General features: G+C 39.0%; 57 protein-coding genes, 3 pseudogenes and 1 riboswitch (1 of these 61 running past the window's edge). Of the genes and pseudogenes, 47 read left to right on the top strand and 13 right to left on the bottom strand.

Features of this window, described 5'->3' with window-relative positions; all coding sequences use genetic code 11:
- From HMPREF2780_RS00780 to sdbB, 11 genes and pseudogenes are all read left to right on the top strand, one after another.
- Window positions 1-596, top strand: a 596-nt coding sequence (locus HMPREF2780_RS00780) for an SSURE domain-containing protein (protein WP_158672282.1), incomplete at its 5' end; no start/stop codon positions are given.
- Window positions 597-676: 80 nt separating this feature from the next.
- A pseudogene (locus HMPREF2780_RS00785) lies at window positions 677-1,379 on the top strand (response regulator transcription factor).
- A pseudogene (locus HMPREF2780_RS00790) lies at window positions 1,376-2,415 on the top strand (sensor histidine kinase). The pseudogenes HMPREF2780_RS00785 and HMPREF2780_RS00790 overlap by 4 nt, the downstream one beginning before the upstream one ends.
- Window positions 2,416-2,557: 142 nt before the next feature.
- The gene (ccdA2, locus tag HMPREF2780_RS00795; protein ID WP_008808632.1) at window positions 2,558-3,268 is read left to right on the top strand and encodes a thiol-disulfide oxidoreductase-associated membrane protein CcdA2; all 711 of its coding nucleotides are present in this window, start codon (window positions 2,558-2,560) and stop codon (window positions 3,266-3,268) included.
- A 27-nt stretch (window positions 3,269-3,295) separates the two neighbouring features.
- Entirely contained in the window at window positions 3,296-3,631 is a 336-nt protein-coding gene (locus HMPREF2780_RS00800; RefSeq protein WP_008808633.1) for a hypothetical protein, read from the top strand.
- Window positions 3,632-3,701: 70 nt separating this feature from the next.
- Window positions 3,702-4,265, top strand: a complete 564-nt coding sequence (locus HMPREF2780_RS00805) for a redoxin family protein (RefSeq protein WP_008808634.1) — start codon at window positions 3,702-3,704, stop codon at window positions 4,263-4,265.
- Window positions 4,266-4,280: 15 nt separating this feature from the next.
- Window positions 4,281-5,387 (top strand): peptide-methionine (R)-S-oxide reductase MsrB, encoded by a 1,107-nt coding sequence (gene msrB, locus HMPREF2780_RS00810; RefSeq protein ID WP_008808635.1) that lies wholly within the window; start codon window positions 4,281-4,283, stop codon window positions 5,385-5,387.
- Between the two features lie 59 nt (window positions 5,388-5,446).
- Window positions 5,447-6,181: a response regulator transcription factor gene (locus HMPREF2780_RS00815; RefSeq protein WP_008808636.1), complete on the top strand. Its 735-nt coding sequence runs from the start codon at window positions 5,447-5,449 to the stop codon at window positions 6,179-6,181.
- The gene (locus tag HMPREF2780_RS00820) at window positions 6,178-7,881 is read left to right on the top strand and encodes a cache domain-containing sensor histidine kinase (RefSeq protein WP_082307638.1); all 1,704 of its coding nucleotides are present in this window, start codon (window positions 6,178-6,180) and stop codon (window positions 7,879-7,881) included. Before HMPREF2780_RS00815 ends, HMPREF2780_RS00820 begins: the two co-directional genes overlap by 4 nt.
- A 253-nt stretch (window positions 7,882-8,134) precedes the next feature.
- On the top strand, window positions 8,135-8,845 hold the full coding sequence (gene ccdA2, locus HMPREF2780_RS00825; RefSeq protein ID WP_008808638.1) for a thiol-disulfide oxidoreductase-associated membrane protein CcdA2: 711 nt from the start codon (window positions 8,135-8,137) through the stop codon (window positions 8,843-8,845).
- Between the two features lie 78 nt (window positions 8,846-8,923).
- Entirely contained in the window at window positions 8,924-9,481 is a 558-nt protein-coding gene (gene sdbB / locus HMPREF2780_RS00830) for a thiol-disulfide oxidoreductase-associated lipoprotein SdbB (protein ID WP_008808639.1), read from the top strand.
- A gap of 44 nt (window positions 9,482-9,525) precedes the next feature.
- Here sdbB and HMPREF2780_RS00835 read toward each other — a convergent pair whose 3' ends face one another.
- From HMPREF2780_RS00835 to HMPREF2780_RS00845, 3 genes are read right to left on the bottom strand one after another with little or no spacing between them, the layout of a single operon-like run.
- Window positions 9,526-10,767: an NAD(P)H-dependent oxidoreductase gene (locus HMPREF2780_RS00835; protein WP_008808640.1), complete on the bottom strand. Its 1,242-nt coding sequence runs from the start codon at window positions 10,765-10,767 to the stop codon at window positions 9,526-9,528.
- A gap of 17 nt (window positions 10,768-10,784) precedes the next feature.
- Window positions 10,785-11,390: an NADPH-dependent FMN reductase gene (locus HMPREF2780_RS00840; RefSeq protein WP_008808641.1), complete on the bottom strand. Its 606-nt coding sequence runs from the start codon at window positions 11,388-11,390 to the stop codon at window positions 10,785-10,787.
- A 19-nt stretch (window positions 11,391-11,409) separates the two neighbouring features.
- Window positions 11,410-12,339 (bottom strand): FAD:protein FMN transferase, encoded by a 930-nt coding sequence (locus tag HMPREF2780_RS00845; RefSeq protein ID WP_008808642.1) that lies wholly within the window; start codon window positions 12,337-12,339, stop codon window positions 11,410-11,412.
- 278 nt (window positions 12,340-12,617) lie between these two features.
- Between HMPREF2780_RS00845 and nox the strand changes: the two genes are divergently transcribed.
- The 11 genes from nox (at window position 12,618) to HMPREF2780_RS00900 (ending at window position 25,060) form a co-directional block, all read left to right on the top strand.
- Complete coding sequence (gene nox, locus HMPREF2780_RS00850) at window positions 12,618-13,994, top strand: H2O-forming NADH oxidase (RefSeq protein WP_008808643.1); 1,377 nt, start codon at window positions 12,618-12,620, stop codon at window positions 13,992-13,994.
- Window positions 13,995-14,107: 113 nt separating this feature from the next.
- Complete coding sequence (locus HMPREF2780_RS00855) at window positions 14,108-15,658, top strand: ClC family H(+)/Cl(-) exchange transporter (RefSeq protein WP_008808644.1); 1,551 nt, start codon at window positions 14,108-14,110, stop codon at window positions 15,656-15,658.
- Between the two features lie 134 nt (window positions 15,659-15,792).
- Window positions 15,793-16,668: an iron uptake system protein EfeO gene (gene efeO / locus HMPREF2780_RS00860; protein ID WP_008808645.1), complete on the top strand. Its 876-nt coding sequence runs from the start codon at window positions 15,793-15,795 to the stop codon at window positions 16,666-16,668.
- 4 nt (window positions 16,669-16,672) lie between these two features.
- Entirely contained in the window at window positions 16,673-17,881 is a 1,209-nt protein-coding gene (efeB, locus tag HMPREF2780_RS00865) for an iron uptake transporter deferrochelatase/peroxidase subunit (RefSeq protein ID WP_008808646.1), read from the top strand.
- Entirely contained in the window at window positions 17,859-19,553 is a 1,695-nt protein-coding gene (locus tag HMPREF2780_RS00870; protein WP_105025962.1) for an FTR1 family iron permease, read from the top strand. The genes efeB and HMPREF2780_RS00870 overlap by 23 nt, the downstream gene beginning before the upstream one ends.
- Window positions 19,543-20,259, top strand: a complete 717-nt coding sequence (tatC, locus tag HMPREF2780_RS00875; RefSeq protein ID WP_105025963.1) for a twin-arginine translocase subunit TatC — start codon at window positions 19,543-19,545, stop codon at window positions 20,257-20,259. The genes HMPREF2780_RS00870 and tatC overlap by 11 nt, the downstream gene beginning before the upstream one ends.
- Window positions 20,259-20,450: a twin-arginine translocase TatA/TatE family subunit gene (locus tag HMPREF2780_RS00880; RefSeq protein WP_046165566.1), complete on the top strand. Its 192-nt coding sequence runs from the start codon at window positions 20,259-20,261 to the stop codon at window positions 20,448-20,450. Before tatC ends, HMPREF2780_RS00880 begins: the two co-directional genes overlap by 1 nt.
- A 74-nt stretch (window positions 20,451-20,524) precedes the next feature.
- Window positions 20,525-21,862, top strand: a complete 1,338-nt coding sequence (locus HMPREF2780_RS00885) for an MATE family efflux transporter (RefSeq protein ID WP_061595753.1) — start codon at window positions 20,525-20,527, stop codon at window positions 21,860-21,862.
- A 185-nt stretch (window positions 21,863-22,047) separates the two neighbouring features.
- The gene (gene guaC, locus HMPREF2780_RS00890) at window positions 22,048-23,031 is read left to right on the top strand and encodes a GMP reductase (RefSeq protein ID WP_008808651.1); all 984 of its coding nucleotides are present in this window, start codon (window positions 22,048-22,050) and stop codon (window positions 23,029-23,031) included.
- Window positions 23,030-23,127, top strand: a riboswitch (purine riboswitch). It overlaps the preceding gene by 2 nt.
- 84 nt (window positions 23,128-23,211) lie before the next feature.
- On the top strand, window positions 23,212-23,793 hold the full coding sequence (locus HMPREF2780_RS00895) for a xanthine phosphoribosyltransferase (protein ID WP_008808652.1): 582 nt from the start codon (window positions 23,212-23,214) through the stop codon (window positions 23,791-23,793).
- A 1-nt stretch (window position 23,794) separates the two neighbouring features.
- Window positions 23,795-25,060, top strand: coding sequence for a nucleobase:cation symporter-2 family protein (locus tag HMPREF2780_RS00900; RefSeq protein ID WP_037622361.1), 1,266 nt, complete (start codon window positions 23,795-23,797; stop codon window positions 25,058-25,060).
- Window positions 25,061-25,173: 113 nt separating this feature from the next.
- Here the strand turns inward: HMPREF2780_RS00900 and HMPREF2780_RS00905 are convergent, their stop codons facing one another.
- Window positions 25,174-25,356 carry a 4-oxalocrotonate tautomerase gene (locus HMPREF2780_RS00905; RefSeq protein ID WP_001117401.1) on the bottom strand — a complete coding sequence of 61 codons (183 nt, stop codon included), beginning with the start codon at window positions 25,354-25,356 and terminating at the stop codon, window positions 25,174-25,176.
- A gap of 121 nt (window positions 25,357-25,477) precedes the next feature.
- Between HMPREF2780_RS00905 and HMPREF2780_RS00910 the strand changes: the two genes are divergently transcribed.
- The 24 genes from HMPREF2780_RS00910 to HMPREF2780_RS01030 all read left to right on the top strand — a co-directional run bounded on the left by HMPREF2780_RS00910 (window position 25,478) and on the right by HMPREF2780_RS01030 (window position 48,983).
- Window positions 25,478-26,053, top strand: a complete 576-nt coding sequence (locus HMPREF2780_RS00910) for a thymidine kinase (protein WP_008808654.1) — start codon at window positions 25,478-25,480, stop codon at window positions 26,051-26,053.
- A 32-nt stretch (window positions 26,054-26,085) separates the two neighbouring features.
- Window positions 26,086-27,165: a peptide chain release factor 1 gene (gene prfA / locus HMPREF2780_RS00915; protein ID WP_048775986.1), complete on the top strand. Its 1,080-nt coding sequence runs from the start codon at window positions 26,086-26,088 to the stop codon at window positions 27,163-27,165.
- The gene (gene prmC, locus HMPREF2780_RS00920) at window positions 27,165-27,995 is read left to right on the top strand and encodes a peptide chain release factor N(5)-glutamine methyltransferase (protein WP_048775984.1); all 831 of its coding nucleotides are present in this window, start codon (window positions 27,165-27,167) and stop codon (window positions 27,993-27,995) included. Before prfA ends, prmC begins: the two co-directional genes overlap by 1 nt.
- Complete coding sequence (locus tag HMPREF2780_RS00925) at window positions 27,988-28,578, top strand: L-threonylcarbamoyladenylate synthase (protein WP_048775981.1); 591 nt, start codon at window positions 27,988-27,990, stop codon at window positions 28,576-28,578. The genes prmC and HMPREF2780_RS00925 overlap by 8 nt, the downstream gene beginning before the upstream one ends.
- A 47-nt stretch (window positions 28,579-28,625) precedes the next feature.
- Window positions 28,626-29,888, top strand: a complete 1,263-nt coding sequence (glyA, locus tag HMPREF2780_RS00930) for a serine hydroxymethyltransferase (RefSeq protein WP_105025964.1) — start codon at window positions 28,626-28,628, stop codon at window positions 29,886-29,888.
- Between the two features lies 1 nt (window position 29,889).
- The gene (locus HMPREF2780_RS00935; protein WP_045774037.1) at window positions 29,890-30,864 is read left to right on the top strand and encodes a nucleoid-associated protein; all 975 of its coding nucleotides are present in this window, start codon (window positions 29,890-29,892) and stop codon (window positions 30,862-30,864) included.
- Complete coding sequence (locus HMPREF2780_RS00940) at window positions 30,864-31,466, top strand: lysozyme family protein (protein ID WP_061595751.1); 603 nt, start codon at window positions 30,864-30,866, stop codon at window positions 31,464-31,466. The genes HMPREF2780_RS00935 and HMPREF2780_RS00940 overlap by 1 nt, the downstream gene beginning before the upstream one ends.
- A gap of 113 nt (window positions 31,467-31,579) precedes the next feature.
- Window positions 31,580-32,425 carry an alpha/beta hydrolase gene (locus HMPREF2780_RS00945; RefSeq protein ID WP_060970606.1) on the top strand — a complete coding sequence of 282 codons (846 nt, stop codon included), beginning with the start codon at window positions 31,580-31,582 and terminating at the stop codon, window positions 32,423-32,425.
- Between the two features lie 175 nt (window positions 32,426-32,600).
- Window positions 32,601-33,560: an ROK family glucokinase gene (locus HMPREF2780_RS00950; protein WP_060970607.1), complete on the top strand. Its 960-nt coding sequence runs from the start codon at window positions 32,601-32,603 to the stop codon at window positions 33,558-33,560.
- 95 nt (window positions 33,561-33,655) lie between these two features.
- Complete coding sequence (locus HMPREF2780_RS00955) at window positions 33,656-34,495, top strand: thymidylate synthase (protein ID WP_105025965.1); 840 nt, start codon at window positions 33,656-33,658, stop codon at window positions 34,493-34,495.
- A 130-nt stretch (window positions 34,496-34,625) separates the two neighbouring features.
- Window positions 34,626-35,126: a hypothetical protein gene (locus tag HMPREF2780_RS00960; RefSeq protein ID WP_045634819.1), complete on the top strand. Its 501-nt coding sequence runs from the start codon at window positions 34,626-34,628 to the stop codon at window positions 35,124-35,126.
- A 145-nt stretch (window positions 35,127-35,271) separates the two neighbouring features.
- The gene (locus tag HMPREF2780_RS00965) at window positions 35,272-35,784 is read left to right on the top strand and encodes a dihydrofolate reductase (RefSeq protein ID WP_045634820.1); all 513 of its coding nucleotides are present in this window, start codon (window positions 35,272-35,274) and stop codon (window positions 35,782-35,784) included.
- Between the two features lie 208 nt (window positions 35,785-35,992).
- Complete coding sequence (gene clpX / locus HMPREF2780_RS00975) at window positions 35,993-37,222, top strand: ATP-dependent Clp protease ATP-binding subunit ClpX (protein WP_008808666.1); 1,230 nt, start codon at window positions 35,993-35,995, stop codon at window positions 37,220-37,222.
- An 8-nt stretch (window positions 37,223-37,230) separates the two neighbouring features.
- Window positions 37,231-37,824, top strand: a complete 594-nt coding sequence (yihA, locus tag HMPREF2780_RS00980) for a ribosome biogenesis GTP-binding protein YihA/YsxC (RefSeq protein ID WP_045634822.1) — start codon at window positions 37,231-37,233, stop codon at window positions 37,822-37,824.
- Window positions 37,825-37,957: 133 nt separating this feature from the next.
- Window positions 37,958-38,647, top strand: a complete 690-nt coding sequence (locus tag HMPREF2780_RS00985; protein ID WP_012000547.1) for a glucosaminidase domain-containing protein — start codon at window positions 37,958-37,960, stop codon at window positions 38,645-38,647.
- A gap of 126 nt (window positions 38,648-38,773) precedes the next feature.
- Complete coding sequence (locus tag HMPREF2780_RS00990) at window positions 38,774-39,571, top strand: formate/nitrite transporter family protein (protein ID WP_045634823.1); 798 nt, start codon at window positions 38,774-38,776, stop codon at window positions 39,569-39,571.
- 93 nt (window positions 39,572-39,664) lie between these two features.
- Window positions 39,665-40,489 carry an alpha/beta hydrolase gene (locus HMPREF2780_RS00995; protein WP_045634824.1) on the top strand — a complete coding sequence of 275 codons (825 nt, stop codon included), beginning with the start codon at window positions 39,665-39,667 and terminating at the stop codon, window positions 40,487-40,489.
- A gap of 49 nt (window positions 40,490-40,538) precedes the next feature.
- Entirely contained in the window at window positions 40,539-41,279 is a 741-nt protein-coding gene (locus HMPREF2780_RS01000) for an esterase family protein (protein ID WP_045634825.1), read from the top strand.
- A 12-nt stretch (window positions 41,280-41,291) separates the two neighbouring features.
- On the top strand, window positions 41,292-42,458 hold the full coding sequence (locus HMPREF2780_RS01005; protein WP_105025966.1) for an ATP-grasp domain-containing protein: 1,167 nt from the start codon (window positions 41,292-41,294) through the stop codon (window positions 42,456-42,458).
- A 216-nt stretch (window positions 42,459-42,674) separates the two neighbouring features.
- Window positions 42,675-43,643, top strand: coding sequence for a thiamine pyrophosphate-dependent dehydrogenase E1 component subunit alpha (locus HMPREF2780_RS01010; protein ID WP_061585042.1), 969 nt, complete (start codon window positions 42,675-42,677; stop codon window positions 43,641-43,643).
- Window positions 43,644-43,659: 16 nt separating this feature from the next.
- Complete coding sequence (locus HMPREF2780_RS01015) at window positions 43,660-44,652, top strand: alpha-ketoacid dehydrogenase subunit beta (RefSeq protein WP_061594870.1); 993 nt, start codon at window positions 43,660-43,662, stop codon at window positions 44,650-44,652.
- Window positions 44,653-45,101: 449 nt separating this feature from the next.
- A complete protein-coding gene (locus HMPREF2780_RS01020) occupies window positions 45,102-46,145 on the top strand; it encodes a dihydrolipoamide acetyltransferase (protein ID WP_105025967.1) in 1,044 nt (347 codons plus the stop codon).
- Window positions 46,146-46,223: 78 nt separating this feature from the next.
- Window positions 46,224-47,927, top strand: coding sequence for a dihydrolipoyl dehydrogenase (lpdA, locus tag HMPREF2780_RS01025; protein WP_061595747.1), 1,704 nt, complete (start codon window positions 46,224-46,226; stop codon window positions 47,925-47,927).
- 66 nt (window positions 47,928-47,993) lie between these two features.
- On the top strand, window positions 47,994-48,983 hold the full coding sequence (locus HMPREF2780_RS01030) for a lipoate--protein ligase (RefSeq protein ID WP_061595746.1): 990 nt from the start codon (window positions 47,994-47,996) through the stop codon (window positions 48,981-48,983).
- A gap of 226 nt (window positions 48,984-49,209) precedes the next feature.
- Here the strand turns inward: HMPREF2780_RS01030 and HMPREF2780_RS01035 are convergent, their stop codons facing one another.
- The 4 genes from HMPREF2780_RS01035 to HMPREF2780_RS01055 form a co-directional block, all read right to left on the bottom strand.
- Window positions 49,210-50,427 (bottom strand): tyrosine-type recombinase/integrase, encoded by a 1,218-nt coding sequence (locus HMPREF2780_RS01035; protein ID WP_105025968.1) that lies wholly within the window; start codon window positions 50,425-50,427, stop codon window positions 49,210-49,212.
- 81 nt (window positions 50,428-50,508) lie between these two features.
- Window positions 50,509-50,712, bottom strand: coding sequence for an excisionase (locus HMPREF2780_RS01040; RefSeq protein ID WP_000814511.1), 204 nt, complete (start codon window positions 50,710-50,712; stop codon window positions 50,509-50,511).
- A gap of 460 nt (window positions 50,713-51,172) precedes the next feature.
- Window positions 51,173-51,403, bottom strand: coding sequence for a helix-turn-helix domain-containing protein (locus tag HMPREF2780_RS01050; protein WP_105025969.1), 231 nt, complete (start codon window positions 51,401-51,403; stop codon window positions 51,173-51,175).
- Window positions 51,400-51,822, bottom strand: coding sequence for a sigma-70 family RNA polymerase sigma factor (locus HMPREF2780_RS01055; protein WP_000804885.1), 423 nt, complete (start codon window positions 51,820-51,822; stop codon window positions 51,400-51,402). The genes HMPREF2780_RS01050 and HMPREF2780_RS01055 overlap by 4 nt, the downstream gene beginning before the upstream one ends.
- A 504-nt stretch (window positions 51,823-52,326) precedes the next feature.
- Between HMPREF2780_RS01055 and HMPREF2780_RS01065 the strand changes: the two genes are divergently transcribed.
- Window positions 52,327-52,680: a helix-turn-helix transcriptional regulator gene (locus HMPREF2780_RS01065; protein ID WP_001227347.1), complete on the top strand. Its 354-nt coding sequence runs from the start codon at window positions 52,327-52,329 to the stop codon at window positions 52,678-52,680.
- 59 nt (window positions 52,681-52,739) lie between these two features.
- Here the strand turns inward: HMPREF2780_RS01065 and HMPREF2780_RS01070 are convergent, their stop codons facing one another.
- From HMPREF2780_RS01070 to HMPREF2780_RS01090, 5 genes and pseudogenes are all read right to left on the bottom strand, one after another.
- The gene (locus tag HMPREF2780_RS01070; RefSeq protein WP_011058338.1) at window positions 52,740-52,925 is read right to left on the bottom strand and encodes a cysteine-rich KTR domain-containing protein; all 186 of its coding nucleotides are present in this window, start codon (window positions 52,923-52,925) and stop codon (window positions 52,740-52,742) included.
- 100 nt (window positions 52,926-53,025) lie between these two features.
- Window positions 53,026-54,945 (bottom strand): tetracycline resistance ribosomal protection protein Tet(M), encoded by a 1,920-nt coding sequence (gene tet(M) / locus HMPREF2780_RS01075; protein WP_000691736.1) that lies wholly within the window; start codon window positions 54,943-54,945, stop codon window positions 53,026-53,028.
- A 15-nt stretch (window positions 54,946-54,960) separates the two neighbouring features.
- Window positions 54,961-55,008, bottom strand: a pseudogene (locus HMPREF2780_RS11895) (hypothetical protein); the annotation flags it as partial.
- A gap of 313 nt (window positions 55,009-55,321) precedes the next feature.
- A complete protein-coding gene (locus HMPREF2780_RS01085; RefSeq protein WP_001224320.1) occupies window positions 55,322-56,257 on the bottom strand; it encodes a conjugal transfer protein in 936 nt (311 codons plus the stop codon).
- On the bottom strand, window positions 56,254-57,173 hold the 3' portion of the coding sequence (locus HMPREF2780_RS01090; protein ID WP_000769868.1) for a bifunctional lytic transglycosylase/C40 family peptidase. The gene runs 82 nt beyond the window's last position; only the last 920 of its 1,002 coding nucleotides appear in the window; its start codon lies off the right edge, out of view; the stop codon is at window positions 56,254-56,256. Before HMPREF2780_RS01090 ends, HMPREF2780_RS01085 begins: the two co-directional genes overlap by 4 nt.

A 57,173-nucleotide genomic window follows, 5' to 3' on the forward strand; every position in this document is an offset into this window, starting at 1 on the left:
ACAAAGCCCCATGGTCAGATAATGGTTCGGCTAACAATCCAGCCCTCTTGCCACTTGAAGGCTTAGCGAAGGGTCAATACTTCTACGAAGTGGATTTGAACGGCAATACTACCGGTAAAGACGGGCAAGCCCTTCTCGACCAACTTCGTGCTAATGGCACTCGCAGTTACCAAGCTACTGTCAAGGTCTATGGTGCTAAAGATGGAAAACCAGATTTGACAAATCTTATCGCGACTCGTCAAGTAACGATTCAGCTTCGTGGAAAAGAAATGGCTACAATACCATCTCAAGAAGGTCAAATGAATATGAAACCTTCTACAACACCATCTCAAGAAGGTCAGATGAATAAGAAGCCTTCTGCAACAGATTCTATGAGTACAGCTGAGGGTACGAAGGAAGTAGATCATCACATGACTGATGTGAAGGGGGAACACCCAACTTCTAAGCCGATGGCAGATACGATGAAAAAAAATGATAAGGCTACGTTACCCACAACTGGTGAAGCTCAAACAGCTACAGCTACCATTGGTTTCTTAGGACTAGCTTTGGCAGGAATTCTTAGCCTTCTAGGTTTGAAAGAAAAACAAAAAGATTAAGGTTCAAATCATTTAAAAATTACTAAAAATAGTGTTATACTAAAGCCAGTATAACACTGTTTTTATCAGGAGATTGGCAAATGGGAAGGACAATTTTACTCGTTGATGATGAGATGGATATTCTGGATATCAAAAAGCGCTATCTTGTGCAGGCTGGCTACCAAGTTTTAGTGGCTTGAGATGGCGTGGAGGGATTAGATCTTTCCAGAAAGAAATCTGTTGACCTGATCATCACGGATATCATGATGCCAAATATGGACGGTTATGACTTTATCAGTGAGGTCCAGTATATATATAGTACCTGATCAACCTTTTCTTTTTACAACGGCTAAGACCAGCGAGCAAGACAAAATTTATGGCTTGAGCTTAGGAGCAGATGATTTTATAGCCAAACCTTTTAGTCCGCGCGAGCTAGTTCTAAGAGTCAATAATATTTTGCGCCGACTTCATCGTGGAGGAGAGATCGAACAAATTGAGCTCGGTGACTTGACGATGAATCATGTGGTTCATGAGGCTCGTATAGGGGAGTATTTTTTGGAATTAACAGTGAAGTCCTTTGAACTGCTTTGGATTTTAGCTAGTAATCCTGAGAGAGTTTTTTCAAAGACGGAGCTTTACGAGAAGGTGTGGCAGGAAGACTTCGTAGATGATACCAATACACTTAATGTTCATATCCATGCTCTGAGACAGGAATTGACCAAGTATGCCAGTTCAGAAACTCCTGCTATCAAAACTGTCTGGGGTCTTGGTTATAAAATGGAAAGATTACGAGGTGGAAAATGAAATTAAAAAGTTACATTCTAGTAGGGTACCTAATTTCTAGCCTACTAACGATTTTACTCGTTTTCTGGGCAGTCCAGCGAATGTTGATTGTAAAAAGCGAGATTTATTTCCTAGTTGGAATGACATTGATTGCTAGTTTTATAGGAGCGGCAGTCAGTCTCTTTCTTTTATCGCCAGTATTTTCTTCCCTTTGGCATCTGAAAAACAGGCTCAGAGTATAGCTGACAAGGATTTTAGTACAGAGATTGACGCCAAGGGCCAGGGCCCTATCGAATTTCAAGAGTTGGGTCAGGCTTTTAATGATATGTCGCATAATTTGCAAGAAACATTTGAATCGCTTAATGAAAGTGAACGAGAAAAAGGAATGATGATTGCCCAGCTTTCTCACGATATTAAAACTGCTATTACCTCTATTCAGGCGACTGTGGAGGGGATTTTAGATGGAGTGATTGAAGAAGAGGAGCAGATTCATTACTTAACCACGATTAGCCGTCAGACAGAGCGTTTGAATAAATTGGTGGAAGAATTGGATGTTTTGACTCTTAATGCCCAGCCTCAAATAGAATCAGATGGAGAAGCTGAAATAGTCTTTCTAGACCAGCTATTGATTGAGGCTATGAGTGAATTTCAACTATTGATTGAGCGGGAGGAGCGGGATATCTACATTCAAGTGTCTCCCGAGTCAGCGAAAATTAAGAGCCATTACGATAAGCTTTCCCGTATTTTGGTCAACTTGCTAAATAATGCCTTTAAATACTCGGAACCTGGAACTAAAATTGAGATCGTGGCTCAATTAACTGAGCAAATCTTGACAATCAGTGTGAAGGATGAGGGACGGGGTATTGCTCCTGAGAATTTGGATAAGATTTTTAAACGCCTTTACCGTGTGGAAACTTCTCGAAATATGAAGACAGGTGGGCATGGTCTGGGCCTTGCTATTGCACGTGAGTTGGCTCATCAGCTGGGTGGGGAAATAACGGTCGAAAGCCAGTATGGCCTAGGAAGCACTTTTACATTTACTCTCAACTTAACATAAATCCACAATAAGTGATAAATATTTTTAACTTTTGATTTAGCAAAGATAAAACCAAATTCAAGTTTTTTCAAATCGATCTCCCTATTTTTAGGGAGATTTTTATTTTATACTAGAGTCAGAAATTGATAGAGAGGTTTTTGAAATGGCAACAAGTTTTTTGTTCTTTATTTCTGTTTTTTTGGCGGGGATTCTATCTTTTTTCTCGCCTTGTATCTTACCGCTTATGCCAGTTTATGTAGGAATTCTACTGGATTCGGATCAGCCGAAAACAGTTCGATTTATGGGAAAAGATATTTCCTGGTATGGTCTAGTTAAGACGCTCTGCTTTATAGCTGGCTTATCAACTGTATTTTTGGTTTTGGGCTATGGAGCTGGTGCTCTAGGGCAAGTCCTCTATGCCCCTTGGTTTCGCTACGTTTTGGGCGGGATTGTCATTCTACTGGGAATCCACCAGATGGGACTTATCAATATCCAACAACTGCAAAAGCAAAAGAGTATTCAACTTAAAAAGAATAGTAAAAGAAGTGACTTTCTTAATGCTTTTCTCTTGGGGATTACCTTTAGCTTTGGTTGGACACCTTGTGTAGGACCAGTCCTAAGTTCTGTTTTAGCAATTGCGGCTTCTGGAGGTAATGGTGCTTTGCAAGGTGGTTTGCTCATGCTAGTCTATACTTTGGGCTTATCGCTTCCTTTTTTAGCAATGGCTTTGGCTTCCGGTTGGGTATTACAACGCTTTTCTAAACTAAAACCTTATATGGGAGTTCTCAAAAAGATCGGTGGTGCTCTCATTATACTTATGGGAATTTTGCTGATGCTTGGGAATCTAAACGCTTTAGCATCATTATTTGGATAAATATTATATAATTAAAGGAGACTTATCATGAAAAAAATTGCTTCACTTACAATCGCTGCACTTAGTATCTTTGTCCTAGCTGCCTGCTCTAATCAAAAATCAGATTCTGATATGAAGAAGACGGATGACAGCAGTATGATGAAGAAAGACGATATGAAAAAAGACGACATGAAGAAGGAGAATATGAAAGACTCCAGCATGTCTGATGATAAAATGAAAAAGGATGACATGAAGGACTCTTCTATGATGTCCGACAGCAAGTCTGATATGAAAGATGATATGAAAAAGGATGATATGAAGTCAAGCGATTCAAGCATGAAGGATGACATGAAAGATTCATCCGAAATGTCATCTGACAAATAGTAATTCCACCATAGGAAAGAAAGTCGTCAGTTTTGTCGGCTTTCTCCTTATTTTGAAAGGAAAGAAAACGATGAAGAAGTTATCAATATTGACTGTCAGTCTACTTTGTGTCGGCTTTTTGGGAGCCTGTTCAAATCAGAAGACAAACTCGGAAGTTTCTAAAAGTGCTAAAAGTAATATAGAAACAAAAGCTGATTCTGGTCAATCTACCAAGATGGCTAAAGACTTTAGTCTGCAGGGTGTGGACGGCAAGACTTACAAGTTATCTGATTTTAAAGGTAAGAAAGTCTATCTAAAATTTTGGGCTTCTTGGTGTTCTATCTGTCTATCCACCCTTGGAGATACCAATGATTTGGCTAAGGAGCAGGAGGGAAAGGACTATGTCGTCTTATCAGTTGTTTCTCCGACTTTTAATGGAGAAAAGTCAGCAGATGATTTTAAGAAATGGTATAAGTCTTTGGACTACAAAGACTTCCCAGTTCTGATGGACACCAAGGGAGAATTGCTGAAAGAATATGGCATTCGCTCTTACCCATCTGCTCTTTTCGTAGGCAGTGACGGTTCTCTTGCCAAGACACACATTGGCTACATGAGCAAGGAAGATATTGAGAAAACACTGAAAGAAATCAAGTAGAAAGGAGCAATAAACATGGGAGGAAAATGGAAAATTATTCTGGTTATCCTTAGCTTGTTTGTCTGCTTTGGACTAGTCTATGTGATTGCAGGAAATAGCAATCAGTCATCTCCTGAACAGATTAAGAAAGCTTCAATGAGTAAGACGGAAGTAGTAAAGAAAAAGAAAGAAGATGTTAAAGAAGCTGATAAGCGGGTAATCTATCTGGCAGGTGGCTGTTTCTGGGGTGTAGAAGAATATTTCTCTAGAGTACCAGGTGTCATTGATGCTGAGTCCGGCTATGCAAATGGTAAGGATGACACGACCAAATATGAATTAGTTTCCCAAACTGGTCATGCTGAGACTGTAAAAATTACCTATAACGTTAAAAAGATATCTCTCAAAGAAATCTTACTTCATTATTTCCGTATTATTGATCCAACTTCTAAAAATAAACAAGGTAATGATCAAGGTACACAATATCGGACAGGTGTTTATTATAAGGATGAAGCTGATTTGAATACCATCAATCAAGTTTTTGATGAAGTGGCTAAGAAGTACGATAAACCTCTAGCTGTTGAGAAAGAACCATTAAAAAACTATGTTAAGGCTGAAAACTATCATCAGGATTACCTAAAAAAGAATCCTAATGGATATTGCCATATTGATGTTAATCAAGCCGCCTACCCTGTTATTGATGCTAGTCGTTATACTAAGCCCAGTGATGAAGAGATTAAGTCCAAGCTCTCTCCTGAAGAATACGCAGTCACACAAAAGAATGACACAGAGCGGGCCTTTTCTAACCGCTATTGGGATAAGTTCGATGCTGGTATCTATGTGGATGTGGTGACAGGCGAGCCTCTCTTTTCATCAAAGGATAAATTTGATTCAGGGTGCGGTTGGCCAAGTTTCACCCGTCCTATCAGTCCAGATGTTGCGACTTACAAAGAAGACAAGAGCTTCAATATGACTCGAACTGAAGTACGCAGTCGTGTTGGAAATTCCCATCTGGGCCATGTTTTCACAGACGGTCCTAAGGACAAGGGTGGCTTGCGCTATTGTATTAATAGTTTGTCAATCAAGTTCATTCCAAAAGCCGAGATGGAGGAGAAGGGCTACGGTTATCTTTTGGATTACGTTTAAGAGCGTTTTGATTGAAAATTTGCTATAATAAATCCAGTAAGAATAAGGAGTTGAATCTTGTGTATTCAATTATGATTGTAGAGGATGAATATCTGGTAAGACAGGGAATTGCGTCCTTAGTAAACTATGAGCAGTTTGGTATGCAAGTTATTTCCCAGGCTGAAAATGGAATAGAAGCTTGGCAGAAATTTCAGGATAATCCTGCTGACATCCTACTGACCGATATCAATATGCCACAGATGAATGGCCTTGAACTATCCAAGCTAGTCAGAGACCAGGCTCCTAAGTGCCATATCGTTTTTCTGACGGGCTATGATGATTTTGACTATGCTCGGACAGCCATTAAGCTAGGTGCAGATGACTATCTTCTCAAGCCATTTTCCAAGGATGATGTTGAGGAGATGTTGGCAAAGGTGCAGACCAAACTTGATAAGGAACGAAAAAAAGCCCAGATTCAAAACTTGGTCGATCAGGGACAGCACTCTGAGTTGGAAGAGGCTATTCACGAGCGTCTAGCTGATTCAGAGTTAAGTCTGAAAAATTTGGCTTTTCAACTAGGATTTAGCCCATCCTACCTAAGTGTTCTCATAAAAAAAGAACTAGGCTTGCCCTTTCAAGATTATTTGATTCAAGAACGGATGAAAAAAGCTAAACTCTTACTCTTGACTACAGATTTGAAGATTTATGAAATAGCAGAGCAGGTAGGTTTTGAAGATATGAACTATTTTTCTCAGCGCTTCAAGCAGGTGGTTGGGCTGACACCTCGGCAGTTTAAAAAAGGAGAGGAGAAATGAAACGATATCCGCTTCTTATCCAGTTGATTGTCTATATTTTTCTGCTGGTTCTTTTACTCTTGGGCTTTGTTGGAAGCCTCTACTATCAGACTAGCTCGGGTACTATTCGGCAGCTGACAGAGCGGACGACGCGTAATAGCATGGAGCAAAGCGGACAGTTCATTGCTTCCTATTTGCAAAAATTAAAACAAACCACCTCTACACTGAGTAAGGAAGAAACGATTCGGAAGTTTGCTCAGAATCAAGAAAGCAGTGAAACGTCAGTGCAAGCTTTGATGAAAACCATCATTGAGACTGATCCGGATTTGGTGTCGGCAGTATTGGTTACCAAGGACGGGCGCGTGGTCTCAACAGATTCTCAAATCAGCATGCAGACATCTTCTGATATGATGAATGAAAAATGGTATCAGGAAGCTGTCCATACCAGAGCCATGCCTGTCTTGACCCCTGCTCGCAAAGAGTCTCTGTCGTCAGAGAAGGAGAAGTGGGTTGTTTCTGTCACTCAGGAAGTAGTGGATGAAGCAGGGCAGAATCTTGGTGTTTTGCGTCTTGATATCGGCTATAACAGTCTCAAAGCCTATTTGGATCAGCTTCAGCTAGGAAAGAAGGGCTTTAGCTTTATTGTCAATAGCCAGCATGAATTTGTCTATCATCCCAAGAAAAGTGTTTATTCTTCTAGTCAAGAAATGAAAGCTATGCAGCCCTATATCTCGGTCAAGGATGGTTATGCAGACCAGAAGCAGGCTTTTGTCTATCAGATTGATATTCCAGATAGTGACTGGACTTTAATTGGCATCGCCTCATTAGAGCAATTACAGATGCTTCAGTCACAGATGCTTTATTCATTTGTAGGAATGGGTGTTCTAGCGCTTCTGATGTGTTTGATTGGTATTTGGTTTGTCCTACGTTTGTGGATTAAGCCTCTGCAGAATCTGCAAGCTGTCATTCTGAAGATTGGCTCGGGCGAGTCAAACCTTCGGGCAGAAGAAAAAGGTTCTCCAGAGTTGGTTGACTTAGCTCAGCAGTTCAATAAAATGCTGGACCAAATTGAACAACTGATGGAAGCTGTTAAGACTGAAGAGCAAAATGTCCGTCGCTATGAGCTTCGAGCTCTCTCGGCTCAAATTAACCCACATTTCCTTTATAATACCTTAGATACTATTGTCTGGATGTCCGAGTTTAACGACAGCAAGCGTGTTGTTGAGCTAACAAAATCACTCGCTCAGTATTTCCGCTTGGCGCTCAATCAAGGGCATGAACAGATTGCTCTCAAGGATGAGATTGATCACGTTCGTCAGTATCTTTTTATACAGAAGCAACGCTATGGTGACAAGCTCCGATATGAGATTGAAGAGGATGAATCTCTAGCTGATTATAAACTGCCCAAGCTGATACTTCAGCCTTTGGTTGAAAATGCTATCTATCATGGAATCAAAGAAATCGACCGACCAGGTATAATTCGTGTGACGTCGACAGTTGAAGAAGGAAAACTGGTATTGTCTATCTATGATAACGGCTGTGGCTTTGATCTCCAAGATTCATCAGAAAAGACTCTTCTTCGCCTAGGTGGGGTTGGTCTCAAAAATGTCGATCAACGCTTGAGATTGCAGTTTGGAGAAGGCTATCGTATGGAAATCCAGTCGGAGCAAGATATCTTTACTCTAATCAAAATATATCTGCCACTATCCAATGATAAATAGTAGTTTATTGAATAAAATGACATATAGTCGGAAAGAATTTTTCCGGCTTTTTCTGTTTGAAACTTTCTAAATAAAATTTATTATTTTGCTAGAACGAAAATGATAACTAAAAATACCGTAGCAAATTTGTGAAAAATAATCCGCTTTCATTTATAATGGTTTATAGGATTAATAGAACTCCGTTCAGAAGAAAACGAATAGAGTTATTGTGAAAACCATTTTTTCTATTATAAATAAAAAAGAAGGATTAGATATGCAAACATTTCTTTTCTCAGTTTCAGTTTTTTTAGCGGGAGTGCTATCGTTTTTCTCTCCCTGTATTTTTCCCTTACTTCCTGTTTATATCGGAATCTTATTAGATTCAGAAGATAAGCCCAGAACAGTTCGATTTTTAGGCAGAGAAATCGCCTGGTATGGACTTGTTAAAACTCTCTGTTTTATTGCGGGTATATCATGTATTTTCTTCATTTTAGGATTTGGGGCGGGCTTTTTAGGAGCTATTATTAATTCTTCTTGGTTCCGCTATGTTATGGGTATCATCATTATCCTACTTGGTGTTCACCAAATGGAATTAATCAATATTAAACCCTTGCAAATGCAAAAAAATGTCGCCTTTAAAAAAGATAGTAAACGCAACGAGTTTCTTTCAGCATTTGTATTGGGGATTACTTTTAGTTTTGGTTGGACTCCGTGTATTGGTCCTATTCTAAGTTCAGTCTTAGCGCTGGCTGCTTCAGGAGGGAATGGTGCTTTTCAGGGAGCTATTCTGACCTTGATTTATACCTTGGGTATGGCCTTACCTTTCCTAATTCTAGCTCTGGCTTCAAGCTTTGTTATGCAGTATTTTAATAAAATTAAACCTTACATGGGGCTTCTGAAAAAAATCGGTGGTGCTATTATTATTCTGATGGGAATCTTGCTCATGCTTGGACAATTGAACGCCTTGTCAGGTCTATTTGGATAAGTATAAGTGTCTTAAACAGATTGAAAAAAATTTTTTGATGTTTTTTGATTTGATATTTTCTAATAAAAGGAGAAAGTGATGAAAAAATATTTAACTTTTGGTGTTGGTTTGTTAGCTGCAGTGTTTTTAACTGCTTGCTCTGACGAGATGGGAATGGAAACAAAAAGCAGTAGCAATCAACCTGCTCAGAATGCTGTAGGTCAGATAGCTGTAGGCCAGGAAGCTCCTGACTTTACTTTGAAGTCTATGGACGGAAAAACTGTTAAGTTATCTGATTATAAAGGAAAAAAAGTTTACTTGAAATTCTGGGCTTCTTGGTGTGGACCATGTAAGAAAAGTATGCCAGAACTAATAGAATTGGCTGGAAAGAAAGACCGTGATTTCGAAATTTTAAGTGTCATTGCCCCAGGAATACAGGGTGAAAAGTCTGAAACAGACTTCCCTAAATGGTTTGAAGAACAGGGCTATAAAGATGTTCCGGTTTTATATGATAGTCAAGCAACTACCTTCCAGGCCTATCAAATCAGAAGTATTCCAACAGAAATCTTGATTGATAGTCAAGGAAAAATTGGTAAAATTCAATTTGGAGCTATCAGCAATGAAGATGCTGAAGCAGCCTTTAAAGAAATGAAGTAAATAGAATATAAAAAGAATGGATAAAATTTCCATTCTTTTTTTACTTAAGCACTTGCACCAGAAGAGGCATCCGCATCTCCTCCGCCGTCACCGTGACCACCAGTATCTGAAGCGCCAGAAGTAGCATCTGCGTCTCCATGACCTCCAGCAGGAGCAAATGGTCCGCTGCCTCCTACCAAACGTTGTCCAGTTTCTTTTAGATACCAGTCAAGCCATGGTTGGAAGTTAAAGACGATTTCATTGATACCTGCATATGATCCATCAGGATAGTACATAGCTTGGTAGTTGTGAGTGTTGATTACACCAGCAGGAGAACCTGGAACAATGGTACGTACGTATTCTTGGTTTCCGTTGCGCAACGTTCCGATAACCCACTCTACATTCTTCATACGTGCTGGCGGAAGAGAACCATGAACGGTTGACATACGGCTACCTGATTGAGGTGGCACGCGTTTGGCAAACATGGTATCTGGATCTTGATGAGCGTTGTTATAGTAGAGGAATTGGTTGTTATCGTCAGCGTATGTCAATTCAAATGGCATAGCTTTTAAGAACATATCAATCTGGTTAACAGTCAAGATACCATGGTCAAGTTTGACATAGGTATCACCAGAAACAGCACCAGTGATTTCAGCGACTTTTTCTACCCATTCTGGATCATCCGGATCAACTTCTGTAACCGTTGTAGCGATTGGTTTTCCACAGTCTAAGTCTTCAGGTTCAATTGGTTTTGGTTTTTTCAATTTTGAAACCACCTCTACATATTTGATAAAGTTATCTAAGCATGATTCAAGGAATTTAACAGTTCCTTCGTTAGTGATATTGCCATCATTGTCAAAGGCTTCCTTGGCTTTGCCCAGCAAGAACTCGTTGCCTGGAAGAGTGTAAGCATTGACACCAGGAGCGTCTAGGATTTTACGCAGGTGAACTTGAGCACGGGAAGTTCCTTGGTCGTAGTATGATGCACCAACAATCATGACAGGCTTGTTTTCGAAAGGATGAACCTCGTAAGAGAGCCATTCTAAGACACTCTTCAAAGGAGCGCTGATAGTATGGTTATGCTCAGGTGTTGCGATGATGACTCCGTCTGCACGCGTGATTTTGTTATACAAATAACGCAATTGGAAGCTTTCATCCCATTTTTCATCCTGGTTAAACATTGGGACTTCATCGATTTCTAAGACTTCCAATTCAAATTTAATTTTGAACTGGCGACGGATGAATTCCAATAATTTTCGGTTATATGATTGTTCGTAGTTTGATCCTACAATTCCAACAAATTTCATTCTTTCAGTCTCCTATCTTACAATTTTTCCCAGTCAAATTCTTCAGCATCTTTGCGAAGCAATTCTTGAGCGTTGCGCAATTTGTCAGTGATTTTGACAAAGATACGGAAGTCATCAAAGATAGCATCCAATTTTTTGACAACATCAAGATCCACCAAATCTCCGCTTGGATCAAAAGCTTGAAGAGAATGTGAGAGCAAGAACTCGTCTGGAAGTACATTTGCCTTGATTTCTGGAGCGTTCAAAATTTGACGGAGCTGCAACTGGGCACGAGAGGAACCAAGTGTACCATAAGAAGCACCAGTAATCATGACCGGCTTGTTCAGCAAGGGATAGATGCCATAAGAAAGCCAAGCTAGAGCATTCATGAGTACAGCTGGAATAGAGTGGTCGTACTCAGGTGTTCCAATGAGTACACCGTCTGCTGCATCGATTTTCTCGGCAATTTCTGATACTAACTCAGGCACGCTTCTATCAGCAGGTTTATTAAACATTGGGATATCTTTAATTTCTACCAGCTCGATTTCAGCCTTGTCAGCAAAGTGCTTAGACATATATTGAAGAAGTTGCCGGTTTGTGGAACGTTTAGAATTTGTTCCAACAATTGCGATAAGTTTTAACATAGTAGGTTCCTTTCTGGATTTAGGATATAATTTCTGGGGTAAGACCAGATGAATAAAAAATTTGATTATCTTCTGTAATAACGAAGGCTTCGATTCCATTTTCTTGCTCAACTTTTTCTAAGATAGAACTAGGGCTGTCACCAAATAAGCGTGTTGTCCATATTTCTCCATCAACTGATTTATCTGAAACAATGGTGAGGCTGGCTAACTGATTATCAATTGGATAGCCAGTATTTCGATCGAAAATATGATGATATACTTTGCCATTTGCTTTCAGATTTCTTTCATAGATTCCGGAAGTAACAACGGACTGGTCTTGGATGGATAGTAATGCTAAGTTGTTTCCGCGAGCTAGCTTTGGATTCTGAATACCGATGCGCCATAAACGATTATTTTGTTGGTTCTGGCCAATAGTCAGGATATTTCCTCCAAGATTAATGAGTGCAGAAGTGACACCTTTTTCTTTTAGGAAATGGGAGATTTTATCAGCGATATATCCTTTAGCGAGGGCACCAAGGTCAATCTTCATCCCAGACTGTTTCAAAAATACTGAACGGGATATTGGATCTAATTCAATATTTTCGGGGTTGGTCAAGGAAAGAACCTTTTCAATCTCTGAAGCACTCGGAACTCTGGCATCTTTAAAACCAATACGCCAAGTTTGAATGAGGGGCCCTATAGTGATATTGAGATGACTGCCTGGAATAAGACTGTGTTTTTTTCCTAGTTCTATTAGCTCGAACAAATCAGGATGAACACAGATCGGCTCTTTTCCAGCAGCGTGGTTGACCTGCATTAGTTCTGAGCTGTCATCATTAGCGCTGAAACGATTTTCGTATATTTTTAATAAGGAAAAAACCTCATCTAGAAGAAAGTCAGCATTCTCATGTAAAATAGAAATGCTAATTGTTGATCCCATTAAACGAATGGATCTAGAAGTGAGATCCACTTTTATCACAACCTTTCCTAAATAGTTCATAATCTACGTTATTAGTATATCAAAAAGACAACGTTTTCACAAATGAATTTTATATATTTTCAGAAAAAAATAAGTAGCTTTCTTTGCAGATAACCCTACTGTTGATCTGATTTTTAATGAAGGTCTATGACTTGATGTTTTATATGATTTTTAGAAAATTGAAAAATAATGAGCATTTTTGTTGAAACCGCTAACAGATTGATGGTATAATACTCTGGTAAATTAAATTTTAAAGGTGGATTTATTCTATGAGTAAAATTGTTGTAGTAGGTGCTAACCACGCGGGTACAGCATGTATTAATACTATGCTTGATAATTATGGTTCAGAAAATGAAATTGTAGTTTTTGACCAAAATTCAAACATTTCTTTCCTTGGTTGTGGTATGGCTCTTTGGATTGGAAAGCAAATCGATGGAGCTGAGGGCCTATTTTACTCTGATAAAGAAAAGTTAGAAGCAAAAGGCGCAACAGTTCACATGAATGCTCCGGTTCTTTCAATTGATTATGATAAAAAAGAAGTTACAGCATTAGTAGATGGTAAAGAACATGTTGAATCTTATGAAAAGTTAATTTTTGCAACAGGTTCTACTCCAATCATTCCTCCAATCAAAGGTGCTGAAATTGTTGAAGGAAATCGTGAATTCAAAGCAACTCTTGAAAATCTTCAATTTGTAAAACTATACCAAAATGCAGAAGAAGTTATTGAAAAACTTCAAGACAAGAGCAAGCATATTGAACGTGTTGCTGTAGTTGGTGGTGGTTACATTGGTGTTGAACTTGCTGAAGCTTTTGAGCGTCTCGGAAAAGAAGTTATTTTGGTTGACATCGTAGATACTGTCTTGAATGGATACTATGATAAAGACTTTACTCAAATGATGGCTAAGAATTTGGAAGACCACAATATTCGCTTAGCGCTTGGTCAAACTGTACAGGCAGTTGAAGGCGATGGTAAGGTTGAACGCTTAGTAACTGATAAAGAAACATTTGATGTAGATATGGTTGTTCTTGCTGTTGGTTTCCGTCCAAATACAGAATTGGGAGCAGGAAAGATTGAATTGTTCCGAAACGGAGCTTTCCTTGTAGATAAGAAACAGGAAACTTCAATCCCTGGTGTATTTGCTATTGGTGACTGTGCAACGATTTACGACAATGCTCGTCAAGAAACAAGCTACATTGCTTTAGCATCTAATGCTGTTCGTTCTGGTATCGTGGGTGCACACAATGCTTGCGGACATGAATTGGAAGGAATCGGTGTTCAAGGTTCAAATGGTATTTCAATCTACGGCCTTCATATGGTGTCAACTGGTTTAACTCTTGAAAAAGCGAAAGCAGCAGGTTATAATGCTGTAGAAACTGGTTTCAACGACTTGCAAAAACCAGAATTTATCAAGCACGATAACCATGAAGTAGCATTGAAAATTGTTTATGACAAGGATACTCGTATTGTTTTAGGTGCACAAATGGTTTCTCGTGATATCTCGATTTCAATGGGTATCCACATGTTCTCATTAGCAATTCAAGAACAAGTAACAATAGATAAGCTTGCTCTCATGGACTTGTTCTTCTTACCACACTTCAACAAGCCATATAATTACATCACTATGGCTGCACTTTCAGCTGAATAAAACGAAGAAAGCTCCTTTTTGAGGAGCTTTTTGCTTGTCAGTTCCACTTTTAAAAATAGTTTAGGTCCATTTTAAAATATGGTACAATAGTTTCAAAAAGGGTAGGAGAAGATATGGAAGAAAAAGTAGTTCAATCTCTTCCTGAAAGAGAGTTTCAGTCGGCAAATAGTTCTATTATTTCTCAAGTTTTTCGTGGGATTTTAGTGGGCTTGTTTGTTGGAGGTATTGTAGGTCTTTTTCGCCTCATGATTGAGAAGAGTTTTCATTGGATTCAATCCTTGTATGAAAAAAGCCATGAAAATTTTACTTTCCTAGGAATAATTTTAATCCTTTACCTACTTATTATGTTTTTGGTTGCTTGGCTAATGAAGTCTGAAAAGAATATTAAAGGATCGGGTATTCCTCAAGTAGAGGCTGAGCTGAAGGGGCTCATGTCCTTGGACTGGTGGAGTGTATTATGGAAAAAATTTCTTGCTGGCTTTTTAGCTATTTCAAGTGGTCTCATGTTAGGTAGGGAAGGACCTAGTATTCAACTAGGGGCTGTTGGAGGCAAAGGGCTAGCAAAATGGCTTAAGCTTAGTCCCGTTGAAGAAAGGGTTTTGATTGCTAGTGGAGCTGCAGCTGGTCTGGCTGCTGCCTTCAATGCTCCGATAGCGGGTTTATTGTTTGTGGTCGAAGAAGTTTATCGCCATTTTTCAAAACTTTTTTGGATCTCAACTCTGGTAGCTAGTCTGGTAGCAAATTTTGTTTCCTTGGTGATTTTTGGACTTACACCTGTTTTAGATATGCCTGATAATATCCCAGCAATGCAATTGCAACAATACTGGATTTATCTACTTATGGGCCTTTTCTTAGGAATTTCAGGTTATGTTTACGAAAAAGTTGTCCTGTATATGCCAGACTTATATAAAAAAATCGGTAAGATTTTACACTTATCACCGAACTACTACCCGGCAGTGGCATTTGTCTTGATTATACCTCTTGGTTATTTTCTGCCTCAAATTTTAGGAGGAGGGAATCAATTGATTCTCTCCTTGCATTCAGAAAATTATTTACTTACAAGCCTTATTGCTTTCTTTCTTATTCGATTTATTTGGAGTATGATTTCTTATGGAAGTGGTTTGCCAGGTGGTATTTTTCTTCCGATTTTAGCACTGGGATCTCTATTAGGAGCGATTGTTGGAAATATCTGTGTGCAGTTTGGCCTTGTTAGTTGGAATCAATTTCCAATTTTTATCATTCTAGGCATGAGTGGTTATTTTGGTGCGATATCAAAAGCTCCCCTGACAGCTATGATCTTGGTAACTGAGATGGTTGGCGATATCAGAAACCTAATGCCTTTAGCAATCGTGACTTTAACAGCCTATATCATAATGGATCTGCTAGGCGGAGCACCAGTTTATGAAGCTATGTTAGAAAGAATGCTCCCAGATAATATAGGAGATGATGGAGAGACAACTTTAATAGAAATCCCTGTTTCCGAAAAAATTTCGAATAGGCAGGTGAGGGATTTAAATCTTCCGCCAGACATTCTGATTGTTATGAATATTCATAAAGGTAAGAAGAATACTGTTAACGGAAGTACTAAACTCTACTTAGGGGATACGATTTATTTGGTAGTTAAACAACATGAAATTGGAAAAATAAAAGACTTATTACTATAAGATTTACTTCCCTTGTTTTTTGAAATTGACAAGGGATTTTTATTTGGATTAAATTATCTGACAATTTATTGAAAAATGAGAAAATTTTTGATATAATTTCTTGAACATTATTTAGAATTTAAAGGAGATAGACCATGAAAAAAATGGGACTTGTCCTATTTTCAGCAGCTGTTCTCATGACAGCTTGTTCTGCAAATACGAACACAAGCAAAACTTCTTCAAGTAGTAGTGAAGCAAAAGTGACCTTATCGTCTAATGATAAGAAGGCTTTAGATAAGGCTACGTCGGAATATAAGACTTTTGTGGAAGGGCAAATTGATCAGTTGCTGACTGATACTGAAAAATTCGCCTCTCTTCTTAAGGAAGGAAAGCTTGACGAAGCAAAGAAAATCTATCCACTTATTCGAATGAGCTATGAGCGATCAGAACCGATTGCTGAAAGTTTTGGTGAGTCTGATGTAAAAATTGATTTTCGTTTAGCAGATTATATGGATGAGAACAAGACTGAAGAAGGATGGTCAGGCTTCCACCGTATTGAAAAAATCTTGTGGGAACAAAATACCACTTCTGGAACAGAAACTTATGCTAATCAATTGGTTAATGACATTAAAGAATTGAAGGCGAAAGTTGCAACAGTAGAGGTTACTCCTGATATGATGCTGACTGGTGCTGTTGACTTATTAAATGAAGTTGCAACAAGCAAGATTACTGGTGAAGAGGAAATCTACTCTCATACAGATTTGTACGATTTCCGTGCAAATATTGAGGGTGCTGAGAAAATTTTCCAATTGTTTAAACCACTTATCAAGAATAAAGACGAAAAGCTTGTAGCTTCTTTAGAAAAAGAATTTAAAAATGTTAATAGCCTCTTGGATAAACATATGACAGATAGTCAGCACTATAAGCTATATACAGACTTAACTAAAGAGGATACTAAAGAATTAGCAGAAGGTGTTACAAAACTTGGTGAACCTTTATCCCAAATGGGAGTCATTTTAAACGGGAAGTAATGATATGACAAACGACGAAAAATGGTTTGAAAAAAAGATGGACCGTCGTGAATTTCTTAAAAAAGCAGGGATTGGAGGCGCTGGTCTAGCACTGGGTGTTTCTGGTGCCTCTGCTTTTTTCGCTAATAAAGCACAAGAAGAAAAGAAAATTTCCGATGGTGGCGAAGAAATCAGCTTTTACGGTGAGCATCAAGCAGGAATTACGACTCCAATGCAAAAAAATATCTATTTTGTAGTGCTTGATTTGCATAGTACCGACAAAGAAGAAGTTATTCAAATGTTTAAGGACTGGACTGATTATAGCAGCAAGTTGGTGGATGGAGAATTGGTCAAAAAAGATGGTTCTAATGCCCTTTTGCCACCTAGCGACACTGGTGAAACAGTGGGTCTAAATCCCTATCGTTTGACTCTTACTTTTGGTGTGTCAGCTGATTTTTTGAAAAAAATGGGCTTGGAAAAGAAGCGTCCTAAAGAATTTCGTGACTTACCTCCATTTCCAAAAGAGCAATTGCAAGAAAAGTACACGGGTGGTGATATTGTAATCCAAGCTTGCGCTGATGATGAACAAGTAGCTTTTCATGCAGTCAGAAATCTAGTTCGTAAGGCCAGAAATACTGTTACCATGAAATGGAGTCAATCAGGTTTTGCAGCGATTGGAGACCGTATGTCAACTCCTAGAAATCTTTTTGGATTCAAGGATGGAACTGCCAACGTGACCAAAGAAAAGGACTTTGATCAAGTAATTTGGACTGATAGTGACGACTGGATGAAAGGTGGCACTTATATGGCTGTTCGTCGTATTCAAATGTTTCTTGAAACTTGGGATCGGACAAACCTACAGGAGCAGGAAAACACATTTGGTCGTTATAAGGAAAGTGGTGCCCCCTTTGGTAAGAAAGATGAATTCGATGAGGTTGATTTAGCTCTCTTGCCGGTCGATTCTCACGTTCGCTTAGCTAAAGAAGTAAACAAACCAATCTATCGTCGATCTTATTCATATTCCGATGGCATCGTCGAGAAAACTGGTCAGTTTGATACAGGTCTTCTTTTTCTTGCCTTCCAAAAGAATCCGGATAGTTTTGTAAAAGTTCAGACTAATCTTGGAGCTCAGGACAAGATGAATGAATATGTAACACATATTGGTAGCGGCCTCTTTGCTTGCTTTGCTGGTGTGAAAAAAGGAGAGTACCTTGGTCAAAAATTATTTGAATAAACTCCTAATTATCTTGGCAATAGCCTTCCTTTTTTTCGCTAAACCTGTTTTTGCAGAGGAAGCATTTAGTCAGCTTTTTGTAAAGGTAACAGATGCTACAAGAGCTGTAGAGCAAGGCAATCAGGCTAAGGCGAAGCAATTGGTTGCTGAGATAAAGGAAGAATTTGAACAATTAGAGAATCATGATTCACCAGCTGGTAAAGAAGTCAGCAAAGCATTGACAATAAATGAGGTGACTAAGGAGAACTTAACCACGATTTCGTCTGAGCTCTTAAAGTTTGATAAGGAGCAACACCCAGTTGACCTTAAGGCTGAAAAAGAAAAGTTGGTAAGTCGGTTAGAGTCAAGATTTGCAGATTTACAGGCAGCTATTTCAGCAAAGAATCTTGAACAAACTCGTTCAGCTTATAAAAAAATGAACTCGACCTGGACGGTGAACGAAGGTGTTGTTCGTGATAATAGTACAGCTCACTATGGTAAGATTGAAACTGCGATTTCTTTTTTACGTAGTGCAATCGAGACTGAGCCAGTAGATTTTTCAAGTGTTCAATCTTCTTTTGATGACTTAAAGACTGCTATTGATAGTTTTGTAAAGGGCGAAGAGGTTGCTACAACCGAAGGAAATCTTACTTTAAAAGACGGAATTCAGTTACTCGAAAAAGCCTTGGATGGATTTAAAGCTGGAAAAACTCAAGAAGCTAGCTCAAATATGAAAAAATTCATCACTATCTGGCCAAGTATTGAAGGAGATGTCAGCACGCGCAACGCCACTCTCTATACTCGAGTCGAAAGTGAAACACCAGTCATCATGGTTAAGGGAAATGAAAAAAAATATCAAGATCAGCTACATGCCTTAATTAATGATTTGTCGCAGATTGATACGAGTGCATCCTATAACTTTTTTGATGCTATGCTCATTCTTTTGAGAGAAGGAGTAGAGGCTCTCTTGATCGTTATGGCTCTTGTTACAACACTAAAAGCAGCCAAGATGAAAAAGGGGCTAAAGTGGGTTTATACAGGAGCAGTTATGGGGATTTTGGCAAGCTTAGCGATTGCTGTTTTGCTTCAATTCCTTTTCCCAGCAGTATCCTCAGGTTCTAACCGTGAGATTATCGAAGGTGCAGTCGGGATTTTTGCTGTTTTGATGATGATTATGGTCGGGATTTGGCTACATAGCAAGTCTTCAATTAAAAAGTGGAATGACTTTATGGAAAGCCAGATGAAGGCTGTCACAGCAACCGGCAGTTTCATTTCTATGTTTGCACTGAGCTTTCTCGCTGTGTTTCGAGAAGGAGCAGAGACGATTCTATTCTATGCGGGAATCTATCCTAGAATTGATAAGGCAAGTTTTTTCCTAGGAATAGGACTGGCGTTTCTTGTTTTGTTTGTTCTTGCTTTGATTATGAATAAGGCTTCTGCCTATTTCAAACCACATCGAATTTTCTTGATTCTGACTTGGCTCATTTATGCTCTGGCCTTTAAAATGCTGGGGGTTAGCATTCATGCTCTCCAGTTAACTAACATTTTACCAAGCCATCTGATGAATGGATTTCCATCGATTGATTGGGCTGGAATTTATCCAAGTCTAGAAGTTGTAACTTGTCAGTTAATATTTGTAGTTATCGTACTTATCATTACATGGAAGAATCGTGAGAGTAGCCATGGATCATAAAAAACAAACTATCGTAGAACACTTGACAGAGTTTCGTAGACGCTTTATTTGGACTTTAGCTTGCTTTCTTCTGGTATTTTTACTTGGTTTTATCTACGCAGGTGATATTTATAGCTGGTTGACCAGTGGATTTGAAAAGAAGTTGCTTGTCTTAGGACCGAATGATATTCTTTGGATTTACGTCAGATTGTCTAGCCTGCTAGCTTTTAGTGTGACCTTGCCTTTTATGGTTTATCAGATTTGGCAGTTCGTGAGGCCGGCTCTGACTTCAAGGGAATCAAAAGCAATTTTTGCTTATATACCAGCGACCTTTATCTGTTTTGTTTTGGGATTGGCTTTTGGTTTTTATCTGGTTAGTCCGGCCATTTTACAAGTCCTGCTTTCACTGGGAGAGGGTTTGTTTGAGACCCAGCTTACCGCCCAAAATTATCTGGCCTTTCTCTTTCATACAACAATTCCGCTTGGTATCTTGTTTGAATTGCCAGTTCTAGTATCATTTTTTACATCGCTTGGTTTGCTCAAGCCACAATTTTTGGTACAATATAGAAGGTATGCTTACTTTATTTTATTAGTCTTAGCAGTTGTTTTAACGCCTGCTGACTTTATCAGTGATTTGGCCATGACAGTTCCCTTGATTTTACTTTATGAAGTCAGTCTGCTGTTTAGCTATTATATATACAAAAAGAAAGAAAAGAGGAGTGAATAATGGGTATTTTAAGAGATATTGGAGCGCCAGGTCTAATTATTATTGTATTAGGAGCCTTGCTAATTTTTGGTCCCAAGCGTTTACCAGAGCTTGGACAATCAATTGGAAAAATGTTTTCAGAGTTTAAAAATGCTATGAATAATAATGAAAAAGATGCAGATTCGCAAGACAAGAAGGAAAAAGGGGATTAACCCTTTTTCTTTTTGACTATCATCTTCGCTTATAGTATAGTTAGAGAAAAGAAGGAAGGTTAGAGGAGATTATTATGTATCAAACCTATCATTTTAGCCAGCGCTTGAAGTTATTTCTTTCGATTTTTATTCCTGTCTTGATTTATCAGCTGGCAAATTATTCTGCGTCATTCGTAGATACAACCATGACTGGACAGTATGATACTCTCCATCTTGCTGGTGTGTCTATGGCTACAAGTCTATGGAGTCCTTTTTTCTCCTTTTTAACAGGGATTGTATCTGCTTTAGTGCCGATTGTTGGGCATCATTTGGGAAAAGGCGATGAGAAAAAGATTACCTCAGATTTTTATCAGTTTATCTATCTGTCGCTTGGTTTATCCATTGTTCTTTTTTTGTTAGTTCTTTTTGGAGCTCCTCTAATTTTAGACAGTTTGTCTTTGGAAAACCTAGTAGCAGTAGTGGCTAAGCATTATCTTATGTATTTATCTCTAGGCATCATACCGCTTTTACTTTTTAGTGTCGTACGTTCACTGTTAGATGCACTTGGTTTAACTCGCCTCTCCATGTACTTGATGCTTTTACTTTTGCCCTTAAATGCCAGTTTTAATTACGCCTTGATATATGGCGCATTTGGTTTTCCAGAAATGGGAGGTGCGGGAGCTGGTCTTGGAACTTCTGTAGCTTACTGGGTTCTCTTATTCATCTCTGTCTTGATTTTATTCAAACATCCAAAGGTTAAATCCTATAAGCTTTGGAAAAGACAAAAAGTGGTAGCCGAGGGAATTAAGGAGGGATTACGGCTTGGTTTACCAATTGGTGGAATTGTTTTTGCTGAAGTCGTTATCTTTTCTGTTGTAGGACTTATCATGGCCAAGTTTCCATCAATAGTGATAGCTAGCCATCAATCGGCAATGAACTTTTCAAATCTTATGTACGCCTTTCCTGCTGGGATTTCTTCGGCAATGGCAATTGTGGTTTCTTATGAAATTGGTGCAAAACGCTATGATGATGTAAAAAAATACTGTCGCTTAGGAAGGGTTACGGCTTTGCTTATTTCAGGATTTACGCTTGTATTTCTCTTTTTACTTCGAAATCAGGTTGCCTCTCTTTATGGTACAAACTCAGAGTTTATCGCTCTAACTTCCATCTTCTTAACTTATAGCCTATTCTTTCAACTAGCAGATACGTTTGCGGCTCCTTTACAGGGTATTCTTCGTGGCTACAAGGATACGACAGTACCATTTTACCTTGGACTAAGTGGCTATTGGGGAGTAGCCCTTCCGCTTGGATTATTTTTAGATAATATTTGTAAATTTGGTCCTTATGGCTACTGGATTGGTTTAATCGCCAGCTTGGTTGTCACTGGTATTCTTTATCAAATTCGTTTGAAGCAAGTCGAAAAGAAATCCTAATAAAATGTAATAGTTTTCTTGTTTGATATAAGTTCGTGATATCCGAACAATTACTCATTAAATAGCTTTAGAATTTTGCTAAATCTTATTTTTGTGGTAAACTTCATTAGGAAACGTCAAGAAAGACGTAGCGATGCGAAAGTGCATAGGTAGGTCTAAATAAAGATTATTGCGAGGAAAGCTCTATGCTAAATGATTTTCAAGTTTTTGATTATGAAGATATCCAACTCATCCCAGCAAAATGTGTGGTTAAAAGTCGATCTGAGGCAGATACACGAGTGAAGTTTGGTAATCACACCTTCCGCTTGCCAGTTGTACCGTCTAATATGCAAACGATTATTGATGAGTCGGTTGCGGAAGAGCTTGCTCGAGGTGGGTATTTTTATATTATGCATCGTTTTGATGAAGAAGGGCGCAAGCCATTTGTTAAACGAATGCATGAAAAAGGCTTGATTGCCTCTATTTCGGTTGGTGTTAAAGATTATGAATATGATTTTGTCAGTAGCCTGAAAGGAGATGCACCTGAATATATCACCATTGATATCGCTCATGGGCACTCTGACAGTGTAATTAAAATGATCCAACATATCAAAAAAGAACTGCCTGAGACTTTTGTCATTGCTGGTAATGTTGGTACACCCGAAGCGGTTCGTGAATTGGAAAATGCTGGTGCGGACGCGACAAAAGTAGGGATTGGACCAGGTAAGGTTTGTATTACCAAAGTGAAGACTGGTTTTGGCACAGGCGGTTGGCAATTATCAGCTTTGAGATGGTGTTCTAAGGTTGCCCGCAAGCCGATTATTGCTGATGGTGGGATTCGGACACATGGAGATATTGCCAAGTCTATTCGCTTTGGGGCTAGTATGGTTATGATTGGATCGCTCTTTGCCGGTCATATTGAAAGCCCAGGTGAGACTATTGAAATCGATGGTGATAAATTCAAAGAGTATTATGGTTCTGCGTCTGAGTACCAAAAGGGTGCCTACAAAAATGTTGAAGGCAAAAAAATTCTGCTACCAGCTAAAGGTCATTTACAGGATACTTTGACTGAGATGGAGCAGGATTTGCAAAGTTCGATTTCTTATGCAGGCGGTCGAGATTTGCACAGTTTGACTAGAGTGGATTATGTTATCGTTAAAAATTCTATTTGGAATGGCGATGCACATTAAGGTATAATAAAGAAAAGCTTATTTATCTTGCTAATGATTGGGGCAAGGTCTCTACAAGATGCCAAACATCTAACAATAAGTGAGTCTTACAAGTTTCCTGTTACTTTTGTAACAGGTTACTGTCGTTGTATGAGGACTTGCTTTAAGCAGGTCCTTATTTAGTTTTTTAAAGGAGATATAATGAAAAAATTAGAAGAACGAATCCTCCATGACGGAAATGTTTTAGGGGAAAATATTCTCAAAGTAGATTCTTTCTTGACTCACCAGGTTGATTTTTCTTTAATGAAAGAAATAGGCCGGGTATTTGCTGATAGGTTCCGTGAGTCAGGAATTACAAAGGTCGTGACGATTGAAGCATCTGGAATCGCCCCAGCTGTCTATACTGCTGAGGCGTTAGGAGTTCCAATGATTTTTGCTAAAAAGGCTAAAAATATTACTATGACTGAGGGGATTTTAACAGCTGAAGTATACTCATTCACAAAGCAAGTGACTTCGACGGTTTCGATTGCCGGAAAATTCTTGAGTCCTTCGGATAAGGTATTAGTGATTGATGATTTTTTAGCCAATGGACAGGCGGCTAAAGGTTTGGTTGAAATCATTCGCCAAGCAGGAGCGAGTGTTGAAGCTATTGGAATTGTCATCGAAAAGTCTTTTCAATCTGGAAGAAAATTATTGGAAGATGATGGACAAAGAGTAGTTTCTCTAGCTCGGATTGAAAAGTTTGAAAATGGAAAAGTTGTATTTGGAAAGGCAGATGCATAAGATGGAGTACAAAGAAGAAAAACATTCGCAAGCAGCCGTTCTTGGCTTGCAGCACTTATTGGCTATGTATTCGGGATCGATTTTGGTTCCAATCATGATTGCTGGAGCTTTAGGATATTCTGCTGAACAACTGACTTATTTAATTTCGACAGATATCTTTATGTGTGGGGTGGCAACCTTTCTCCAGTTGCAGTTAAATAAATACTTTGGTATTGGTTTACCTGTCGTTTTGGGAGTAGCCTTCCAGTCTGTTGCGCCTTTAATTATGATTGGACAAAGTCACGGAAGTGGTGCCATGTTTGGTGCCCTCATTGTGTCAGGTATCTATGTCGTTTTGATTTCAGGTGTTTTCTCTAAGGTTGCTGATCTTTTCCCGTCAGTTGTGACAGGGTCTGTCATTACAACTATCGGATTGACTCTCATTCCAGTTGCGATTGGTAATATGGGAAATAATGTTGAGAAACCAACTGCTCAAAGTTTAATCTTAGCAGCTGTTACTGTCCTGATCATTTTACTGATTAATATCTTTACTAAAGGCTTTGTCAAATCTATTTCAATTTTGATTGGTCTGGTTATTGGGACTTTTATTGCAGGTTGTATGGGGCTAGTAGATCTTACTCCTGTTTCTCAGGCTCCAATTGTTCATATTCCTACACCTTTCTACTTTGGTGCTCCCAAGTTTGAATTTTCTTCGATTGCCATGATGTGTATTATTGCTACAGTTTCTATGGTAGAGTCAACAGGAGTCTATTTGGCCTTGTCTGATCTTACCAAAGATCCGATTGATAGCAAACGTCTACGTAATGGTTACAGGGCTGAGGGTTTGGCAGTCTTGCTTGGAGGTATCTTCAATACCTTCCCTTATACAGGTTTTTCTCAAAATGTTGGTTTGGTTAAGTTGTCTGGAATTAAGACTCGTCTGCCAATCTACTATGCAGCAGGGTTCCTAGTTCTCTTGGGACTTGTACCAAAATTTGGTGCTTTAGCTCAAATTATTCCTAATCCTGTTTTGGGTGGGGCGATGCTAGTCATGTTTGGCTTTGTTTCAATTCAAGGGATGCAAATCTTGGCTCGTGTTGATTTCGAACACAACGAACACAATTTCTTAATCGCAGCAGTTTCTATTTCGGCTGGGGTTGGTTTAAACGGAAGTAGCCTTTTTAACAGTCTGCCTTCTAGTTTACAGATGTTCTTTTCAAATGGCATTGTCATGGCCAGTCTGATAGCAATTATTTTAAATGCTGTTTTAAATCGAAAAAATAAATAAAAGGCTGTTTTTGAACTGCACTCCAAAAATTAGATTTCTACTGTCTAACTTTTGGAGTCAGTACATTTATGGCCTTTTTCAAATAAAAAAACCGCTTGGCTAGCGGTTATAGATTATTTTGTACGCATTTCCCCTTGTGGGAAGTAGGTTCCTTCAGGCATATCGTTAATGATGACATGGACTGCAGATTGAGGAGCGCCAGTATTTCTGACAACGGCTTCAGTTACTTCCTTGGCAAGAGCTTTTTTCTGCTCCAGAGTACGACCTTCAAATAAATCAATTCTAACAAATGGCATTAGATTGCCTCCTTTATTTTCTTAACATTATTTTATCACAATTTAGGTTTTAATGCTTGTCCAATTATGGTACAATTAAATGGATTAACTTATAGAATGGAAGAAGAAAAAGTTAGAGATTATGGCTCAATTATATTATAAATACGGCACAATGAACTCAGGAAAGACTATTGAGATCTTAAAAGTTGCTCATAACTACGAGGAACAGGGCAAGGGTGTTGTGATTATGACCAGCGCGGTTGACACTCGAGACGGTGTTGGGTATGTATCAAGCCGAATTGGTATGAAACGCCAGGCAATGGCAATTGAAGATGATACAGATATTTTGGGCTATATCAAAAATTTACCAGAAAAACCTTACTGTATTTTAATCGATGAGGCTCAATTCTTGAAACGCCATCATGTCTATGATTTGGCTAGAGTGGTGGATGAGCTAGATGTTCCTGTTATGGCCTTTGGCCTAAAAAATGATTTTCGCAATGAACTTTTTGAAGGTTCCAAGCACCTCTTGCTCTTGGCTGATAAAATAGAGGAAATCAAGACTATCTGCCAATACTGTTCACGAAAAGCAACTATGGTTTTGCGAACAGATCATGGAAAACCAGTATATGACGGGGAACAGATTCAAATTGGTGGTAATGAAACTTATATCCCAGTCTGTCGCAAGCATTATTTTAAGCCAGACATTAATAATTGAATGATTGAAATAAAGGAGATGATAAAAAATCTATGAATATCTATGAACAGTTACAGGCGGTTGAAGATCGCTACGAAGAGTTAGGAGAGTTATTGAGTGACCCAGATGTGGTTTCTGATACCAAGCGTTTTATGGAGCTTTCAAAAGAAGAAGCTTCCACTCGTGACACGGTGACAGCTTACCGCGAATACAAGCAAGTCCTTCAAAACATCGTCGACGCTGAAGAAATGATCAAAGAATCTGGTGGTGATGCGGACTTGGAGGAAATGGCCAAGCAAGAACTAAAAGATGCCAAGGGTGAAAAAGAAGAATACGAAGAAAAACTAAAAATTCTTCTTTTACCCAAAGATCCAAATGATGATAAAAACATTATCCTTGAAATTCGTGGTGCAGCGGGAGGAGACGAAGCGCAGTTATTTGCTGGCGACCTCTTGCAGATGTATCAAAAATACGCTGAAAGCCAAGGCTGGCGCTTCGAAGTCATGGAGGCCTCTTATAATGGTGTAGGTGGAATCAAGGAAGTAGTCGCTATGGTCTCAGGTCAGTCGGTCTACTCAAAGCTTAAATATGAATCGGGAGCTCATCGAGTACAGCGGGTTCCAGTGACCGAAAGCCAAGGTCGCGTTCATACTTCTACGGCAACTGTCTTGGTTATGCCAGAAATTGAAGAAGTAGAATACGACATTGATCCTAAAGATCTGCGCGTTGACATCTACCATGCCTCAGGTGCTGGTGGACAGAATGTCAATAAGGTTGCGACTGCGGTTCGTATTGTCCACCTGCCGACCAACATCAAAGTTGAAATGCAGGAAGAGCGGACCCAGCAGAAGAACAGAGATAAGGCGATGAAAATCATCCGAGCTCGTGTGGCAGACCACTTTGCTCAAATTGCTCAAGATGAGCAGGATGCAGAACGCAAGTCTACAATTGGTACCGGTGATCGCTCAGAGCGGATTCGCACCTATAATTTCCCGCAAAACCGAGTAACAGACCACCGTATCGGACTGACCTTGCAAAAACTGGACACGATTTTAGCTGGTAAACTGGATGAAGTCGTTGATGCTTTGGTTCTCTATGACCAAACGCAAAAACTAGAAGAGTTGAATAAGTAATGACATTGGCTCAATATTTGGCTGAGCTAGAGCAGGAGCTGGTAGCAGCGGGAGAAGAAGCAGAAAGCCTGTCTTTCGTTTATCGGGCTCTCAATCAGCTTTCCTTTACTGACTTTGTTCTCAAACTTCGGGCAGAAGTCAGTCAAGAAGATCGTGAGCAGCTAAAAGCAATTCAAGAGCAGCTACTTGCTCACAAACCTGCCCAATATATTATTGGCAGCAGTGACTTTCACAGTCTGAATCTCAAAGTTGATGAGCGGGTGTTGATTCCAAGGCCTGAGACGGAGGAGCTGGTGGAGCTGATTTTGTCAGAAAATCCCGAAACACCTCTATCTGTCTTGGATATTGGAACAGGTAGCGGAGCCATTGCTCTTGCACTAGCAAACAGCCGTCCAGACTGGAAGATTACTGCTTCTGATCTGTCAAAAGATGCTCTTTCCTTGGCAGCAGAAAATGCTCAGTTTTGCGGACTCAACCTCACTCTTGTCCAATCTGATTGCTTGGATGCAATACAAGGAAAATTTGACATTATCGCCTCCAATCCGCCTTATATTTCAGAAGAAGATAAGGATGAAGTCGGACTTAATGTTTTGACCTCAGAGCCTCACATGGCTCTCTTTGCGGAGGAAGATGGCTATGAGGTCTACCGGAAAATAGCCGAGCAGGCAGGAGACTATCTGACAGAAAAAGGAAAAATCTATCTGGAGATTGGCTACAAGCAAGGAGACGGTGTCGTGGATTTATTGAAACAATTCTTCCCACAAAAACGAATCCGAGTTCTGAAAGATCAATTTGGCAAAGATAGAATGGTGGCGATGGACAATGGATAAAATAGAAAAGACTCTGGCAGCAGGCGGAGCAGTTGTCCTGCCAACAGAAACTGTTTATGGCCTCTTTGCACAGGCATTGAATGAAGAGGCGGTTGAGCGAGTCTATGAGTTAAAGCGAAGACCTCGCGACAAGGCTCTTAATCTTAATGTGGCTAGCTTAGAAGAGATTTATGCCTTTTCTAAGAATCAGCCCACTTATCTAGATCAACTCTACCAAGCCTTTCTGCCTGGGCCATTGACAATTATTCTCCAAGCCAATGACCAAGTGCCGACTTGGATAAACTCAGGTATGGATACTGTTGGCTTTCGGATTCCTAAACATCCGGTTACACTGGACTTGATTCGCAAGTACGGTCCCTTGATTGGTCCATCCGCCAATCTTTCTGGAAAAGTTAGTGGAACTTCTTTTCAGCAGATTGTGATGGATTTTCAAGAGCAAGTCTCGGGAGTAGAAGATGATGCTGCTTTGACAGGTCAGGATTCAACCATCCTGGACTTATCTGGAGAAAAGGCTCATATTTTACGCCAGGGAGCGATTACTCGCGAGGATATCCTCGCCCAAGTAAATGGTATAAAATTTTAACTTTTAGGACCTTGGGTCCTATTTTCGCAAAAGAAGGGAGACACCTTATGATTTTTGACCAAGAAGACTACAAAGCATTTGACCCAGAGATTTGGGAAGCAGTTGCAAAAGAAGAAGAACGTCAGCAACATAATATTGAGCTGATTGCTTCAGAAAATGTCGTTTCTAAAGCTGTCATGGCTGCTCAAGGTTCTATTTTGACCAATAAGTATGCTGAAGGTTACCCAGGTCGCCGTTACTATGGTGGTACAGATGTAGTGGATGTGATTGAGAGCCTTGCAATTGAACGTGCCAAGGAAATCTTTGGTGCTAAGTTTGCCAATGTGCAACCTCACTCAGGTAGTCAGGCTAATTGTGCAGCTTATATGGCTTTGATTGAGCCAGGTGATACTGTTATGGGTATGGATTTGTCTGCGGGTGGCCACTTGACTCACGGTGCATCAGTCAGCTTCTCTGGACAAACTTATAATTTTGTATCCTATAGCGTTGACCCAGAAACTGAATTGCTGGACTTTGATGCTATTCTCCAGCAGGCCAAAGAAGTTCAGCCTAAGCTGATTGTGGCGGGTGCTTCAGCCTACTCTCATATCATTGATTTTTCAAAATTCCGTGAAATCGCTGATGCGGTAGGTGCCAAGCTTATGGTAGATATGGCTCACATCGCTGGATTAGTCGCTGCAGGCCTCCATCCTAGCCCTGTGCCTTATGCTGATATTACAACCACAACGACCCACAAGACCTTGCGTGGACCTCGCGGTGGATTGATTTTGACAAATGACGAAGAATTGGCTAAGAAAATTAACTCAGCTATCTTCCCAGGCATTCAAGGTGGCCCATTGGAGCATGTCATTGCAGCCAAAGCAGTTGCTTTTAAAGAAGTGTTTGATCCAGCTTTCAAGGTTTATGCTCAGCAGATTTTGGATAACGCCCAAGCTATGGCGCAAGTCTTTCGTCAGCATGATAAGTTCCGTGTGATTTCTGATGGAACTGAAAATCACCTTTTCTTAGTCGATGTCACTAAAGTTGTAGAAAATGGGAAAGTCGCTCAAAATCTCTTGGATGAAGTCAATATTACCCTTAATAAAAACTCCATCCCATACGAAACTTTGTCACCATTTAAGACTAGTGGAATTCGTATCGGTACAGCAGCTATTGCAGCTCGAGGATTTGGCGTAACAGAAAGTATCAAGGTTGCAGAACTCATCATCAAAGCTCTGGAAAATGCTGAAAACGAAGCGATACTGAATCAGGTACGTGCTGAAGTTCGCGAATTGACGGACGCTTTTCCACTCTATGAGGGCTTGAACTAAGATGGATATTTACGTAAAAAAAGCGATTATTCATCAATTCAGCCCAGCTGATACCGAACTGCTATTGGCGGATAAGTTTCTCAACATTACTCCTAAGATTGAAGAGTACCTGCGCAAGAAGATTGAGCGGGTCTATTCTGACGATGCTAAAACAGGTGTTTTCGATCCCGAAAACATCTTTTTATCCCAACTTTCAGATGACTTGCTGAAAACATCAGTGACAGTTGCTAAGCTTTGGCAGGAGGAGTTTTCAGTCAGTGAAAACCAGAAAACCAACGATCTGATTTTTGTCCAGTTTGACAAAGAGGGTGTGGAGCACTTTGCTTTTCTGCGGATTGCTCTGCGGGAAACTCTGACCCACTTGGGTGGTGAGGTGGACAATCCTATCAAACTAACTCAGAACAATCTGCCTGGCTTTGGTACAGGTGCGGATGAGGCTGTTGTCATCAATCTCAGATCTCGCAAGTACCACCTGATTGAAAAGCGTATCAAGTACAACGGTGCCTTTCTCAATTACATGTCAGACAATCTCTTGCAGGTCAATCCGACAATCTCAGCCAAGAAATCAATTAAAACTTTAGAGAAAACAGCTCAGAGGGTTGCTGAAAGTTTTAATAAAGACGATTTCCAGTTCCAGTCCAAGGTCAAGTCCAGCATTTTCAAAAATCTGGAAGAAAATGACGAACTGTCGCCTGAGAAACTGGCTGATGATCTTTTTGACAACAATCTAACAGCTCGTCTTAGTTTTATTGACCAAGTCAAGGAAGCTATTCCTGAGCCAGTCAAATTTGATGAGATTGACAGCAGTCGCCAGAAGAAAAAGTTTGAAAATCAAAAACTCTCCCTTTCAAATGGAATTGAGCTCATCGTTCCAAATAATATCTATCAGGACGCAGAGTCAGTAGAATTTATCCAGAACGATAATGGCACCTATTCTATTTTGATTAAGAACATCGAGGATATCCAAAATAAATAATGTTTAAATTTCTAAGAAGACTGATTCTAGTCCTTTTTGTGCTATTTGCTGGCTACAAGATTTATCAGATTCATCATGATGTCAAGCAGGTTATGAAATATCAGACTTTAGTCAGAGAGGTGCTGGACGAGCATGACACGGCGGCCAATGAAGAATTGGTGCTGGCCATGATTTATACAGAGACCAAGGGAAAAGACACAGATGTCATGCAGTCCAGTGAAAGCGCGACTGGTCAGACTGATGCTATTAGAGACAACAAAGAAAGTATTCGTCAGGGCGTCCAGACCTTATCTGATAACCTGGAGTTGGCTAGCAAGAAAAAAGTAGATGTTTGGACAGCAGTACAAGCCTATAATTTCGGTCAAGCCTATATCGACTACGTAGCTAAAAACGGTGGCGAGAATACACTGGAGCTGGCCAAAAAGTATTCCAAAGAAGTAGTAGCACCAAGCTTAGGAAATGTAACCGGCAAGACCTATGGCTACTATAACTTGATTTCAATTTTCCACGGCCCAGAGCTCTATATCAATGGAGGAAATTATTATTATTCCCGTCAGGTCAAGATGAATATGCACATCATGCGACTCTTAAAATGGTTTTAGAAAGAAGCAATCAAGCTTCTTTCTTTTTATTGGTATAAATCAGCAATTCATTTGCTTGTAACCATCATTGATACATGATATAATTTTGTACAAAATTAAGATGGAGGATTCATATGAAAAAGAAATATTCCGTTCTCCTTTTGTTAGTCATCTTTATTATTTTTTCATCATTGTTTTTTCTGAAAAATAGCAATACAAAACTTAGATCAAATGAGTTTGTCCAATCTACCACCCCAACCTTATTCTTTCACGGTTATGGTTCCAGCGCCAATGCTGAAAGGCATATGACGGAATCAGCTAAAAAGGCTGGTGTAACAGAAACAATTATTCAAGCGAACGTTGACAGAAAGGGGCAGGTCACTTTAAGAGGCCGTATTCCCAAAGGTGCAATCAATCCAATTATCATGGTTCAATATGAGGACAATAGAAATCCTGACTATTTACAAGATGCTGCATATGCTAAAGCAGTAGTCGAAAAACTTAAGCAAGCTTATGGATTTCAAGAAATGAAGATGGTGGGGCATTCTATGGGAAATATGTCCATTCTTTATTACCTTTTAGAATATGGAAGTGAAGAAAATCTACCTAAATTGACTAAGCAGGTTAATTTGGCGAATCATGTAGCTGGTCTAGAGAATTGGAACCTTCCATCAAACTTGACCTTAGATCCTCAAACAGGACAGCCTTCTGCAATGAATGAACAATATCAAAAGCTTACTGGATTAAGAGAGGTTTATCCTGACAAACAAATAGACGTTCTGAATATCTATGGTGATATTGGTGGAAATACAGATGGATCAGTCCTAAACATTTCATCAAAAGCGCTAAAATATTTGCTAATCAATCATGCTAAATCCTATAAGGAAGTCAAAATATCTGGGCGAGGAGGCCAGCATAGCAGATTGCACGAGAACTCTGAAGTAGATAAGCTTTTAATAGACTTTTTGTGGAGAAAATAAGAGAATTTTAGCTTCAAACAGTTTTCTTGCCAAAGGAATAAGATAAAAGAACAGAGAGTTTTACACTAATTATGAATCTTTAAGGACTCTTTTTATATTTTCTTTATGCAAACCTTTTCCACTTTGAAAAAATCTGATATAATGGGGTGGAATAAAAGAATCAGAGGAGAGGACAATGTCTAAAAAAATCATTGGTATTGACCTTGGTGGTACCTCCATCAAATTTGCAATTTTAACTCAAGAAGGACAAATTCAAGAAAAATGGTCTATAAAAACAAATATTTTAGATGAAGGAAGCCATATCGTTGATGATATGATTGAATCAATTCTTCATCGTTTGGACTTGCTTCAGCTAACTGCAGATCATTTCTTGGGAATCGGAATGGGTTCTCCTGGAGTGGTAGACCGTGAAAAAGGTACTGTTATTGGTGCCTATAACCTAAACTGGAAAACCTTGCAACCCGTAAAAGAAAAAATTGAAAAAGCTACTGGAATTCCATTCTTTATCGACAATGATGCGAATGTCGCAGCATTGGGGGAACGCTGGATGGGAGCTGGAGAAAATCAGCCTGATGTTGTTTTTATGACCTTAGGAACTGGTGTAGGTGGCGGTATTGTCGCTGAAGGTAAACTTCTTCATGGCGTTGCCGGTGCAGCAGGAGAGCTTGGGCATATTACTGTTGATTTTGATCAGCCAATTCCATGTACTTGCGGAAAGAAGGGCTGTTTGGAAACCGTTGCGTCTGCGACAGGTATTGTCAATTTAACTCGTCGGTATGCTGATGAGTATGCTGGTGATGCTGAATTAAAGAAACTCATCGATAATGGAGAAGACGTCACAGCTAAAACAGTCTTTGATTTAGCGAAAGAAGAAGATGAGTTAGCCCTTATAGTTTATAGAAACTTCTCTCGTTACCTAGGAATTGCTTGCGCGAATATTGGATCAATCCTTAATCCATCTACGATTGTTATCGGTGGCGGTGTATCAGCTGCTGGACCTTTCTTGTTAGAGGGAATTCAAAAGGTTTATGACGAAAATACCTTCCCTCAGGTTCGTACATCAACAAAATTAGCTTTGGCAACTCTAGGAAATGATGCTGGTGTTATCGGTGCAGCATCCTTGGTTCTTCAATAATTTTAAAATCCATTTTATTCTCCTGCAGACTCTGTGGGAGAGTTTTTATGGGAATTTTGTTATACTAAAAGTTGTTTACTGTTGAAGGAGATCTAATGACAAAAGCTGATACGATTTTTAAAGAAAATATTAGAAAAATTTTAGAAGAGGGAGTATTCTCTGAAAATGCCCGTCCACGATACAAGGATGGAAATGTGGCTAACTCCAAATACATCACTGGTTCTTTTGCTGAGTACGATTTGAGCAAAGGAGAATTCCCGATCACGACTCTGCGCCCTATTGCCATTAAGTCTGCCATCAAGGAAGTACTCTGGATTTATCAAGACCAGTCTAATAGTCTGGAATTGCTCAACGATAAGTACAATGTTCACTATTGGAATGACTGGGAAGTTGGCGATACGGGTACCATTGGTCAGCGTTACGGAGCGGTTGTTAAGAAGCATGATATTATCAATAAAATTCTCCAACAACTAGCAGCTAATCCATGGAATCGTCGCAACATCATTTCTCTATGGGATTATGAAGCTTTTGAAGAAACAGAAGGCTTGCTCCCGTGTGCTTTCCAAACCATGTTTGACGTTCGTCGTGTGGATGGAGACATTTATCTGGATGCGACTCTGACTCAGCGGTCAAATGATATGTTGGTTGCTCATCACATCAACGCTATGCAGTATGTGGCTCTGCAGATGATGATTGCCAAGCATTTTGGCTGGAAGGTAGGCAAGTTCTTTTACTTTATTAATAACTTACACATCTATGACAATCAGTTCGAGCAGGCGGAGGAGCTGTTGCGTCGAGAACCTAGCGACTGTCAGCCACGGCTCGTTCTAAATGTGCCTGACGGGACCAATTTCTTCAATATTAAAGCAGAGGATTTTGAGTTATTAGACTATGATCCAGTTAAACCTCAGCTCAAATTTGATTTAGCAATTTAATTTCAATAATTCCTACCGAAGTTTTTCGGTGGGATTTTTCTTTCGTAGCAGATAATTGCAGGAAAGATATAAAGTGGTATAATGACAATAGATATAACTGTTGCAAACGCTTACCTTTGGAGGTGCTAATATGATAGCTGGTTTTTTAAAGATGCATAGACCAAAACAATCTTGGGGTCTTGTATTATCTATCGCTTTGCTTGCAATTCTTGTCTTATTCTTCCAAGTAGCAGAAGTCAAAGCTGATGATCAAGTTCGCTTAAATCACTGGAGAGTAGAGAAGAGAGAGCAATCTTCAGTTGAAGTGCTTGATGGTTCGAAACAGATTGAATCTCGAAACCACAAGAAGACTTTAAGAGAGAAACGGAAATCTCTTGCTCTTCGCTGCCATGGAAAGGGGCCCAAAAACAAACAAAATCAAACAAGTGGTGAAGAGACTGCTACAGAGGAAAAGTCAAAAAAGAGAGATGCTTGTGATGTAGATCCTAATACTGATAATTCGGAGACGGAGACCGCTTCTGTTGAACATAAAAGATCAGATTCTACAGTATTATATATTTCTGCATTTGGAGTTTTAGCTCTTTTGGTAGTTTACATTCTATTTATGAAGGCGAAAAAAAATAAATCTTAAATCCAAAGTTTAATTCGATAACCTCAATGGTTATCGAATTTTTATCTGCTTTCACTTGGAAATAAATGAAGAGAAGTGGTAGTCCAATCAAGTCTTTTTTTATATTTTTTGATAGAATAGAAATATCAATTAAAAGGATTATGAAATGACTAAAAAGATTGCGGCGATTTGGGCACAAGATCAAAATGAGCTGATTGGAAAAAATCAATCCTTGCCTTGGCATTTACCAGCAGAGTTAAAGCACTTTAAAGAAATTACTTCTGGTCATGCTATTTTAATGGGAAGAGTGACTTTCGATGGTATGGATCAGCGTGTTTTACCAAACCGGACAAGTCTTATTCTGACTAAGGATCCGAATTATACTGTTGAAAATGAATCTGTCTTAATATTTCACGATTTGCCTTCTGTTTTAAAGTGGTATGAGGAACAGGAGAAAAATCTTTATATCATTGGCGGTGGTCAAATTTTTTCCTTATTTCAGCATCATTTAGATGAAATTATTAAAACTGAAATTCATGCTTGTTTTGAGGGTGATACTTATTTTCCAAAGGATTTTGACTTAAGAGCATTTAGAGAAGTCAATAGCCAATTTCATCCTAAAGATGACAAGAATTTGTATGATTTTACCGTGAAAGTTCTAGAAAGAAAGGGTTCATAAAAAGTGGAAAGAAGTGTTTTTGGGGTTTTTACGGCCTTTTTGTGCGCCATTTGCCTTGTTTGTTCCGTACAAACTTTTAGAAAAAGGCGGTATGGTTTGTCCATTTTATTTTTGCTTAATGCCTTTACAAATTTAGTGAATAGTATTCACGCTTTTTATATGACTTTATTTTAATTTGACGAATATATATTAAAGGGAGACTAGTATTATGCCTACAAATCGTAATGAAGAGATGATGGTATATTGTTCATTTTGTGGGAAGAACCAAGATGAGGTTCAAAAGATTATTGCGGGTAATAACGCTTTTATTTGTAATGAGTGTGTAGAATTAGCACAAGAAATTATCCGTGAAGAATTAGCCGAAGAAGTCTTAGCTGACTTGTCAGAGGTTCCAAAACCTCAAGAATTATTGCATATTCTAAACCATTATGTCATCGGTCAAGAGCGCGCTAAAAGAGCGCTAGCTGTAGCAGTATATAATCACTACAAGCGCATTAATTTTCACGACAGCCGTGAAGAAGATGATGTTGAATTGCAAAAATCAAATATCTTAATGATCGGTCCAACGGGTTCTGGAAAAACTTTTCTTGCTCAGACCTTGGCTAGAAGTTTAAATGTACCGTTTGCGATTGCTGATGCGACAGCTTTAACAGAGGCTGGTTATGTCGGAGAAGATGTAGAAAATATTCTTTTAAAACTTTTGCAGGCGGCTGATTTCAATATCGAACGTGCAGAACGCGGAATCATATACGTAGATGAGATTGATAAGATCGCTAAAAAGAGTGAAAATGTTTCTATCACGCGCGATGTATCAGGTGAAGGAGTACAGCAGGCTCTCTTAAAAATTATTGAGGGTACTGTAGCAAGTGTTCCGCCTCAAGGAGGTCGCAAACATCCGCAGCAAGAGATGATTCAGGTTGATACCAAAAATATTCTTTTCATCGTTGGTGGTGCCTTTGATGGGATTGAAGAAATTGTAAAACAACGTTTGGGCGAGAAAATTATTGGTTTTGGTCAAAATAACAAAGCTATCGATGAAAACGAGTCCTACATGCAAGCTATTATTGCTGAAGATATTCAAAAATTTGGAATTATCCCTGAATTAATTGGTCGTTTGCCTGTTTTTGCTGCTCTGGAACAACTGACTGTAGACGACTTGGTTCGTATTCTTCGCGAGCCTAAGAATGCTTTGGTTAAACAATACCAGGCTCTCTTGTCTTACGATGATGTTAAACTAGAGTTTGATGATGATGCTTTACAGGAAATCGCGAACAAGGCCATTGAGCGCAAAACTGGGGCCCGTGGTCTACGTTCTATCATCGAAGAAACCATGATGGATGTTATGTTTGAAGTTCCAAGTAAAGAAAATGTGAAACTTGTCCGAATCACTAAGGAAGCTGTTGATGGTACTGATAAGCCAATTTTAGAGACTGCTTGAGGTAGAACATGGAAATTAACACACATAATGCAGAAATTTTGCTGAGTGCGGCTAATAAATCTCACTATCCTCAAGATGATATTCCAGAAATCGCTCTTGCTGGTCGATCTAACGTCGGTAAATCAAGTTTTATTAATACGATGCTTAATCGTAAAAATTTAGCGCGTACATCTGGGAAACCTGGGAAAACTCAATTGTTAAACTTCTTCAATATTGATGATAAACTTCGGTTTGTTGATGTTCCTGGCTATGGTTATGCTAAGGTTTCAAAGACTGAACGTGCTAAATGGGGAAGAATGATTGAAGAATACCTGACCAGCAGAGAGAATCTGCGAGCTGTAGTCAGTTTAGTTGATTTACGACACGATCCAAGTGCGGATGATGTTCAAATGTATGAATTTTTGAAGTACTATGAAATTCCAGTGATTCTTGTAGCAACAAAAGCAGATAAGATTCCTCGTGGGAAATGGAACAAACATGAATCGGCAATCAAGAAAAAACTAAATTTTGATCCGGCTGATACATTTATTCTCTTTTCATCAGTAGATAAAACTGGTATGGATGCATCTTGGGATGCTATCTTAGAAAAAGTGAATGAATAACAAAAAAGCAGAAGAGCACTTCTGTTTTTTTACTAAGAAAAAGTAAAACTGTCATGAAATTGTAATCAATTCGCATTTTATGTCATTATTTATTATGCTACAATTATTATAGTATTTTTTAGGAGTTAAGACTATGAAGAAGAAAATGAGTGCACTTTTAGCAGTGATGACAGTATTTATGTCTGCTATTATGATTAGTGCTTTACTAGCAAACAATACTAAGTCAGTTGATGCTAACGAAGAACAAACAGTTCAATACTACAATCCAACTGAAGTATTTATTTCTCAGATAGCAGAATCGGCTCGTCAATTGGGTCAGGAAAATGACTTATATGCTTCTGTAATGATCGCCCAAGCTATTCTTGAAAGTAATTCAGGTCGTTCAGGATTGGCTTCAGCGCCTCACTACAATCTCTTTGGTGTAAAAGGACACTATGGTGGCCAGTCTGCTACAATGCTTACTTGGGAAGATGATGGTCAAGGTAATGCGTATAATATTGATGCAGAATTCCGTTCTTACCCAAGTTATTATGAATCTTTACAGGATTATGTAGCAATTCTTCGACAAGGTTATTATGCGAATGCTTGGAAGAGCAATACGACTAGCTATCAAGATGCAACCGCAGCTTTAACTGGTGTTTATGCGACAGATTCAAGTTATAATGCAAAATTAAATTATATTATTGAAAAGTATAACTTGACTCAATATGATACTCCCAGTTATCAGCAAGCATACAGTGGCGATCTTGTTTATAATATTTATCGTCAGCAGTATACTAGTCAAGAAATATTGGACGAAGACGTCGCTTGGGCGAATCGTTAAACGAAAAAGTAGGAAAAGAATTAGGAAAAGATCCTAATTCTTTTTTTCTTAAAATTCAAGAAAACGATTTCGTAATTCTTCATTTTATGTTATAATAGTCATAATATTTTTTAAGGGGAAATTAGTATGGCTGAATCGTCATTTATCACAAAGGTTGCATTTGCTTGTCAGAAGAAAGAGGCTTTATTTGATAGCAGTAAGGCAAAGTATGCTGTTCGTTCTATGTATGCTGGGGCTTTTCTAACTTTAAGTACTGCTGCAGGAGCGATTGCTGCAGACGTTATTAACAAGATAGTACCAGGATCTGGGCGCCTTTTGTTTCCTTTCATATTTGCTTGGGGATTGGTATATATCCTCTTCTTAAACGCTGAGTTAACAACATCAAACATGATGTACTTGACTGCAGGAACGTTTTTGAAAAAAATTAAATTTTCTAAAGCCTTGCTGATTTTACTGTACTGTACTTTCTTTAATCTAGTTGGGGCAGCGGTTATTGGCTGGATTTTCAATCAAACAGTAGCTTATGCTGGATTGACACCGGATGGCTTCGTTGGGACAGTTGTTGCAAACAAGCTTAGCCGAGGTAATAGTGTAGTTTTATTTGAAGCTATTGCGGCTAACATTTTTGTAAATGTTGCTATTTTATCATTCTTATTGATTAAGAGTTCTACAGCAAAAATGTGGATCGTCATTTCAGCTATATATATGTTCGTGTTTTTGACTAACGAACACTTGGCTGCAAACTTTGCTTCTTTCCCATTGATTGCTTTCAATAAGATTGCTACTCAGGTCCAAGGATTTGATGTTTTCAATATTTTAAGGCATTTCAGCATTACATTTATTGGTAATGTAATTGGTGGTGGTTTGCTGATTGGTCTTCCATATGCTTGGATGAACAAAGACGAAGAAACGTACGTTGATTAGATATAATTAAAAAAAGTTCAGGAAAACCTGACTTTTTTTCTTTTTTTGTGTTATAATAGATAAAATTTATTGGAAATAGAAAGTTTTCAGATAATGAACAAATCTTATTTTTACCTAGATATGAAAACTCATGAACTTCTTGTCCCATATAGCCAGACAAAACGTAGAGTTCGTGTCTTATTACCGAAAAATTACTCAGAGAATCTTGAAAAAAGTTATCCTGTTGTTTATTTTCATGATGGACAAAATGTTCTTTATAGTAAAGAGTCTTTCAGCGGTCATTCCTGGAAGATTATTCCCATTATCAAACGCAATCCTGATTTAGAAAAAATGATTGTCGTTGCAATTGATAATGATGGAGTCAATCGAATGAATGAATACTCGGCGTGGAAGTATAAAGAAATGAATATTCCAGGTGTTTCTTTTGGTGGTAAAGGCAGTGAGTATGCTGAGTTCGTTATGGATGTCGTTAAGCCTTTTATTGACGAAAATTATAGAACTAAATCAGATTTCAAACATACGGCTATGATCGGGAGCTCTTTAGGTGGCAATATTACTCAGTTTATGGGTGTTGAATATGAAGACCAAATTGGTTGTCTCGGTGTTTTTTCATCCGCTAATTGGCTTCATCAAGAAGATTTTGATCGCTATATCAAGCGTCAATCACTTAAACTGAATCAACGGGTCTTTATTTATGTTGGAACCGATGAGGCAGATGATACGGATAAAACCTTGATGGCTGGTAATATAAAACAAGCTTATATTGATTCATCTGTTAAATACTATCGTCAGCTCTTAGTTGCTGGTATAGATATTGACAATCTTGTTTTAAAAATTCAGGCTGGTGCCGAACATAACGAGATTGCTTGGTCAGAACATTTACTTGATTGCCTTCGTTTTTTAAGTGAGCAGTGGTAAATACAGTCTATAGGAAATGATCTTAATGTATCAAAGAAAGGAGTCTATTATGCATGTTGAATTTTTAAGTCATTGGAGTGGAAATCTTAATCGAGAAATGTATGTTAATCGCTATGGACATTCTGGTCTTCCTGTTCTCGTCTTTGCCTCTTCTGGTGGAAGTCATAATGAATATGCAGACTTTGGCATGATTGATGCTTGCTCTGGTTTTATTGAAGCTGGTAAAGTACAATTTTTTACTTTGAGCAGTGTTGATAGTGAAAGCTGGTTAGCAGATTGGAAGAGCCCGCACGATAGAGCAGAGATGCATCGTGCTTATGAACACTATGTCATCCAAGAAGCCATTCCTTTTATTAAACATAAAACGGGCTGGTTTGATCCTATGATGACGACAGGCTGTTCAATGGGTGGTTATCATGCTATGAATTTCTTTCTTCAACATCCCGATGTTTTTAATAAAGTAATTGCTCTTAGCGGTGTCTATGATGCACGATATTTTTTAGGTGATTATGGGAACGATGAGGCTGTTTATCAGAACTCTCCAGCTGACTATATTTGGAATCAAAATGATGGCTGGTTTATTGATCGTTATCGACAAGCAGATATCATTGTTTGCACCGGTCATGGAGCTTGGGAGGCGGATGGATTGCCATCTTTTTATACTTTGAAAAGAGCTTTTGATTATAAACAGATTCCTGCTTGGTTTGCTGAGTGGGGCCATGATGTGGCTCATGACTGGGTCTGGTGGCGTAAGCAAATGCCATATTTCCTTAACGAACTCAACCTTTAATGGAGGTCATTTATGAATTATATCGTTATATCCCCTTATTATCCTCAAAATTTTCAACAATTCACAATTGAATTAGCTAATCAAGGTATTAATGTTTTGGGAATTGGCCAAGAGCCTTATGACCAGCTAGATCAACCTTTAAAAGATGCTCTGACAGAATATTTCCGTGTTGAAAATCTCGAAAATCTTGACGAAGTAAAAAGAGCTGTTGCCTTTCTCTTCTATAAGCATGGGCCTATTGATCGGATTGAATCTCATAATGAATATTGGTTGGAGCAGGACGCTCAGCTTCGTGAACAATTTAATGTCTTTGGAGCTAAGCCAAAAGATTTGAAGAAAACAAAATTTAAGTCTGAAATGAAAAAACTCTTTAAAAAGGCTGGTGTTCCTGTTGTGCCTGGACAGGTTGTCAAGACCATTTCAGGAGTTGACTTAGCTGTTAATAAACTTGGTTTACCTTTGATAGCTAAACCAGATAATGGTGTAGGAGCAGCAGCGACTTTTAAATTAGAGACGAAAGAAGACGTAGAACATTTCAAATCAGAATGGAATCAAGAAACAGTTTATTTCTTTGAAAAGTTTGTTCAGTCAGGTGAGATTTGTACATTTGATGGTTTGGTAGATAAAGATGGTAATATTGTCTTTTCAACTACCTTCGACTATGCCCATACACCTTTAGATTTGATGATCTATAAGATGGATAATTCCTACTACGTCCTCAAGGATATGGATCCCAAGCTCCGTGCTTACGGAGAAGCAATTGTTAAAGTCTTCGGTATGAAAGAGCGTTTTTTCCATATTGAGTTCTTCCGTGATGGGGATGATTATGTGGCAATTGAGTACAATAACCGTCCTGCGGGTGGTTTTACAATTGATGTTTATAATTTTGCTCATTCAATTGATCTTTACAAAGGATATGCGGCTATTGTAGCAGGAGAGCCTTTCCCAGCTGCACACATGGCACCTCAGTTCTGTCTTGCTACTTCGCGTCGCGCTTCAACTAATTATGCATATGCTGAGGAAGAGTTGCTGGAAAAATATAAAGATAACTTCAAGGTAAAGAAAGACATGCCTGCTGCTTTTGCAGAGCTACAAGGAGACTACCTTTATATGTTGACTACCCCTAGTCGCGATCAAATGGAGCAAATGATTGAAGATTTCGCCCAAAAAGCAGACTAAGCTAAATCATTCATTTCTATTATTTAACAGTTTAAAAAAGCTAAAAACTAATCTAGCATAAAAAGATTGTGAAATTTTTGTTTAAAGTTCTAAAACCGGTCTATTCAACGGATAGACAGGTTTTTCTTTGTGAAATAACAAAAAGCATAAACTTTGACAGGGTTTTCATAATTGTTTAAAATATAATAGTAAATTGTAGCTTAGAAAGGCAATAATATGGCAACTTTAGACAAATCTCTCCTATTAGAGATGTTCCGTAAGATGGAAGAAATCCGTCGTATGGACTTAAAAATTGCACAACTAGTAAAAAAAGGAAAAGTTCCTGGTATGACTCATTTTTCTGTCGGGGAAGAAGCGGCTAATGTTGGAGCCATGCTGGCTTTAAATGCAGATGACCTGATCACATCCAACCACCGTGGGCACGGACAAGCTATTGCCAAAGGGATCGACCTCAATGGAATGATGGCTGAAATCCTTGGCAAATACACTGGGACCTGTAAAGGTAAAGGTGGGTCTATGCACATCGCTGACCTTGATGCAGGTAACCTTGGTGCCAATGGTATCGTCGGAGGCGGTATGGGAATTGCAGTTGGGGCAGCGTTGACTCAGGAAATGCAGAAGACTGGTAAGATTGTAGTCTGCTTCTTTGGAGATGGTGCAACCAATGAAGGTGTCTTCCACGAAGCGGTGAATATGGCCTCTATCTGGAAACTACCAGTGATTTTCTATTGCATTAACAATGGTTATGGAATCTCTGCGGATATCAAGAAAATGACCAATGTGGAGCATATCCATCACCGTAGTGCTGCTTACGGAATCCCAGGAATGTTTATCGAAGATGGAAACAATGTTATCGATGTCTATGAAGGATTTAAGAAAGCTGTTGATCATGTTCGTGGTGGCAATGGTCCTGTCTTGATTGAAAGTGTAACTTACCGCTGGCTTGGTCACTCGTCATCTGACCCTGGTAAATATCGTACGCGTGAAGAAGTAGAATTGTGGAAACAAAAAGACCCAATCGAAAACCTTCGCAAGTACCTCATTGAAAACAATATTGCAAGTGCCGAAGAATTGGAAGAAATCCAAGCGCAAGTTAAGGAAGCAGTAGAAGCTTCTGTTAAATTTGCAGAAGAAAGTCCATTTCCACCGCTTGAATCGGCCTTTGAAGATATTTACGCAGACTAAGGAGAAAGAGATAAAAATGGAAACAAAAACAATGTCGTTCCGTGACACCATTATCCTTGCTATGTCTGAGGAAATGCGTCGCGATGAAAATGTGTTCCTGATGGGAGAAGACGTCGGTGTCTTCGGAGGAGACTTCGGAACTTCTGTTGGAATGCTTGAAGAATTTGGTCCAGAACGCGTCCGTGACTGTCCGATTTCTGAAGCTGCCATCTCTGGAGCAGCAGCAGGAGCAGCCATGACAGGACTCCGTCCAATTGTCGATATGACCTTCATGGATTTCTCTGTTATTGCCATGGACAATATCGTCAACCAAGCCGCTAAAACACGTTATATGTTTGGTGGTAAGGGTCAGGTTCCAATGACTGTTCGATGTGCAGCTGGTAACGGAGTAGGTTCTGCAGCCCAGCACTCTCAGTCTCTAGAGTCTTGGTTCACTCACATTCCTGGACTTAAGGTTGTAGCACCAGGTACGCCTGCTGACATGAAAGGACTACTCAAGTCTGCTATCCGTGATAATAACCCTGTTATCATTCTTGAGTACAAGTCAGAATTTAACCAAAAAGGGGAAGTGCCAGTTGATCCAGACTATACAATTCCACTTGGAGTTGGGGAAATCAAACGCGAAGGGACAGATGTAACAGTTGTTACTTATGGTAAAATGCTTCGCCGTGTGGTTCAAGCTGCTGAAGAATTGGCTGAAGAAGGAATTTCAGTTGAAATTGTGGACCCACTTACCCTTGTTCCACTTGATAAGGATATCATCATTAACTCAGTGAAGAAGACAGGTAAGGTTGTGCTTGTCAATGATGCCTACAAAACAAGTGGCTATATCGGAGAGATTTCAGCTATCATTTCGGAGTCAGAAGCATTTGATTATCTAGATGCACCAATCCGCCGTTGTGCTGGAGAAGATGTGCCAATGCCTTACGCACAAAACCTAGAAAATGCAATGATTCCGACCGTTGAAAGCATCAAAGATGCAATCCGTAAGACTTATAACAAAGAATAATATTACATAAATTAAATTACGTAAATTTTTAGAGATTTTAACTTTAGTAACTTGAGTTATGTTTTGTATCCGAGTTATATATAAAGTTGCGACATGAGTGAGTCGAATCGATAATATTCGACGAATGAATTAGTAAGTCTACTAGGTTGACCGCCTAATAGCGGCAACCGTAGCAACTTGAGATACGTGTTGTACCCAAGTTGCTTGTAGAGTTGAATTCGGACGGAGGACTGCGAAAAAAAGATAGATTTTCTTGTGTTCATGGAACACATCGTCAATTTCCTATTTTTTCATTGCCCTCTGCGTCCTTAATATCTTATATTCGAACACGGGCTAAAGTCTGCCTGAAAAAGATAAACTTTCCTAGAAACTAAAGTTTCTTCGTCAAGTTTCCTATTTTCACTTTGACTTTTAACGCCCTTAGTATCATAATTAGAATTGGAGAGGTCATGGCTGATGACAAGCTAAGAGCGACTCCTGCGGCTAGAAAGTTAGCGGATGATCTAGGGATCAACCTCTACGATGTTTCTGGCTCAGGTGCAAACGGTCGTGTCCACAAAGAAGACGTGGAAACTTATAAAGACACAAATGTGGTTCGCATTTCGCCACTTGCAAAACGAATTGCCCTCGAACATAACATTGCTTGGCAGGAAATTCAAGGAACTGGTCATCGTGGTAAGATAATGAAGAAGGATGTTTTGGCCTTGCTTCCTGAAAATATCGAAAACGACACCATCAAGTCTCCTGCTCAAATCGAAAAAGAGGAAGAAGTGCCTGATAATGTCACTCCTTATGGTGAGATTGAGCGTATTCCAATGACACCAATGCGTAAGGTTATCGCGCAACGTATGGTTGAATCTTACCTAACTGCGCCAACTTTCACACTCAACTATGAAGTTGATATGACTGAAATGCTGGCTCTTCGTAAGAAGGTTCTTGAGCCAATTATGGAAGCAACTGGTAAGAAGACTACTGTAACAGACCTTCTTTCACTCGCTGTTGTGAAAACATTGATGAAACATCCTTACATCAACGCTTCATTGACAGAAGATGGCAAGACCATTATCACTCACAACTATGTCAACCTTGCTATGGCAGTTGGTATGGATAATGGATTGATGACACCTGTTGTCTATAATGCTGAAAAAATGAGCTTGTCAGAGTTAGTTGTAGCCTTTAAGGATGTGATTGGTCGTACTTTGGATGGTAAATTGGCTCCAAGTGAATTGCAAAATTCAACATTTACAATCAGTAACTTGGGTATGTTTGGTGTTCAGTCCTTTGGGCCAATCATCAACCAACCAAACTCAGCAATTCTCGGAGTTAGCTCAACAGTTGAGAAACCTGTCGTTGTTAATGGCGAAATTGTTATCCGGCCAATTATGAGTCTGGGCTTGACCATTGACCACCGTGTTGTCGACGGAATGGCTGGAGCTAAGTTTATGAAGGACTTGAAGGCTTTGATTGAAGATCCAATTTCGATGTTGGTATAAGATTTTATTTTCTTTGCTATTCTCAAAAGCAAAGAAGCGCTCAGCAAGTGAAAAACGAAATTAGAAAAGGAAATAAAGATGGCTTTAGAAGTAATTATGCCAAAAGCCGGCGTAGATATGACCGAAGGGCAAATTGTCCAATGGAATAAGAAAGTCGGCGAATTTGTCAAAGAAGGGGAAATCCTTCTGGAAATCATGACTGACAAGGTCAGCATGGAATTGGAAGCTGAGGAAGACGGCTACCTGATTGCCATTCTCAAAGGTGACGGAGAAACTGTTCCAGTAACGGAAGTCATTGGTTATTTAGGAGAAGAAGGCGAAAACATTCCAACAGCTGGAACAGCAGCGCCAGAAGCTAGCCCAGCGCCTACAGTTAGTGCCTCAAACGACGATGGCAAGAGCGATGATGCCTTTGATATCGTTGTGATTGGCGGCGGTCCTGCTGGTTATGTCTCAGCCATCAAAGCCGCTCAGTTAGGCGGTAAGATTGCCTTGGTTGAGAAGTCTGAGCTCGGTGGGACCTGCCTGAACCGTGGCTGTATCCCTACTAAGACTTACCTGCACAATGCTGAAATCATTGAAAACCTTGGTCACGCTGCTAACCGCGGTATCATTATCGAAAATCCAAGCTTCTCAGTAGACATGGACAAGGTCCTTGAAACTAAAAACAAGGTCGTAAATACCCTTGTTGGCGGTGTTGCTGGCCTTCTTCGCAGCTATGGCGTAGATGTTCATAAAGGAATTGGTACCATTACTAAAGACAAGAATGTTCTTGTAAACGGCAGCGAGCTGCTAGAAACGAAGAAGATTATCCTTGCTGGTGGTTCAAAAGTCAGCAAGATCAATGTTCCTGGTATGGAGTCATCTCTTGTTATGACCAGCGATGATATTCTGGAAATGAACGAAGTGCCTGAAAATCTGGTAATTATCGGTGGTGGTGTTGTCGGTATTGAGCTTGGACAAGCCTTCATGACATTTGGATCAAAAGTCACTGTTATCGAAATGATGGACCGTATTGTACCTGCTATGGATGCGGAAGTTTCTAAAAACCTTCGCCTCATTCTGGAGCGCAAGGGCATGACAATTCTAACTGAAACTAAGTTGGAAGAAATCATCGAAGAAAACGGAAAACTCCGTATCAAGGTTGAAGGAAAAGAAGATATTCTAGCAGATAAGGCCCTGCTTTCTATCGGACGCGTGCCAGACCTAGAAGGCATCGGTGAGGTCGAGTTCGAATTGGATCGCGGCCGCATTAAGGTCAATGAGTATATGGAGACTTCTGTTCCAGGTATTTACGCGCCAGGAGATATCAATGGTACTAAGATGCTGGCTCATGCAGCCTTCCGTATGGGTGAAGTTGCTGCTGAAAATGCTCTGAAAGGTAATCACCATGTTGCTAAACTCAATCTGACGCCTGCAGCTATCTACACCCTGCCAGAAGTAGCAGCAGTTGGTTTGACAGAAGAGCAAGCTCGTGAAAAATACGATGTAGCGATTGGTAAGTTCAACTTTGCTGCTAATGGCCGTGCCATTGCTTCGGATGCAGCTCAAGGCTTCGTTAAAGTCATTGCTGACAAGAAGTACGGTGAAGTGCTCGGTGTTCATATCATCGGTCCTGCAGCTGCAGAATTGATCAATGAAGCATCAACCATCATCGAAATGGAAATCACCGTAGAAGAAATGCTTAAGACTATTCACGGTCACCCAACCTTCTCAGAAGTTATGTACGAAGCATTTGCTGATGTACTGGGATTGGCAGTTCACTCACCTAAGAAAAAATAATTTAAAAGATAGATTAGACTGGGCATAAATCATTGTTCCAGTCTCTATCGTATAAAGAGGAAGCTTATGAAATACATTGTTAACTACTCAAATGACACAGCTTTTAATATTGCTCTGGAAGAATATGCTTTCAAACACCTCTTAAATGAGGATGAAATTTTCCTGCTCTGGATTAACAAACCTTCTATCATCGTGGGGCGTCACCAAAATACCATCGAAGAAATCAACCGTGACTACGTTCGTGAGCATGGCATTGAGGTCGTGCGTCGTATCAGCGGTGGAGGAGCTGTTTATCATGATCTGAACAACCTCAACTACACCATTATCACCAAGGAAAGCGAAGATCGTGCTTTTGACTTCAAGAGTTTCTCTACGCCAGTTATCAATACCTTGGCAGAGCTTGGGGTAAAAGCTGAATTCACTGGCCGCAATGACCTAGAGATTGATGGCAAGAAGTTCTGTGGTAATGCTCAGGCCTATATTAACGGCCGTATCATGCACCATGGTTGCCTGCTCTTTGATGTTGATTTGTCTGTCTTGGCCAATGCCCTTAAGGTTTCTAAAGACAAGTTCGAATCAAAAGGGGTTAAATCCGTCCGTGCCCGCGTGACAAATATTGTCAATGAATTGCCAGAAAAGATTACTGTCGAAGAATTTCGCGACCTGCTTCTGGACTATATGAAGAAAGAATATCCAGAAATGACAGAATATGTCTTCTCTGAGAAAGAATTGGAAGAAATCAAGAAAATCAGAGATAGCAAATTTGGAACTTGGGACTGGAACTATGGTAAATCGCCTGAATATAATGTGCGTCGAGGCACCAAGTTTACCAGCGGTAAGGTAGAAATCTTTGCCAATGTTGTTGAATCCAAGATTCAGGATATTAAAATCTATGGAGACTTCTTTGGTATTGAAGACGTAGCAGCAGTAGAAGATGTGTTACGTGGTGTTAAATACGAACGAGAAGATGTCCTTGAAGCTCTTGAAACGATTGATATTAGCCGCTACTTTGCTGGAATTAGCAGACAAGAGATTGCTGAAGCTGTTGTACGGTAAAAATCTTTTAAATTTAAATCGAGAAGTAAAATCTTCTTGATTTTTTTATTATAAACAAAGTATAAATTTCTAATTATCTTTTTATATTTTCTTAAATGCTCGTAAAGCCTTATTCTATGTGCTTTCGAGTATTTTTACTGTAGGAAGATACTTCACGTTTCTTTGCATATTTCCTCATGTCTTAGCTGTCAGAAGTGGTAAATAAGTAGTAAATTCATTTGTACTACTAAGCAACAAGACGCTCCTGTTGCTTCTCTTTATTCAAGCGTTTCATTTCTGCCATTGCAGAATCGAATGTTGCATGTGCGTAATAGTTCAGCGTCATGGCTATATTAGCATGTCCCATAATGTACTGTAATGCCTTTGGATTCATTCCTGCATTTGCATAGTTGGTACAGAATGTATGTCGCAAACTATGTGGAGTGATGTGTGGCAATTTATCCTCGTTATACTTATTGTATTTCTTAACAAGACCTTTCATCATGCCGTTGTAATCACTTGCCACTTTTGGATAGTTCTTTCTATTAAGAAAGAGGAAATCACTATATCCATCAATCTCAACACGCTTATCATTCTTTCGATTCGCTAACACTCGCTTAAATGCTTGATAGGCTTCTTCAACCATAGGAACTTGACGTTCGCCACTTTTGGTCTTTGGTGTTTCAATGTAGTACCCAATTTCAGTATCTCTCAATAGCTGATGGTCTATATTGACAAGACGATTCTCAAAATCTAAATCTGGAAGTGTCAAACCACCAAACTCTGAAATACGAAGACCTGTTTTTAAGAGTATCAGAATTTCATCATAATTTTTGCTGTAGGTTTTATCAGCTTTTGCAAAGGCTAACAGTTTTTCTTCCTGTTCTTCTGTTAGTACGGTCTTAGGGACAGTATCATCATCAAGAACTGCTTTCAGTTGAAAGTCAAATGGATTCTTCCGAACACAATCATCTTGTATAGCAATATAGAATGAAGCCTTTAAAGAACGTTTGTAGTTATTGATGGTTTGATAAGCATAACCATTTTCACTCATTCTAATAGCCCATTCTTTAGCGTCTGATGGCTTAATACTGTCAATACTTCTTACACCTAACTTGTCTTTCTTCAAAATATCCATAAGATATTTGCGTCCAGTTTCAGTGTTTTTTCTAACCTTTGGTCTTTGAGCGTTCTGTTTTGCGTAAAGCTGGCAGAGTGTCATTTTCTTTCCTACAACATCAATACCATCATGAATGTCTTTCTGTAACTCTGCGATTTTCTCTCTAAGTGAGATACAATCACGCTTTCCTGCTGGTACTCGGTCTGTAGCCACAAGTTTCCACGAGTAAACAAATTGCGGTTCTCCAAATGAATCTATATATTTGTATAAGTATCTTCCGTCTTTTCGTTGGCTCTCTCCAGTCTTTAAGATTCGACCTTTATTGTCACGACTTTTTTCTGACATGGCATTTGCTCCTTTCCTTTATGGAAAGAGCCTTGATACGACTTAATACTATTTTATCATATACAAGACCCTTTGGCGACGCTAGATTGCGTCCAATGTATCTATAATTTTTTCAAATTGTTTTCGTTTAATCTGAATACGATTGCCATTCATAATCAGCCAATTTGCATTTTTATTTTCCTCTGCCAAGCGTCGTAGCTTGTTTTCGCCAATACGAAAATATTTTGACGCTTCTTCAATGGTTAGGGTATAACGTTCCCAAATAGGAATGTCAGTCTGCTTCATAAAATCCTCCTTTCCAAATCACTTATTTGGATTTCATAAAAGTTGTTTTACCAGCAATCGAACAGCTTTAGCAAAGCTCACGGGAGTTCCACCCCTGCATGGTTCTCATGTAGCCATACTCATTGCCTGCGACGGTTTTATCACGCTCGGACTATTGACTGTATGGGAGTATCATTATCACGATAAGAATGTCGTTGCAGGCAATCCTGCTAAAGATTGCTTCTCGGATCACTAACATGAATCGCTCGCTATCTTTATAAGATAGGTCATGGCGGTTAGTTCCGTTGGCTCTTTTCTTATCGAAACGTATTCGATTACTTTTATTCAGTTTTCAAAGAACAATGGCTCGTTAGCCTATCAAAACACATTGAAAGCTCAATATGCTTTGGTGGAATAACAAACCTCCCTGTTCGGGAAGCGTGGAATGGTTTAGCACGCTTCCACGAAAGGAGAGAGGATATTACTTAATTTCAAATGACAAAATCTTTGTAATCAGTCTGGTTTCCATTCTTCCACTTAAGACTTCATCAACGACCATACTTTGATTGCCATATTCATCTTTCATAAGTCGTAGGGAACGCTTCGTTATGTACCCTCTGTAATGATGTAGAATCTGGTTAATCGCTTCGGTATCGCCATCTGTTGCCTTTACAATGAGAGGAAAGGGAATCATAGGATATTGTGTTTTCATTCTTCAAATTCCTCCATAAACTTTTTAATTAAGGCTAGTCCACTGGTTCTATGCCGATAGACAGTAGAACGGTTCAATTTCAACAGGTCTGCAATTTCTGAATCGCTCATGTCCATAAAGTAAAACAGCAGTAGAATTTCACGTTTCTTGTCTGGCAACTCACGTAATGCTTCACTCAACAAATCATTTTCAACGCCTACTGATAACCCATTGAGTGTAAAAATCTGAAAGTCAGTTGAATAGTTATCTGTTGTCGCAAACTGGCTAACAAGATAATCGCCAACATCCGAAAAGGACACCTCACGCTTTGCAATCCTTGAAAGATAAAGCATATAATTCTTTCGCTCGTCTTCCATAGCACGTTTACAGATATAGTCAAACTGATTTTCTATTGTGGTCTGAAAAGAAGATGGTTTCATGTTTCTCACCCCCTTTCTGTCTAGGAAAGGAAGTGAGCCTTGCTCGTTTATCTCCTTTCACTCTTAGTCCCAATGTGAAAGGGGGATTTGTTGCATTACTGATAAATAAACTTTGTAAAAAAGTTCTGAATAGCCAAAAAAGCATATAAACAGATTTATTTCTCTGTTTACATGCTTCTGTTATTCTATCTATATGATTTATAAAACCACATTGGTGGACGTACTTATCTATTGCAGATAGACGACTTTTTTTGACAAGAACCCAATGTAAGGAAATTTATTGTATATGATGTACTTCATGGCGACGTTGACCTCCAACAAACCGCCATTTGGAAGTAATATACAATATTTTAACAGCGTAAATAGCACTACCATATAACGGTTTTTTTTATTGGCGTTTAGTAGTGCTTTTTATTAAATATAAACCTATAAACCATATAACACGTTTTTCTATACCTGTTTTTAATTCAGTAGGAACAATAAAATGTATAGAGGTGGTCTACTATGCGTAAAAAAGAAGATAAATATGATTTTAGAGCCTTTGGTTTAGCCATTAAAGAAGCTCGATTGAAACGAGGTTTAACTCGTGAACAAGTGGGAGCATTGATTGAAATTGACCCACGGTACTTAACTAATATTGAAAATAAAGGGCAACACCCCAGCATACAAGTTCTTTATGACCTTGTATCGTTACTTCATGTTTCCGTTGATGAATTTTTCTTACCTGCTAATAACTTGGTAAAAAGCACCCGACGATTACAGATAGAGAAATACATGGATAGCTTTACAGACAAAGAACTATCCTTAATGGAATCTTTAGCCAGCGGTATCAACGAAGCAAGAAACATCGAAGACTAATTAAAAGAATCCATACATAACGGAAAGAGCCGATAAAATGAGATTGTATTAATCTCATTTTATCGGCTCTGCGTCTTTGCGTCTGGCTCTGTAATCACAGTTACTTTGAACTGCTTTATTTCAATTAAATTTTCTTGTCTGCATTTCGGACAATAGAGGGGGAATTTTTTTAATTCAGTATCTTCCCTTATCTTTAATCGTGTTTTATTTCCACATACAGGACACAATATCCACTTGTAGTTTATAATAACTATCTCCTCCTTTACACTTTAATTCAAATCTTTATTAAAAAATATTTCATCTTATTTAACAAGAAACCATATTTATATAACAACATAAAATACACTAAGTTATTTTATTGAACATATATCGTACTTTATCTATCCGACTATTTGGACGACGGGGCTGGCAAACAGGTTCACCGGTAGTAACATGGTACCCTTTTAACTCTGTTAAACAAACACTACGTCCATTTGTAAAGAAAGTTAAATCACTACGATATTCTTGAATACACCGAGCAGGGATTTCTCCACTAAGAATGACCTCATTATTTTTCAATTGAGTGTCTACGATGTTCGCACAATATTTAGGAGCATCGTTGTATGCTCGTGAAAGATATTCCTGTGGCGCATAAATTTTAAAACTAAGATATGGCTCTAACAATTCTGTTCCAGCTTTTTTTAAGACTTGTTCCAATACAATAGGAGCAAGCATCCGAAAATCTGCTGGGGTACTAACAGGGCTATAGTATAAGCCATACTTAAAACAGATTTTACAGTCCGTCACATTCCAACCATATAATCCTTGTTCGCAACCATAGCGTATCCCTTCCATAACTGCATTTTGAAATGATTGATTTAAGTATCCAAGAGAAACCGAGCTCTCATACTGCATTCCACTTCCCAACGGAAGCGGTGATACAGATAAACCAATGGAAGCCCAGAAAGGATTTGGCGGCACTTCGATGTGAATGGTATATTCTGCATTTTTTAACGGTCTCTCCATATAAATGACTGTAGGCTCTTTTAGTTCTATCTCCACATGATACTTTTCTTGCAACAGTGCACTAATCACTTCCATTTGTACTTTCCCTAAGAAAGAAAGTATAATTTCATGTGTCGTAGAATCCACGTAATATCGTAGAAGCGGATCACTATCTGAGATTTCCAAAAGGGCATCAAGCAACATTTCTCTCTGTTCAGGTTTACTCGGTTCAACAGTTGTTTGTAGTAGAGGGTGCGGATTTTCAATCTTTTTTCTCTGTGGCAATAGTTTTGTATCTCCAAGAACACTATTTAACTTCAAAAACTCATTTTGCAAAATAACAATTTCTCCAGAATAAGCTCTATCAATCTTACATAATTCACCATTTATTGAAGTATACATTTCTGTAACTTTTATTTTTTCTTTTTCTGATACTCTAACCGAATCTCGTAAATGTAGTACTCCACTATAAAGGCGTATATATGCAAGACGTTGTCTTTTTTTTGTATATTCAATTTTGAAAACATTTCCGCAAAGTTCAGACGGACCTCGATGTGTTGATGAATAAAATTTATTAGTAATAACTTCTATAAGGTTATCAATCCCTATATTACTTTTTGCACTTCCATGATAAAGAGGGAACAGAGAACAATTCTGAAATCTTATGCTTTCCTCTTGTTCGAGTTCCAATGCTTCTAATGATTTACCGGACATATATTTCTCTAAAAGGTCATCGTTTCCCTCTATTACCGTATCCCATTGTTCAGATTCGGTAAAGTTCGTCACACACATATTAGGATACAGTTCTACCTTCTGTTTGATTACAATTTCGGCAGAAAGTTTCTCTTTAATATCCTGATAAACCGTTGATAAATCAATTCCATTTTGGTCAATCTTATTGATAAAAAAGATTGTGGGAATCCCCATTTTCCTAAGTGCATGAAATAATATACGAGTTTGTGCTTGTACGCCATCTTTTGCAGAAATCAGTAGAATTGCCCCATCTAAAACTGATAATGAACGATATACTTCTGCTAAGAAATCCATATGTCCTGGCGTGTCTATGATGTTCACCTTCGTATTTTCCCACTGAAAAGAGGTTATTCCTGTCTGAATTGTAATTCCTCTCTGACGTTCTAAAAGCGTATTATCCGTCCTCGTTGTACCTTTGTCCACGCTTCCTAATTCTGTAATCGCTCCACTGTTATATAATAAGCTTTCTGTTAAGGTAGTTTTTCCTGCATCAACATGAGCTAAAACTCCAATATTAATAATTTTCATGTGATTTTCCTCCATTCAAAAACCCAAAAGGGCATAAAAATCCCAGTGATAAATACTTTTATCACTGGGATTTTTATGCATAACCATAGGTATACAAAGCATACAGATATTCTCTGGATACTTTAGAATCACATGATAAAGGTATTCTTAAACTGGGTACAAAAAACTAAGCCCTCCTAAAAAAGGACATCCAATTATTTGTTCCCACTATCAAATTGACAGTTTATTTAAGAATACCTTGCCGCATATTTATTAACTCCTTTTAAATAGATACTTAAATAATAGCACGTAAGAGCATATTTGTAAAGGAATCTCCAATTTTTTATCAAAGAGAGTACGTGATTACAAAATAGCTGTAATAATGTACCAATATTTGTTATTCTATAATCTTCCAATTACTCCCGTTCTTTTCAAGTACCAAATCAAATTGAGATACCTGCGTTGCTTTGGTCTGCTGGTCGATATACTCCACTGTCAGCGATACCGTGACTTGATTATCCTTACGATTGTGAATAGGATTTACCAGTTCTTGAAAGATGTACTCTTTTCCGATTGGTTTTAATATCCCGTCATTCACATAGTAGGAAAGTTCACTGGCTGTCGCTGTAGGATAGAGCTTGAAGAACGTCGTTAAAAACTCATTGATTTCATTGGTTGTAATGGAATCAACCGTCCCCTCACTTTCAATGGCTTTTGGTTTATAACTTGATTTCTTAGGTATGTTGGTAATGGTCGGATTCTTAACCAGTACCATATTTCCAGAACCATCTACATAGACACTCACTATATAAGCAGAGTGGACGGTCTTTGTATTTTCTCCCTCTGTAATGAGCTGGTCTACACTGTAGGTTACATTAAACTCATTGTCGCCAGTTGGCTCTACCGTCCATATCTGAAATCCTCTTACAGAAGACGATACAGGAATATCTTTGCGTACTGTATCAACATTGAGAGCTTGAAGTTCATCTGTCAGATAGCCTTTTAGACTTTCCATTCGATTATCAATGGACTTATCGGATTGCTCCCATGAATAGTAGACTTTCGCAAAGTTCTCTACAAAATTTTCTACATGATGAGTATCAACGTATTCCTTTTCTATGATAGTTGTTTCGTGAATAGTATGAGTATCTATAGCTGTAAAGTGCTTGAATATCGCAAAGCTGAAACTAAGCCCTAAAAGTACCCACAAGGCAATCACAACCTTTTTATGAGGATTGACCTTATAGTAGACACGAGGTTTCTTTTCCTTTGGTATCTGTTTTTCTTTATTCTGATTTTTTCTAAATTTCATCATTAAATCTTCCTTTCTCATTGTTTGATTCGTCCTGCTCCCACTAAATGCTGTTGCCAGTAGGGGCTTGTTAAGTCGGCATAACCGATTGGGTCGCCTGCATGAAACATACGGTTATTGCCAAGGTATATCCCAACATGAGTAATATAAGAGCCAGCGTTATAGGTAGAATGAAAGAAAACCAAATCGCCAGCTTGTGCTTCCGATAGTGGGATATGCTGGGTCACATCATATTGCTGTTGTGCGGTTCGTGGTAAGTTAATTCCAGCTTTTCCATACGTCCATTGTGTCAGTCCGCTACAATCAAAAGAAGTAGTCGGGGAAGCTCCACCGTAAACGTATCGCCAGCCCTCATATTTCAGTGCTTCGTCCATGATGGCTTGTACCGTATCATCATCAAACTCTGTTGTGACAAGATACTGCGTTACCAGTTGCACATAAAACATATTGCCATAGTTGTATCGCCAGCCCCCATTGATAGGTATGGCTATGGGATTGGGGTAAGACACTTTTTCGCCACCTGAATACTCTTTTGAGAAACTTTGAGCCAGTTCAAAGGTATATTTATTTCCACGATTAGCCACATACCCTAAGAAACCACCACCATAATTGTAGGACTGGATAACCGATTCTAAATCTACACTGAGCCTTTCGCTACTGGCTAATAATTCACTGAAATACTTCACACCTTGCTTAATGGATTCTTCTGTACTCAATGAATTAGGTGGAAGACCGAGGGATTCCGAGGACTGCATAACATCTTCCGCAGTACCGCCCGATTCCACCTGTATAATCGCAAGAAGTATGTTGACATATTCTTCAACGCCATATTCTTTGGCATATTTTTCTACCATAGGCTTATGAGCCAGCACTTCTGCGGAAACATTCACACCTCCATAATGAATATTGGAAATTCCGCTGTCCTGTTCATCTGAAA

The sequence above is a fragment of the Streptococcus sp. HMSC062B01 genome (assembly GCF_001811085.1).
GTDB classification, from domain to species: Bacteria; Bacillota; Bacilli; order Lactobacillales; family Streptococcaceae; genus Streptococcus; species Streptococcus gordonii.

What these genes read in the sequence shown, in the direction of transcription:
- HMPREF2780_RS00950 (WP_060970607.1), top strand. Translation starts at nt 32,601, where the DNA reads ATGTCTAAAAAAATCATTGGTATTGACCTTGGTGGTACCTCCATCAAA.
- HMPREF2780_RS01030 (WP_061595746.1), top strand. Translation starts at nt 47,994, where the DNA reads ATGAAATACATTGTTAACTACTCAAATGACACAGCTTTTAATATTGCT.
- HMPREF2780_RS00900 (WP_037622361.1), top strand. Translation starts at nt 23,795, where the DNA reads ATGGAGTACAAAGAAGAAAAACATTCGCAAGCAGCCGTTCTTGGCTTG.
- HMPREF2780_RS00805 (WP_008808634.1), top strand. Translation starts at nt 3,702, where the DNA reads ATGAAGAAGTTATCAATATTGACTGTCAGTCTACTTTGTGTCGGCTTT.
- HMPREF2780_RS00990 (WP_045634823.1), top strand. Translation starts at nt 38,774, where the DNA reads ATGGCTGAATCGTCATTTATCACAAAGGTTGCATTTGCTTGTCAGAAG.
- HMPREF2780_RS00880 (WP_046165566.1), top strand. Translation starts at nt 20,259, where the DNA reads ATGGGTATTTTAAGAGATATTGGAGCGCCAGGTCTAATTATTATTGTA.
- ccdA2 (WP_008808632.1), top strand. Translation starts at nt 2,558, where the DNA reads ATGGCAACAAGTTTTTTGTTCTTTATTTCTGTTTTTTTGGCGGGGATT.
- HMPREF2780_RS00800 (WP_008808633.1), top strand. Translation starts at nt 3,296, where the DNA reads ATGAAAAAAATTGCTTCACTTACAATCGCTGCACTTAGTATCTTTGTC.
- HMPREF2780_RS00935 (WP_045774037.1), top strand. Translation starts at nt 29,890, where the DNA reads ATGGATATTTACGTAAAAAAAGCGATTATTCATCAATTCAGCCCAGCT.
- efeO (WP_008808645.1), top strand. Translation starts at nt 15,793, where the DNA reads ATGAAAAAAATGGGACTTGTCCTATTTTCAGCAGCTGTTCTCATGACA.
- HMPREF2780_RS00945 (WP_060970606.1), top strand. Translation starts at nt 31,580, where the DNA reads ATGAAAAAGAAATATTCCGTTCTCCTTTTGTTAGTCATCTTTATTATT.
- prmC (WP_048775984.1), top strand. Translation starts at nt 27,165, where the DNA reads ATGACATTGGCTCAATATTTGGCTGAGCTAGAGCAGGAGCTGGTAGCA.
- HMPREF2780_RS01085 (WP_001224320.1), bottom strand. Translation starts at nt 56,257, where the DNA reads ATGAGAAAGGAAGATTTAATGATGAAATTTAGAAAAAATCAGAATAAA.
- HMPREF2780_RS00885 (WP_061595753.1), top strand. Translation starts at nt 20,525, where the DNA reads ATGTATCAAACCTATCATTTTAGCCAGCGCTTGAAGTTATTTCTTTCG.
- HMPREF2780_RS00895 (WP_008808652.1), top strand. Translation starts at nt 23,212, where the DNA reads ATGAAAAAATTAGAAGAACGAATCCTCCATGACGGAAATGTTTTAGGG.
- HMPREF2780_RS01005 (WP_105025966.1), top strand. Translation starts at nt 41,292, where the DNA reads ATGAATTATATCGTTATATCCCCTTATTATCCTCAAAATTTTCAACAA.
- HMPREF2780_RS01000 (WP_045634825.1), top strand. Translation starts at nt 40,539, where the DNA reads ATGCATGTTGAATTTTTAAGTCATTGGAGTGGAAATCTTAATCGAGAA.
- HMPREF2780_RS01015 (WP_061594870.1), top strand. Translation starts at nt 43,660, where the DNA reads ATGGAAACAAAAACAATGTCGTTCCGTGACACCATTATCCTTGCTATG.
- ccdA2 (WP_008808638.1), top strand. Translation starts at nt 8,135, where the DNA reads ATGCAAACATTTCTTTTCTCAGTTTCAGTTTTTTTAGCGGGAGTGCTA.
- prfA (WP_048775986.1), top strand. Translation starts at nt 26,086, where the DNA reads ATGAATATCTATGAACAGTTACAGGCGGTTGAAGATCGCTACGAAGAG.
- HMPREF2780_RS01065 (WP_001227347.1), top strand. Translation starts at nt 52,327, where the DNA reads ATGCGTAAAAAAGAAGATAAATATGATTTTAGAGCCTTTGGTTTAGCC.
- nox (WP_008808643.1), top strand. Translation starts at nt 12,618, where the DNA reads ATGAGTAAAATTGTTGTAGTAGGTGCTAACCACGCGGGTACAGCATGT.
- HMPREF2780_RS00960 (WP_045634819.1), top strand. Translation starts at nt 34,626, where the DNA reads ATGATAGCTGGTTTTTTAAAGATGCATAGACCAAAACAATCTTGGGGT.
- HMPREF2780_RS00940 (WP_061595751.1), top strand. Translation starts at nt 30,864, where the DNA reads ATGTTTAAATTTCTAAGAAGACTGATTCTAGTCCTTTTTGTGCTATTT.
- HMPREF2780_RS00835 (WP_008808640.1), bottom strand. Translation starts at nt 10,767, where the DNA reads ATGAAATTTGTTGGAATTGTAGGATCAAACTACGAACAATCATATAAC.
- HMPREF2780_RS01040 (WP_000814511.1), bottom strand. Translation starts at nt 50,712, where the DNA reads ATGAAGCAGACTGACATTCCTATTTGGGAACGTTATACCCTAACCATT.
- sdbB (WP_008808639.1), top strand. Translation starts at nt 8,924, where the DNA reads ATGAAAAAATATTTAACTTTTGGTGTTGGTTTGTTAGCTGCAGTGTTT.
- msrB (WP_008808635.1), top strand. Translation starts at nt 4,281, where the DNA reads ATGGGAGGAAAATGGAAAATTATTCTGGTTATCCTTAGCTTGTTTGTC.
- yihA (WP_045634822.1), top strand. Translation starts at nt 37,231, where the DNA reads ATGGAAATTAACACACATAATGCAGAAATTTTGCTGAGTGCGGCTAAT.
- HMPREF2780_RS00995 (WP_045634824.1), top strand. Translation starts at nt 39,665, where the DNA reads ATGAACAAATCTTATTTTTACCTAGATATGAAAACTCATGAACTTCTT.
- guaC (WP_008808651.1), top strand. Translation starts at nt 22,048, where the DNA reads ATGCTAAATGATTTTCAAGTTTTTGATTATGAAGATATCCAACTCATC.
- HMPREF2780_RS01055 (WP_000804885.1), bottom strand. Translation starts at nt 51,822, where the DNA reads ATGAAACCATCTTCTTTTCAGACCACAATAGAAAATCAGTTTGACTAT.
- lpdA (WP_061595747.1), top strand. Translation starts at nt 46,224, where the DNA reads ATGGCTTTAGAAGTAATTATGCCAAAAGCCGGCGTAGATATGACCGAA.
- HMPREF2780_RS00840 (WP_008808641.1), bottom strand. Translation starts at nt 11,390, where the DNA reads ATGTTAAAACTTATCGCAATTGTTGGAACAAATTCTAAACGTTCCACA.
- glyA (WP_105025964.1), top strand. Translation starts at nt 28,626, where the DNA reads ATGATTTTTGACCAAGAAGACTACAAAGCATTTGACCCAGAGATTTGG.
- HMPREF2780_RS01050 (WP_105025969.1), bottom strand. Translation starts at nt 51,403, where the DNA reads ATGAAAACACAATATCCTATGATTCCCTTTCCTCTCATTGTAAAGGCA.
- HMPREF2780_RS00985 (WP_012000547.1), top strand. Translation starts at nt 37,958, where the DNA reads ATGAAGAAGAAAATGAGTGCACTTTTAGCAGTGATGACAGTATTTATG.
- HMPREF2780_RS01010 (WP_061585042.1), top strand. Translation starts at nt 42,675, where the DNA reads ATGGCAACTTTAGACAAATCTCTCCTATTAGAGATGTTCCGTAAGATG.
- HMPREF2780_RS00965 (WP_045634820.1), top strand. Translation starts at nt 35,272, where the DNA reads ATGACTAAAAAGATTGCGGCGATTTGGGCACAAGATCAAAATGAGCTG.
- HMPREF2780_RS01020 (WP_105025967.1), top strand. Translation starts at nt 45,102, where the DNA reads ATGGCTGATGACAAGCTAAGAGCGACTCCTGCGGCTAGAAAGTTAGCG.
- HMPREF2780_RS00905 (WP_001117401.1), bottom strand. Translation starts at nt 25,356, where the DNA reads ATGCCATTTGTTAGAATTGATTTATTTGAAGGTCGTACTCTGGAGCAG.
- HMPREF2780_RS00910 (WP_008808654.1), top strand. Translation starts at nt 25,478, where the DNA reads ATGGCTCAATTATATTATAAATACGGCACAATGAACTCAGGAAAGACT.
- HMPREF2780_RS01035 (WP_105025968.1), bottom strand. Translation starts at nt 50,427, where the DNA reads ATGTCAGAAAAAAGTCGTGACAATAAAGGTCGAATCTTAAAGACTGGA.
- efeB (WP_008808646.1), top strand. Translation starts at nt 16,673, where the DNA reads ATGACAAACGACGAAAAATGGTTTGAAAAAAAGATGGACCGTCGTGAA.
- clpX (WP_008808666.1), top strand. Translation starts at nt 35,993, where the DNA reads ATGCCTACAAATCGTAATGAAGAGATGATGGTATATTGTTCATTTTGT.
- HMPREF2780_RS00925 (WP_048775981.1), top strand. Translation starts at nt 27,988, where the DNA reads ATGGATAAAATAGAAAAGACTCTGGCAGCAGGCGGAGCAGTTGTCCTG.
- HMPREF2780_RS00820 (WP_082307638.1), top strand. Translation starts at nt 6,178, where the DNA reads ATGAAACGATATCCGCTTCTTATCCAGTTGATTGTCTATATTTTTCTG.
- HMPREF2780_RS00955 (WP_105025965.1), top strand. Translation starts at nt 33,656, where the DNA reads ATGACAAAAGCTGATACGATTTTTAAAGAAAATATTAGAAAAATTTTA.
- HMPREF2780_RS00855 (WP_008808644.1), top strand. Translation starts at nt 14,108, where the DNA reads ATGGAAGAAAAAGTAGTTCAATCTCTTCCTGAAAGAGAGTTTCAGTCG.
- tatC (WP_105025963.1), top strand. Translation starts at nt 19,543, where the DNA reads ATGGATCATAAAAAACAAACTATCGTAGAACACTTGACAGAGTTTCGT.